This window comes from Advenella sp., from assembly GCF_052108595.1.
Classification (GTDB): domain Bacteria; phylum Pseudomonadota; class Gammaproteobacteria; order Burkholderiales; family Burkholderiaceae_B; genus Advenella.
Map to the genome: position 1 here is coordinate 1 of NZ_JBQEAU010000015.1, position 45,700 is coordinate 45,700.

At 55.1% G+C, this 45,700-nt stretch carries 46 protein-coding genes, 1 tRNA gene and 1 pseudogene; 24 read left to right on the forward strand and 24 right to left on the reverse strand.

The genetic code is table 11. From position 1 onward, the window contains the following. Nucleotides 1-326: isocitrate/isopropylmalate family dehydrogenase (locus ACTIKR_RS04415; protein ID WP_442327223.1), on the reverse strand; the 326-nt coding region annotated here is incomplete at its 3' end. A 416-nt stretch (nt 327-742) separates the two neighbouring features. Here ACTIKR_RS04415 and ACTIKR_RS04420 point away from each other — a divergent pair. Next, a complete protein-coding gene (locus ACTIKR_RS04420) occupies nt 743-1,171 on the forward strand; it encodes a DUF1841 family protein (protein WP_193087393.1) in 429 nt (142 codons plus the stop codon). 324 nt (nt 1,172-1,495) lie between these two features. Here ACTIKR_RS04420 and ACTIKR_RS04425 read toward each other — a convergent pair whose 3' ends face one another. Both ACTIKR_RS04425 and ACTIKR_RS04430 read right to left on the reverse strand, forming a co-directional pair. After that, entirely contained in the window at nt 1,496-1,864 is a 369-nt protein-coding gene (locus ACTIKR_RS04425; protein WP_193087392.1) for a c-type cytochrome, read from the reverse strand. A gap of 13 nt (nt 1,865-1,877) precedes the next feature. Further along, nucleotides 1,878-2,231, reverse strand: coding sequence for a c-type cytochrome (locus ACTIKR_RS04430; RefSeq protein WP_128394934.1), 354 nt, complete (start codon nt 2,229-2,231; stop codon nt 1,878-1,880). Nucleotides 2,232-2,394: 163 nt separating this feature from the next. Here ACTIKR_RS04430 and ACTIKR_RS04435 point away from each other — a divergent pair, with 163 nt between their 5' ends. Together ACTIKR_RS04435 and ACTIKR_RS04440 are read left to right on the forward strand one after the other, a co-directional pair. After that, nucleotides 2,395-3,267 carry an AAA family ATPase gene (locus ACTIKR_RS04435; RefSeq protein WP_193087391.1) on the forward strand — a complete coding sequence of 291 codons (873 nt, stop codon included), beginning with the start codon at nt 2,395-2,397 and terminating at the stop codon, nt 3,265-3,267. 34 nt (nt 3,268-3,301) lie between these two features. Then, nucleotides 3,302-4,474 (forward strand): vWA domain-containing protein, encoded by a 1,173-nt coding sequence (locus ACTIKR_RS04440; RefSeq protein ID WP_442327224.1) that lies wholly within the window; start codon nt 3,302-3,304, stop codon nt 4,472-4,474. Nucleotides 4,475-4,586: 112 nt separating this feature from the next. On the opposite strand, the gene ACTIKR_RS04445 is transcribed toward ACTIKR_RS04440, so the two are convergent. The 11 genes from ACTIKR_RS04445 to hrcA all read right to left on the reverse strand — a co-directional run bounded on the left by ACTIKR_RS04445 (nt 4,587) and on the right by hrcA (nt 16,262). Beyond that, nucleotides 4,587-5,456 carry a TOBE domain-containing protein gene (locus ACTIKR_RS04445; RefSeq protein WP_442327225.1) on the reverse strand — a complete coding sequence of 290 codons (870 nt, stop codon included), beginning with the start codon at nt 5,454-5,456 and terminating at the stop codon, nt 4,587-4,589. Next, complete coding sequence (locus tag ACTIKR_RS04450) at nt 5,453-6,151, reverse strand: sulfate/molybdate ABC transporter ATP-binding protein (RefSeq protein ID WP_226816518.1); 699 nt, start codon at nt 6,149-6,151, stop codon at nt 5,453-5,455. The genes ACTIKR_RS04445 and ACTIKR_RS04450 overlap by 4 nt, the downstream gene beginning before the upstream one ends. Nucleotides 6,152-6,213: 62 nt before the next feature. Next, nucleotides 6,214-6,885, reverse strand: a complete 672-nt coding sequence (gene modB / locus ACTIKR_RS04455) for a molybdate ABC transporter permease subunit (protein WP_193087388.1) — start codon at nt 6,883-6,885, stop codon at nt 6,214-6,216. A 12-nt stretch (nt 6,886-6,897) separates the two neighbouring features. Then, nucleotides 6,898-7,674, reverse strand: coding sequence for a molybdate ABC transporter substrate-binding protein (gene modA, locus ACTIKR_RS04460; RefSeq protein WP_193087387.1), 777 nt, complete (start codon nt 7,672-7,674; stop codon nt 6,898-6,900). A 260-nt stretch (nt 7,675-7,934) separates the two neighbouring features. Beyond that, on the reverse strand, nt 7,935-8,825 hold the full coding sequence (locus tag ACTIKR_RS04465; RefSeq protein ID WP_442327226.1) for a methylglyoxal synthase: 891 nt from the start codon (nt 8,823-8,825) through the stop codon (nt 7,935-7,937). 114 nt (nt 8,826-8,939) lie between these two features. After that, on the reverse strand, nt 8,940-10,070 hold the full coding sequence (gene dnaJ / locus ACTIKR_RS04470) for a molecular chaperone DnaJ (RefSeq protein WP_193087385.1): 1,131 nt from the start codon (nt 10,068-10,070) through the stop codon (nt 8,940-8,942). A 98-nt stretch (nt 10,071-10,168) separates the two neighbouring features. After that, on the reverse strand, nt 10,169-12,097 hold the full coding sequence (gene dnaK, locus ACTIKR_RS04475; protein ID WP_193087384.1) for a molecular chaperone DnaK: 1,929 nt from the start codon (nt 12,095-12,097) through the stop codon (nt 10,169-10,171). 226 nt (nt 12,098-12,323) lie between these two features. Further along, a complete protein-coding gene (gene grpE, locus ACTIKR_RS04480; RefSeq protein WP_193087383.1) occupies nt 12,324-12,905 on the reverse strand; it encodes a nucleotide exchange factor GrpE in 582 nt (193 codons plus the stop codon). A 232-nt stretch (nt 12,906-13,137) separates the two neighbouring features. Beyond that, entirely contained in the window at nt 13,138-14,013 is an 876-nt protein-coding gene (locus tag ACTIKR_RS04485) for an MOSC domain-containing protein (RefSeq protein WP_193087382.1), read from the reverse strand. Nucleotides 14,014-14,050: 37 nt separating this feature from the next. Further along, nucleotides 14,051-15,043 carry a ferrochelatase gene (gene hemH, locus ACTIKR_RS04490; protein ID WP_193087381.1) on the reverse strand — a complete coding sequence of 331 codons (993 nt, stop codon included), beginning with the start codon at nt 15,041-15,043 and terminating at the stop codon, nt 14,051-14,053. A 217-nt stretch (nt 15,044-15,260) separates the two neighbouring features. Further along, nucleotides 15,261-16,262: a heat-inducible transcriptional repressor HrcA gene (gene hrcA / locus ACTIKR_RS04495; RefSeq protein WP_193087380.1), complete on the reverse strand. Its 1,002-nt coding sequence runs from the start codon at nt 16,260-16,262 to the stop codon at nt 15,261-15,263. Between the two features lie 164 nt (nt 16,263-16,426). On the opposite strand from hrcA, the gene ACTIKR_RS04500 reads away from it, so the two are divergent. Then, on the forward strand, nt 16,427-17,314 hold the full coding sequence (locus ACTIKR_RS04500) for an NAD kinase (RefSeq protein ID WP_193087379.1): 888 nt from the start codon (nt 16,427-16,429) through the stop codon (nt 17,312-17,314). A 66-nt stretch (nt 17,315-17,380) separates the two neighbouring features. Continuing rightward, nucleotides 17,381-19,033 (forward strand): DNA repair protein RecN, encoded by a 1,653-nt coding sequence (recN, locus tag ACTIKR_RS04505; protein WP_442327227.1) that lies wholly within the window; start codon nt 17,381-17,383, stop codon nt 19,031-19,033. 142 nt (nt 19,034-19,175) lie between these two features. Here recN and fur read toward each other — a convergent pair whose 3' ends face one another. Next, complete coding sequence (fur, locus tag ACTIKR_RS04510) at nt 19,176-19,610, reverse strand: ferric iron uptake transcriptional regulator (RefSeq protein ID WP_255509662.1); 435 nt, start codon at nt 19,608-19,610, stop codon at nt 19,176-19,178. A gap of 155 nt (nt 19,611-19,765) precedes the next feature. On the opposite strand from fur, the gene ACTIKR_RS04515 reads away from it, so the two are divergent. Together ACTIKR_RS04515 and dapB are read left to right on the forward strand one after the other, a co-directional pair. Further along, nucleotides 19,766-20,356 carry an outer membrane protein assembly factor BamE gene (locus tag ACTIKR_RS04515; RefSeq protein ID WP_442327228.1) on the forward strand — a complete coding sequence of 197 codons (591 nt, stop codon included), beginning with the start codon at nt 19,766-19,768 and terminating at the stop codon, nt 20,354-20,356. A 137-nt stretch (nt 20,357-20,493) separates the two neighbouring features. Then, entirely contained in the window at nt 20,494-21,285 is a 792-nt protein-coding gene (gene dapB / locus ACTIKR_RS04520) for a 4-hydroxy-tetrahydrodipicolinate reductase (protein WP_193087376.1), read from the forward strand. A gap of 108 nt (nt 21,286-21,393) precedes the next feature. Here the strand turns inward: dapB and murB are convergent, their stop codons facing one another. Then, entirely contained in the window at nt 21,394-22,407 is a 1,014-nt protein-coding gene (murB, locus tag ACTIKR_RS04525) for a UDP-N-acetylmuramate dehydrogenase (RefSeq protein WP_193087375.1), read from the reverse strand. A 299-nt stretch (nt 22,408-22,706) separates the two neighbouring features. Here murB and ACTIKR_RS04530 point away from each other — a divergent pair. Further along, nucleotides 22,707-22,782, forward strand: a tRNA-Gly gene (locus tag ACTIKR_RS04530). A gap of 172 nt (nt 22,783-22,954) precedes the next feature. Here ACTIKR_RS04530 and ACTIKR_RS04535 read toward each other — a convergent pair. Further along, the gene (locus tag ACTIKR_RS04535; protein WP_193087374.1) at nt 22,955-23,365 is read right to left on the reverse strand and encodes a carboxymuconolactone decarboxylase family protein; all 411 of its coding nucleotides are present in this window, start codon (nt 23,363-23,365) and stop codon (nt 22,955-22,957) included. Beyond that, nucleotides 23,362-24,345: an aldo/keto reductase gene (locus ACTIKR_RS04540; protein WP_193087373.1), complete on the reverse strand. Its 984-nt coding sequence runs from the start codon at nt 24,343-24,345 to the stop codon at nt 23,362-23,364. Before ACTIKR_RS04540 ends, ACTIKR_RS04535 begins: the two co-directional genes overlap by 4 nt. A gap of 105 nt (nt 24,346-24,450) precedes the next feature. On the opposite strand from ACTIKR_RS04540, the gene ACTIKR_RS04545 reads away from it, so the two are divergent. Continuing rightward, entirely contained in the window at nt 24,451-25,344 is an 894-nt protein-coding gene (locus tag ACTIKR_RS04545; RefSeq protein WP_193087372.1) for a LysR family transcriptional regulator, read from the forward strand. Between the two features lie 353 nt (nt 25,345-25,697). Next, nucleotides 25,698-26,663 carry a glycosyltransferase family 9 protein gene (locus ACTIKR_RS04550; RefSeq protein WP_193087371.1) on the forward strand — a complete coding sequence of 322 codons (966 nt, stop codon included), beginning with the start codon at nt 25,698-25,700 and terminating at the stop codon, nt 26,661-26,663. Between the two features lie 194 nt (nt 26,664-26,857). Here ACTIKR_RS04550 and ACTIKR_RS04555 read toward each other — a convergent pair whose 3' ends face one another. Next, nucleotides 26,858-27,709 carry an alpha/beta fold hydrolase gene (locus ACTIKR_RS04555; RefSeq protein WP_193087370.1) on the reverse strand — a complete coding sequence of 284 codons (852 nt, stop codon included), beginning with the start codon at nt 27,707-27,709 and terminating at the stop codon, nt 26,858-26,860. Between the two features lie 598 nt (nt 27,710-28,307). Between ACTIKR_RS04555 and ACTIKR_RS04560 the strand changes: the two genes are divergently transcribed. Both ACTIKR_RS04560 and ACTIKR_RS04565 read left to right on the forward strand, forming a co-directional pair. Then, the gene (locus ACTIKR_RS04560) at nt 28,308-28,577 is read left to right on the forward strand and encodes a type II toxin-antitoxin system Phd/YefM family antitoxin (protein WP_193087369.1); all 270 of its coding nucleotides are present in this window, start codon (nt 28,308-28,310) and stop codon (nt 28,575-28,577) included. Beyond that, nucleotides 28,574-28,984, forward strand: coding sequence for a type II toxin-antitoxin system VapC family toxin (locus ACTIKR_RS04565; protein WP_442327229.1), 411 nt, complete (start codon nt 28,574-28,576; stop codon nt 28,982-28,984). Before ACTIKR_RS04560 ends, ACTIKR_RS04565 begins: the two co-directional genes overlap by 4 nt. Before the next feature lie 133 nt (nt 28,985-29,117). Here ACTIKR_RS04565 and ACTIKR_RS04570 read toward each other — a convergent pair whose 3' ends face one another. The 3 genes from ACTIKR_RS04570 to ACTIKR_RS04580 form a co-directional block, all read right to left on the reverse strand. After that, nucleotides 29,118-30,473 (reverse strand): type II toxin-antitoxin system HipA family toxin, encoded by a 1,356-nt coding sequence (locus tag ACTIKR_RS04570; protein WP_193087367.1) that lies wholly within the window; start codon nt 30,471-30,473, stop codon nt 29,118-29,120. 4 nt (nt 30,474-30,477) lie between these two features. Beyond that, complete coding sequence (locus tag ACTIKR_RS04575; RefSeq protein WP_193087366.1) at nt 30,478-30,738, reverse strand: helix-turn-helix domain-containing protein; 261 nt, start codon at nt 30,736-30,738, stop codon at nt 30,478-30,480. A gap of 187 nt (nt 30,739-30,925) precedes the next feature. Beyond that, nucleotides 30,926-31,708, reverse strand: coding sequence for a DeoR/GlpR family DNA-binding transcription regulator (locus ACTIKR_RS04580; protein ID WP_226816471.1), 783 nt, complete (start codon nt 31,706-31,708; stop codon nt 30,926-30,928). Between the two features lie 100 nt (nt 31,709-31,808). Here ACTIKR_RS04580 and ACTIKR_RS04585 point away from each other — a divergent pair, with 100 nt between their 5' ends. The 11 genes and pseudogenes from ACTIKR_RS04585 to ACTIKR_RS04635 all read left to right on the forward strand — a co-directional run bounded on the left by ACTIKR_RS04585 (nt 31,809) and on the right by ACTIKR_RS04635 (nt 43,081). After that, on the forward strand, nt 31,809-32,531 hold the full coding sequence (locus ACTIKR_RS04585) for an HAD family hydrolase (RefSeq protein ID WP_193087365.1): 723 nt from the start codon (nt 31,809-31,811) through the stop codon (nt 32,529-32,531). Then, entirely contained in the window at nt 32,524-33,660 is a 1,137-nt protein-coding gene (locus ACTIKR_RS04590) for an ABC transporter ATP-binding protein (protein WP_193087364.1), read from the forward strand. The genes ACTIKR_RS04585 and ACTIKR_RS04590 overlap by 8 nt, the downstream gene beginning before the upstream one ends. Nucleotides 33,661-33,669: 9 nt before the next feature. Beyond that, nucleotides 33,670-34,542, forward strand: coding sequence for a carbohydrate ABC transporter permease (locus ACTIKR_RS04595; RefSeq protein ID WP_193087363.1), 873 nt, complete (start codon nt 33,670-33,672; stop codon nt 34,540-34,542). After that, a complete protein-coding gene (locus ACTIKR_RS04600) occupies nt 34,539-35,381 on the forward strand; it encodes a carbohydrate ABC transporter permease (protein WP_193087362.1) in 843 nt (280 codons plus the stop codon). Before ACTIKR_RS04595 ends, ACTIKR_RS04600 begins: the two co-directional genes overlap by 4 nt. Nucleotides 35,382-35,396: 15 nt before the next feature. Beyond that, entirely contained in the window at nt 35,397-36,656 is a 1,260-nt protein-coding gene (locus ACTIKR_RS04605; RefSeq protein ID WP_193087361.1) for an ABC transporter substrate-binding protein, read from the forward strand. Between the two features lie 10 nt (nt 36,657-36,666). Continuing rightward, nucleotides 36,667-36,969: pseudogene (locus ACTIKR_RS04610) on the forward strand (metallophosphoesterase); the annotation flags it as partial. Between the two features lie 32 nt (nt 36,970-37,001). Beyond that, nucleotides 37,002-37,484 (forward strand): hypothetical protein, encoded by a 483-nt coding sequence (locus tag ACTIKR_RS04615; RefSeq protein ID WP_226816524.1) that lies wholly within the window; start codon nt 37,002-37,004, stop codon nt 37,482-37,484. A 590-nt stretch (nt 37,485-38,074) separates the two neighbouring features. Then, entirely contained in the window at nt 38,075-39,202 is a 1,128-nt protein-coding gene (locus tag ACTIKR_RS04620) for a metallophosphoesterase (protein ID WP_193087360.1), read from the forward strand. Nucleotides 39,203-39,847: 645 nt separating this feature from the next. Then, nucleotides 39,848-41,221: an APC family permease gene (locus ACTIKR_RS04625; RefSeq protein WP_193087359.1), complete on the forward strand. Its 1,374-nt coding sequence runs from the start codon at nt 39,848-39,850 to the stop codon at nt 41,219-41,221. A gap of 22 nt (nt 41,222-41,243) precedes the next feature. Beyond that, the gene (locus tag ACTIKR_RS04630; RefSeq protein ID WP_193087358.1) at nt 41,244-42,092 is read left to right on the forward strand and encodes an SAM-dependent methyltransferase; all 849 of its coding nucleotides are present in this window, start codon (nt 41,244-41,246) and stop codon (nt 42,090-42,092) included. A gap of 152 nt (nt 42,093-42,244) precedes the next feature. Further along, on the forward strand, nt 42,245-43,081 hold the full coding sequence (locus tag ACTIKR_RS04635) for an isocitrate lyase/PEP mutase family protein (protein ID WP_193087357.1): 837 nt from the start codon (nt 42,245-42,247) through the stop codon (nt 43,079-43,081). A 128-nt stretch (nt 43,082-43,209) separates the two neighbouring features. On the opposite strand, the gene ACTIKR_RS04640 is transcribed toward ACTIKR_RS04635, so the two are convergent. Continuing rightward, nucleotides 43,210-44,172 (reverse strand): succinylglutamate desuccinylase/aspartoacylase domain-containing protein, encoded by a 963-nt coding sequence (locus ACTIKR_RS04640; RefSeq protein ID WP_193087356.1) that lies wholly within the window; start codon nt 44,170-44,172, stop codon nt 43,210-43,212. Further along, entirely contained in the window at nt 44,169-45,173 is a 1,005-nt protein-coding gene (locus tag ACTIKR_RS04645; protein WP_442327230.1) for a Bug family tripartite tricarboxylate transporter substrate binding protein, read from the reverse strand. The genes ACTIKR_RS04640 and ACTIKR_RS04645 overlap by 4 nt, the downstream gene beginning before the upstream one ends. Nucleotides 45,174-45,347: 174 nt before the next feature. Between ACTIKR_RS04645 and ACTIKR_RS04650 the strand changes: the two genes are divergently transcribed. Beyond that, nucleotides 45,348-45,700, forward strand: a 353-nt coding sequence (locus tag ACTIKR_RS04650) for a LysR family transcriptional regulator (protein WP_442327231.1), incomplete at its 3' end; no start/stop codon positions are given.

The following is a 45,700-nucleotide window of genomic DNA, read 5'->3' on the forward strand; positions in this document are numbered from 1 at the left end:
ACTGGCGTGGTCAACGGACCCTTGATGGAAACAACGTAATCCTTGACCACTTCCAGTGTTTCTTCGGGCAACCAGACGTCGGAACCATATACTTTTGTGGATTTCTCACCAGCGTAGATTTCCATCCAGTGAATTTTGCGTTTACCGCTGTAAGCTTTCTCGACCGCAGCGTCCACAACCTTGAGCATCACAGGCGTGATATCGGCACCGGTGCCGTCGCCTTCGATGAATGGGATGATCGGCTGGTCAGGGACATTCAGTGAAAAGTCGGCGTTGACCGTGATTTTTTCGCCCGATGAAGGGACTTTGATGTGCTGGTAAGACATGCTGGCTCCGTAACCCACAAGTAAAAAACATAAAGACAATCGTTGGATAAACGAGTCTTATATAAGACATAGTAGTTTAACTGAAAAATGGCTGTTTTGCGGCGGGAGTCCCCCATATTTAAACAAAATATGGTAAGCCTGCCATCCCGTTAATTTAGCGCGCTTATCCGGCCAGCACATCAAGTGCGCATGTTATGATGGCAACAATGTGACCGAATGACTCACCGTGATGCAACCGAATGGCCCACGGTGCGTGCGCAGCAACGAGCCTGACAAGGGAGTCGCAAGGACCGCAACAGATGCTGTTGGCGCCCTTATGTCGGCATTTAGCCATTACATCTGGCCCTCACATTTCACACGATCAACCTGTGCGATGCGGGCTTTAAGATTATCTCGTTATTTTATTCCCTATTTTTATGTTCAATCCATCCCGCGATCAGGTTCGCCAGTTTTTTACGGAAACCTGGGCCAAACATCGTCAGAATAAAATCCTCACGCCAATGGAGTCCATGGCGCTGACCTGGATTTTGCAACATCCGGAGTACCACACTGCGCTGGAGAACCCGGATGCCGCTCAGCAGGAGTTCTCGGTAGAAAAGGGACAGGTCAATCCGTTTTTGCACTTGTCCATGCATCTGGCCATCAATGAACAGGTATCCATTGACCATCCGCCAGGCATTCGCGGCATCTATGAGCAATTGGCTGCCCGCAGCGATGAACATCACGCCATGCACGAAATCATGGAATGCCTGGGCCAGGTTATCTGGGAATCACAGCGACTGGGCAAGCCGCTGGACACCGACCATTACCTGGAACTGCTGCGCCAGCATTCAACCAGGCATTGAAATCGCCGATGTGGGGCCAACAGACCTCATCCCTCTTCTACCATCGCACTTGCGCATAACGCACGAAAACAACCAGACCTGCACCCCGGCCGCTTTCCGGCCGAAGTCGAGTGCATTGCGGACTCGTTCATCGAACGCTTTGCGCGATGGGAGATGCGGTCAACGCACCAGACCTCTCGGCCTGTGCACCTGTCGCTCTGGCCAAGACAAAAAAAACCGGAACATATCTATTCCGGTTTTTTTCTGTCTGGCGTTCATGCATGTAATGAATGACGACACCTTTATGCAGCTGCAATATTCCGATCGTGATAACCGGAAGCCAGCTTATTTGCGGTTGTGTGTCAGTGGACCTTCCTGTGCAGAAAGCCATGCTGCGATGTTGACAATATCGGCTGAACCCAATTTCTTGATTTCGTTGCCCATGATCGGATTCTTGCGAATATTGGCAGAATTGGGCGCATTGCTGACGCCACGCTGGTATGCAGTCAATGCATGGACCAGATAGTCGTCATGCTGGCCAGCCAGAATGGGGTACATCGGTGCAATGGTTTTGTCGCCGGCGGCGCCGTGACAGGCCACACAACCGTTCTTTTCAAATGCGGCCTTGCCGGCAGCCAGATCAGCCGCCTGGGCAGATGCCACACCCACAAGTGCGCATATGGCACCTGACAATAAAATAGAGACGCGTTTCATATCAGTTCCCGGATTATTTTACTTGAGAAAAATAGGCTGCGATATCCAGCATATCCTGATCAGACAGGCTTTTTGCGATAGCGACCATGGAAGGGAAAGTCCGGGCACCGGATTTGTATTCTTTCAATGCAGCAACAATGTAGTCCGCATTCTGGCCCGAAATCATGGGAACCCGATAGACTTCGGGAAAGCTGGCACGGTATTCAGGAATGCCGTGACAACCAATACACATGGAGATTTTGCCTTTGGCAGCTTCGATGTCCCCTTTGGGAGCAGCAGCCTGCTGGGCAAATGCCTGACTAAAGAAGGCACAGGGAACCACAATGGCGAGCGCAGCAACTGAGCGCTTGAAAGCGGATAACTTCATATTTTGCTCTTTTGTTAGCGAATTTCGAGATTGAACGTACCGCGAGACTGCCAGCGGGTCGGATCAGCTTTAAAGCTTGAGATTGTACGACATAATTGATCTAGATTAGGGTAGTATTGGGGGTCAGATGCTCAAATCATCCCTATTTTGTTGCAGAATTGAAATGAAACCTAGCCAATCTCCACCGAATCCAAGCCGCTTTGCCGGCACTGAACGTTACGTTGCCACCGACGACCTCAAGCTGGCTGTCAATGCCGCCCTTACACTGCAGCGGCCCCTGTTGATCAAGGGCGAGCCGGGTACAGGCAAAACCATGCTGGCCGAAGAAGTAGCCGGGGCCTTGGGCTATCCACTACTGCAATGGCATGTGAAATCCACCACCAAAGCGCATCAGGGCTTATATGAATACGATGCCGTCTCGCGCCTGCGCGACTCGCAGCTGGGTGACGAACGGGTTCGCGACATTGCCAATTACATCCGCAAAGGCGTGCTGTGGCAGGCCTTCGAATCCGATGTGCCTACTGTAGTGCTGATCGATGAGATCGACAAGGCCGATATCGAATTTCCCAACGACCTGCTGCGCGAACTGGACCAGATGGAATTTCATGTGTATGAAACCGGCCAGACCATTCGTGCCAAACACCGTCCGCTGGTCATTATCACCTCCAACAATGAAAAGGAACTGCCCGACGCCTTTTTACGCCGTTGCTTTTTCCATTACATCCAGTTCCCCGACCGCGATACGCTGCGCGAAATTGTCAAAGTGCACTACCCGGAAGTTAAAACCGATATTCTGCGCGCCGCGATGGATCACTTCTTCATGCTGCGCGATGCGCCGGGCCTGAAGAAAAAACCGTCCACGTCCGAATTCCTGGACTGGCTGGCCCTGTTGCTGGCCGAAGACATCGACGCAGCCCGCATTGATGCGCATGCGGCGACCTCGGTTCCAGTAATGGCCGGCGCGCTGCTCAAGAACGAGCAGGACATCAGCCTGCTGGAACGCCTGTCGGGTCTGTCCCGTCAGACACGGCGCTAATCAAGCGCACTGGTTTCGGGGTGACAAGCAAACTATGTTTATCGACTTCTTCTATCACCTGAAAAATCACAAGATTCCGGTCTCGGTCAAGGAATACCTGACCCTGCTCGAAGTCCTGCGCGAGCGCGTCATGCCGCCGTCACTCGATGACTTCTATCATCTTGCGCGCCTGACGCTGGTCAAGGACGAAACGCTTTTTGACCGCTTTGACCAGGCCTTTGCCCTGTTTGTCAAGAAACTGCCCGCCTCCCTGCCCGCAGGCCCCGACATTCCGCTGGACTGGCTGATCAGCCAGATGCAGAAAAACCTGACGCCCGAAGAGAAAGCTGCGCTTGAAAAGCACGGCTGGGACAAGCTCATGGAGATGTTCAAGGAACGCCTGAACGAGCAGAAAGAACGCCATGCCGGGGGCAGCAAATGGGTGGGCACCGGCGGCACATCGCCGTTTGGCAATAGCGGCTATCATCCGGAAGGCATCCGCGTTGGCGGCCCGTCTGCAGGTAACCGAACTGCAGTTAAGGTGTGGGAAGAGCGCCGTTTTCGGGAATATGACGATCAACAGGAACTGGGTACACGCAATTTCAAGGTTGCCCTGCGGCGCCTGCGCCGCTTTGCCCGCGAAGGCGCTGCAGAAGAGCTGGATCTGGATGACACCATTCGCAGCACGGCGCGCAACGCCGGCTTTCTTGATGTCAAAATGGTGCCGGAACGACACAATGCGGTCAATGTGCTGATGCTGCTGGATGTCGGTGGCAGCATGGATGATCATATCGCGCGCGTCGAGGAATTGTTTTCGGCCTCGCGCACTGAGTTTCGTAATCTGGAAGTCTGGTACTTTCACAATTGTCCCTATGAGCGTTTCTGGCGTTATGACGCTGGCGGACGCCGGGTGTATACCGACACCTGGGAGCTGCTGCGAACCTACAACACCAACTGGCGTGTTATTTTCGTGGGCGACGCCACCATGAGTCCATACGAAATTGTCCACCCCGGTGGTTCGGTGGAACACTACAACAAGGAGGCTGGCGCCGTCTGGCTGACCCGCATCCTGGACGCCTGGCCCAAGACCATCTGGCTCAATCCCGAACCACAAGCCTACTGGCAATATCGGCAGTCAATTGATGTCATCCGCAATATCATGCAGAACCACATGTATCCGGTCACCATGACGGGTATCGAAGCGGCCATGCGGCAGTTGTCGAAATAATCTTTTTCAGTACCATCGGCGTGGCCTGGCATTTTTATATCTGACAACAACATCATTAATCAGCTCGTCCCTGACGGACGAATAAAAAAACACCGGTGCTGTGCGCACCCTTTCAATCGACGCCCAGAATTACCGTATCGGGATCGATATGAACCCAGATCCGCTCTCCCTTGCGCAAGGGCTGTGCCTGGTCCTTCCCCGCAACAGTGATCAGATGAACATCGGGTGCAATCTGCACCTCGAGTTCCTGCTGATCCTGCACCCGCCGGGTACTGCGGATAAGCCCGCAAAATACATTCTGCTGCACGTGGTGGTGTCGAGCGAACCGGATTGCCGGCGCTTTGATGAGCAGATAGACGGCCACGCCCTTTTTCAGACCCAGCGCCTGCGTGCTGGCGTGCGTAATATTGACGCTCACATGCACCGAGTCGTGCAGCCTGACGCTGATTGCGTCGCGCATGCCATCGCGCTCAATGGCCGCGACCACGCCCTGCAAATGGTTACGCGCACTGGTTTTGCGCAGGGGCAAGGGGCGTGCTGCCAGGCCGCCTACTGCATCGAGTTCAATATCGGGCTCAACGGCATGATCCTGTTGTTTTCGCAGTTGTTCATAATACTGCAGCAGCGCCTGCCCTTTTTCACTGAGCAGTGTTCTTCCGCCGCCGCGCCCGCCCTTGGCGGCAATCACAACAGCATGACCAAGACGGGTCTGCAGATTGCGCAACCTATCCCAGGCCGTCTTGTAAGTCACGCCCGCGGCCTGGGCCGCGCGGGTGATGGAACCCAGGCGATGCACATGACCGAGCAGTTGCAGATCGCGCTCGTCCGCCAGCACGTGGTGCTCCAGCCCGAAACCGATGGCCGTGCGCACATTCAGTCGTGGCTGCGGGCTTTCAGCGACCGTGTCCGTGCTCGCCGAAGAACGGGTTGCAGGCTCAGGGACGCTGGCAGATTCCTCAACAGGTGCTTGCCGCCGTATCATGCTGCCCCCCGCTCACGAATACTGCCATTGTGAGCATGCAGCAGCAGATCTCCAAAAACAGCCACATCGACAGGGTCGTGTGTGACCAGAATCAAAGGCAATTGCAGTTGTGATTGCAATTGGCTGATCTCCTGGCGCAAGTGTTGCCGCAAATTGGTGTCCAGCGCGGCGAAAGGCTCGTCAAGCAACAGCAGGCGCGGATGGCTGGCCAGCGCCCGCGCCAGCGCCACCCTTTGCTTTTGTCCGCCGGAAAGCTGTTCCGGATAGCGATCGGCATAGGCTTGCATATGCATCTTGTCCAGCCAGTAATCCGTTTCTTCGCGCCAGGCATTGCGCGTCGGGTTCAACAAACCGTGCGTAAGGCTGAAGGCCACGTTTTGCCGCACTGTCAAATGGGGAAACAGCGCATAGTCCTGGAAAAGGTAGGATATTTGCCGTTGCCGGGGTGTTCTGGCAATGCCCGCAGCAGAATCGAACAAGACATCCTGGTTCAGCACAACCCGGCCGCTGTCCGGCCTCATCAACCCGGCCAGGGCACGCAATGTCATGCTTTTGCCGGCGCCAGACGGCCCCTGGATCACGATGCGCCGGGTACGTGCAGAAAAGTCGACATCCAGTGTGAAACCATGCCGCGCGGCCGGCAATTGGCGGCGAATGGACACATCCAGCTGAAACGGCGTATGGGGTTCATTCATAACAGAATCTGCACCCAGTCGGCTCTGGTCGGGCGTCATTGCAGCCTCTCTCATTGTGGCTCTCATTGCTGCTCCAAACGGCGCGGCGCCAGATATCTTGCGGAAAACAGAATGATAATGCATACAATGGATATGACCGTCACAATGAAATTGGCCTGCGCATCGGCCCCCGCTTGCACGGCTTCATACACCGCAATGGAAAGCGTCTGGGTTTTCCCCGGAATATTGCCGGCAATCATCAGTGTGGCGCCGAATTCGCCCAACGCACGCGCAAACGCCAAAAGCAACCCTGCAAGAATGCCGCGCCAGGCCAATGGCAATGTGACGCGCAAAAACAGCGCCATCTCATTTAGTCCCAGCACCCGGGCGGCATCTTCATAATTGCTGTCGACACTCTCGAAGGCGGCGCGCGCCGGCTTAAATACCAGCGGAAACGAGACCACGACCGCGGCCACGACCGCGCCCTGCCAGGTAAAGATCAACTGTATGCCAAACCATTGATCCAGATAGCGCCCCAGCCAGCCATAGCGTCCCAGAAGCACAATCAGATAGTAGCCAAGAATGGTTGGCGGCAGCACCATCGGCAGGGTCAAAATGGTATCGAGCAGGTCCCGGCCGGGAAAGGCGCGGCGCGCCAGTAACCAGCCCGTGCCAATGCCCAGCACAAGATTGATCAGGATTGCAAAACCGGCAACCTTCAGGGAAATCAACAAGGGGATCCAGACGGGTTCCATAACTTATTGACGTCAGGGCTTTTTGAAACCGGCGTTGGCAAAGATGGCCTGTGCCTGTTCAGAATCAAGAAACTGCACGAACGAACGGGCTTGCGCCGCGTGGGCCGAAGACTTGATGACTGCAACCGGGTAGCTAACGAGCGTATCGATCGGCAAGGCCTGGACCACGCTGACCTCGTCGCTACGCACGGCAGCATCGGTGGCATAGACAAATCCTGCCTGCACTTCACCGCGGGAGACATAATCCAGCACCTGACGTACGTTCTCGGCCCAAATGAATTTGGGCGCGAGCTTACCCCACTGACCGCTTTTTTCCAGACCTTCCCGGGTGTAACGGCCGACAGGCACGCTGGCCACGTTGCCCACGGCGATTCTCTTGACTGCCGAGGCCTCCAGGCTCTGCAGATCCCTGGCTGAGTCATTGGAGGAAGCCGGGACGATCAGCACCACTTCATTACGTACGAAATTTTTTCGCGATGCCTCATCAAGCAGCCCGCCTTTAGCCGCGTCATCCATGCTTTTCTGGTCGGCAGAAGCGAATACATCCACCGGCGCACCCTGGCGGATCTGCTGCACCAGCGCCCCCGAGGCGGCAAAGTTATACTGAATTTGGGTATCTGGATGGGCTTTGCTGTATGCCGCTGCCACTTCCTTAAAGACATTGGTCAGGCTGGAAGCGGCCGACACTGTGAGCGTGTCGGCGCCAGCCGCAAGGGATGTGACCGAAAAAACAAGGCCGACGGCCAGTGCATGCACCTGGCGATACCTGCGAATATTTTTTTGTTTCATGGCTTCCTGCACAAAATAAACATTGAGGAGGTATCGGGTCCCAGCGCCTGAAACGTTCACGACAGCTGGCATAACCCGATATATAGTCAATTATATATCGAAATTTGCTTGCGTCCGATTTTAACGCAGAGCGTGCCCGCCAAACCCAGGCCCGGTTGCTGCTATCGAACTTGCCGGGTGACTCTGCCTGCTGACGCCCTGCCTCATTCCGCCGCGATCAGCGCTCAGTGCACACGGCTATGTAGTCTTGGCACACGTGCCTATACTGCATTGGCGCGTTGCACGGCATCCGCCCATTTGCGGGCTACCTGCCTTGCGGTTGCACAGGTCGCGTCGTGCGTAGCCACACGCACCGCCCGTTCCAACAACTGAATATCTGCTTCATGCTGTCTGGCAACATGCGGGTCTTCAAAAAAGATCACCCGCTGGCATTTTCTGTCCAGAACCAGATCGGCGATCTGTGCATCACCCCCCAATGGGCCGCTCAGATAACGATCCACCCAGGGTTTGTCTGCCGGCCAGCCCTTGGACCAGGCCAGTTCGTTCAGCAGGCCGCCGGTTGTGCCCGTGGCAACACGACGTTCGAACATCGACAGTATCTCGAAATACTGCGAGGCATAGGCGACCATCTCCGCTTTAAGCGCATCATGGGAAATCAGCGCCATGGTCTGTCCACGAATCACGTCGGACGACAGGCAGTCAGACAGGGGCTCCAGCCCTGCCAATACACGCTCAACTTCCATCCATTCGATGGCGCCAGCCACAGTCGAAATAAATGGCTTGCCGTGGGTAATGCACTGCCGCTTGAGCGCTAATGCCTCGGGGAAAATCGACGAGGGGTCCACCGGATCAATAAGATAAATGGCACCATCCAGTGTAATAGGCGTTGCTTCGTGGACGGTTACGCGAGATACCAGCTTCATCAGCCCCCCTTCCCGCCCATATGGATAACGGATATTTTTCCGGTAACCCGACAAAAAGCCTTCGCGTTGGAGGGCGTCATACGTACGGCCGACGGTATGCAGCTCTATATCCAGTTCGCGAATCGTCTCGGATGAAGCCTTAAGCCAGGTAAACAGACCCGCATCAGGTGTTGCATGGTGCAGGCGATTGGCTGCAAGCGCAAAACGAAGACTGCTTGTTGATGACATATGACATACTCCCCGATATTGAACGTAGCGAACACAAATTCATGCAAAAAAAATGCACGTAGTGATACGTGCATTCTAAATAGGAACCGCAGCCTGGACAGGCATGTTCAGTGATCAGCTGAAAAAATCTTTCACTCTGTCGGTCCAGGATTTATTCTTTGGGGAATGGCGATCGCCTCCATCGTTAAGCGAGGTCTCGAACTGCCGCAACAGCGCCTTCTGTTCGTCGCTCAACCGAATTGGTGTTTCGACAACGACATGGCAATACAGGTCACCTGGATAGGAAGCCCGAATACCCTTGATGCCCTTGCCACGCAAACGGAAAACTTTGCCGCTCTGCGTGCCTTCAGGAACTGTAATTTCGCCTTTGCCACCCAATGTGGGCACTTCCAGATCACCCCCCAGGGTTGCAGTCACAAACGGCAGCGGCACTTCACAGTGCAGATCGTCGCCATCACGTTTGAAAATACTGTGTTCCTTGATGGAAATTTCGACATACAGGTCACCCGCAGGACCACCATTGACGCCTGGTTCGCCGTTACTTCCCGAGCGAATACGCATCCCGTCATCGATTCCGGCTGGAATCTTAACCTGCAGGGTTTTATTCTTGCGCTTGCGGCCTACGCCGTCACATGCCGTGCACGGATCCTTGATTTCCTTGCCTGTGCCATGGCAGGTCGGGCAAGTTTGCTGAACGCTGAAAAAGCCCTGCTGCATACGCACTGCACCCGCGCCATGGCAGGTGTGGCAGGTCGTAGGCTCGGTGCCGGGTTTGGCACCGGAGCCATGGCAGACATCACAATTTTCCCAACTTGGTACGCGAATCTCGGTTTCCATCCCCTTGGCAGCCTGCTCAAGGGTAATATCCAGCCGATAGCGCAGATCGGCGCCGCGGAATACCTGCGGGCCACCGCCACGCCGTCCACCACCGCCACCGCCACCGCCGAAGATGTCGCCGAAGATGTCACCAAAGACATCCCCAAAGCCGGCACCACCGGCGCCGCCCATGCCTGCATTGGGATCCACGCCCGCATGACCATAGCGGTCATAGGCATCGCGTTTCTGCGGATCGGACAGAATCTCGTAGGCTTCCTTGGCTTCCTTGAATTTTTCTTCTGCCTCATGACTGTCCGGGTTGCGATCCGGGTGATACTTCATGGCGAGTTTGCGATACGCCTTCTTGATGTCCTCGTCCGAAGCGTTTTTGGCCAGACCCAGGGCTTCGTAGTAATCACGTTTTGCCATCGTTATACGCCTTTAGATTTCTTCTTCAATATATAAAAAACAATACCCGGCCCTGTCATTTTTCAGACCGGCCGGGTTTTCTAATCAGACAACCTGCATTATTTGTCGTCGCGTTTCACTTCTTTGAAATCGGCGTCAACGACATTGTCGTCTGCTGCCTGGGCCTGTTCAGCACCAGGCTCGCCCTGGGCTTGCGCCTGGGCCTGCATGTCCGCATACATTTTTTCACCCAGTTTCTGGGATGCGGTTGTCAGCACTTCGACTTTGGCATCGATCGCAGCCTTGTCACCCTCTTTGAGCACTTCTTCGAGCTCTTTGAGGGCCGCTTCGATCGCGTCCTTGTCGGCCGCTTCCAGCTTGTCGCCATATTCAGTCAGTGACTTGCGGGTTGAGTGAACCAGTGCATCGGCCTGATTACGAGTCTGGGCCAGCTCGGCGACACGGTGATCTTCGTCAGCGTGTGCTTCGGCGTCCTTGACCATGCGTTGAATCTCGTCTTCGGTCAGACCGGAGTTTGCCTTGATCGTGATTTTGTTTTCCTTGCCGGTGCCTTTGTCTTTTGCGGAAACGTGCAAAATACCGTTGGCATCGATGTCAAACGTCACCTCGATTTGCGGCAAGCCGCGTGCTGCAGGTGGAATACCCTCCAGGTTGAACTCGCCCAGCCCCTTGTTACCGGCAGCCACTTCACGCTCACCCTGGAAGACCTTGATGGTCACGGCAGGCTGATTGTCATCTGCAGTAGAGAATGTCTGCGTAAAGCGGGTTGGGATCGTGGTGTTTTTCTGGATCATTTTGGTCATGACGCCACCCAGGGTTTCAATACCCAGGGACAATGGTGTCACGTCCAGCAGCAGCACGTCTTTACGGTCACCAGACAGCACCGAGCCCTGAATGGCGGCACCGGCAGCCACTGCTTCGTCAGGGTTCACGTCTTTACGTGGGTCCTTGCCGAAGAACTCTTTTACCTTTTCCTGCACTTTTGGCATGCGGGTCATACCACCGACCAGGATCACGTCGTCGATATCTGACACTTTGACACCGGCGTCAGTGACCGCTGTGCGGCAAGGCGCAATGGTACGTTCAATCAAATCTTCAACCAACGCTTCCAGTTTGGCACGGGTAATCTTCAGGGTCAGGTGTTTCGGACCAGATGCATCAGCAGTGATGTATGGCAAGTTGACTTCAGTCTGCGTTGCGGAAGACAGCTCGATTTTGGCCTTTTCAGCCGCTTCTTTCAGGCGTTGCAGCGCCAGCACGTCTTTGCTCAGATCAACGCCCTGTTCCTTTTTGAACTCGGCAATGATGTAGTCGATAATGCGCTGGTCAAAGTCTTCACCACCCAGGAAGGTGTCACCATTGGTAGACAGCACTTCGAACTGTTTCTCGCCGTCAACGTCGGCAATTTCGATAATGGATACGTCAAAGGTACCACCGCCCAGGTCATAAACTGCGATCTTGCGGTCGCCTTTTTCGGTCTTGTCCAAACCAAATGCCAGCGCAGCCGCTGTTGGCTCGTTGATGATCCGTTTGACTTCCAGACCGGCAATGCGGCCTGCATCTTTGGTTGCCTGGCGCTGACTGTCGTTGAAGTAGGCAGGCACCGTAATAACGGCTTCGGTCACTTCTTCGCCCAGATAGTCTTCGGCAGTCTTTTTCATTTTTCGCAGCACTTCAGCGGAAACCTGTGGAGGCGCCATTTTCTTGCCACGTGCTTCGACCCATGCGTCACCGTTGTCGGCCTTGACAATCGTGTAAGGCATCAGATCAATGTCTTTCTGGACCGCTTTTTCTTCGAATTTGCGGCCTATCAGGCGTTTGACTGCATAGAGCGTATTTGTCGGATTGGTCACTGCCTGGCGTTTGGCCGGTGCACCGACCAGGGTTTCGCCATCTTCCATGTAGGCAATAATGGAAGGAGTCGTGCGTGCACCTTCGGCATTTTCCAGAATTTTGACCTTATCGCCGTCCAGCACTGATACACAGCTGTTGGTGGTACCCAAGTCAATACCAATGATTTTTCCCATTTGAGTCTACCCTATTATCAAATAATTCAAAATAATGGATCCTGCTTGCACATGTTCGCGACACAGGATCTTTCGTTGTCTAGTACGTGGGGCTGGCCGTTTGCGATTTCAAGAGAAAAAAACCGTTTTTTTGTGTTTTTTTTCATTTCTGGCACGTTTTTTGATCACAAACAGCCATTTGGACAGAAAAATGGCCGGTAGACCTGAATCTGCCGGTGCATTATATTTACCCCTGGCCCGCCGAGACGGTCACCAACGCAGGACGCAGGACCCGCTCGGCAATGGTATAGCCCTTTTGCAAGGTATTGGCAACGGTGCCGGATGGCACGTCGGCAGGAACGGTGGAAATGGCCTGATGCACATGCGGATCAAACTTGTCCCCTGCTGCGGGAGCCACTTCTTTCAGATTATTGCGGTCAAATGCCGCTGTCAGTTGACGCAAGGTGGTTTCAAGCCCATCCCTGAGCGATTCGAGCGACTGGTTTTCAATCGCCAGCGCAGCTTCCAGGCTGTCCCGAACAGGAACCAGGCTTTCTGCAAAAGACTCAGTGCCAAATTTTCGTGCCTTGGAGACATCATCCTGGGCGCGACGACGCACATTTTCCATTTCGGCATGAGCACGCAGCAACTGATCATGATACTGGCTGACTTTGGCTTCAAGTTCGGTATATTTGGCTTCCAGATCGTCAGTCGGCGTATTTACCGCGTCCTGGTCAGGCTGTTCAGTGTCGGCAACCTCAGCCTGAGTGGTTTCTTCGTTATCAGCCTTGGGGGCCTGGTTCTTGTTTGGATCAAATTCCTGTGTCATTTCTACTCCTGCATCAAATCAATATAGTTATCCCCCACTTGGGGGCGGCGAAGATAAATTCAAGGGTGAATCTGTGCCCGTGTTGGCGGCGCCCTACCCTCCCGTAATTGGGCCGTTACATCACCGGGGCGGGGGCACGAACGCTGCGGCCTGCTCAATGGGCGAGCGCGGCAAAACCAGGCGCTAATGCGACCGGCAGCCGCAATAACAACGGACTTGCCGTCGTATGGACTTAGAAATCGTATTCTGGCTGCACTTGCTGGCCGATATGCAGTACATCGCTGATTTTGTCGGTCAACACGGCGTTTACGCCAAACAGCACCCCCAGGTCAGCACTGCGGGTTTGCATCAACGTAATACCCGGTTCGTCTGCGATTGCGGCCGATGCCGGGTCAACATTCGGGATCGTGCAGCGGGTACACGGTTTGACGAAGGCAAAATTGAGTTTTCCTGCGGCGAGCCCGAAAACGTAATCCTCTTCGTATTCGGGCAAACCATCCAGCACGATGTTGGGCCGGAAACGGATCATGTGCACCGGCGCCTGCTGCTTGCCGGCAAGCGTTGCATTGAGCGCATCCAGTGAAGCGGTGCTGGCAAACAAAAACGGAAAGCCGTCGGCGAAGCCGAAGGTCTGGTCCTGAGCGTTTAAAGGCTTCCAGTCGCGGTGGCGCTGTTGCCAGCTCTCGGGAAAATCGGGCAGGACGCGTCGTTGCGATTCAGGATGCAGGCGTAGCAGGCGGCAGGGCTGGCCCAGCACCTTGCTGAACCATTGGTCAGCCTGGGCACTGACGGACATGCCTTGCGGCTGGCCGCCCCACACCCTGACGGCAATCGCTTTGTCATCCGCCTGCGGGGCCAGCAGCGAGATCGTGAGTGTCGAGGCACCGGGCGCCTGCAAGAGCAACTGGTTCAGCGCAAGATCAAGTGCCGGCTGGATCAACACCATGCGCGGCACCGTGCGCTGGGTCAGCATCGCGCCGGCGGCATCAACCAGAATAAACTGTCGGTCCCATTGGACCCCTGCCGCGCTGATTTGTGCACGATCGAGCGCGATGCCGGCGCAGGACTTGATGGGATACACATACAGACCACTAATGGTGACGGCCATGATGACTCTCTAAAAGACAAATAAATAAAAGGTTCGGTCAGACCGCATCCAGGTCGGGCCAGCCGGCAATATGTTGCCGGATCAGGCCCGTCATGGCATTGATCCATGCCGGGTGGTCATTCAGACAGGGAATATAGCGAAACTGCTCGCCTCCTGCCTGACTGAACGCACGAGCACACTCAATTCGGATTTCCTCAAGCGTTTCCAGACAATCGGCTACAAAGCCAGGGCACAGCACGTCGACGTGACGGATATTGTCTCCCGGATAGGCCTGCAGTACCGACAGCGTAGAAGGGCCGAGCCATTCGGCCCGGCCGAACCGGCTTTGAAAGGCGATGTCGATCGGCACCCCTTCTGCGGCCAGACGCAGCTGCAGCGCCTCGGCCGTTGCCGTACAATCACGCAGATAGGGATCGCCCTGCTCCACCGAGCGTTTGGGCAAGCCATGGAAACTGAGCAGCAGTTGCTGGGGCTTACCGTGCTCGCGCCAATAGTCGCGCACATTTTGCGCCAGCGTATCAAGATAACCGGGCATCTGATGAAACCGCTTGACGAAACGCAACTCGGGCAAATCACGCGCATCGCGAAACAGCGCCAGCGTTTGCTCGAAAATGGTTGCGGTTGTGCTGGCGGCAAATTGCGGATACAACGGCACGATCAGAATGCGCTCGCAGCCTGCTTCACGCAATTGTGTAAAGGCCTGCTGCATCGACGGTCGTCCATAGCGCATAGCCAGCACCACGGTGGCGGCAATCTGCTCGCGATCCAGCTGCGCCTGCACGCCCTGGGCCAGGCGCTTGCCATACACAAGCAACGGCGAACCATCCTCCATCCAGATCTCACGGTATTTTGGCACCAGTTTGGACGGCCGCAGCGGCAGGACCGCAAGATTGAGAATTGGTTTCCAGACGGCGGGCGCAATTTCAACCACGCGCGGATCGGACAGAAACTCCGCCAGATAGGCCCTGATTGCGCCTGCATCTGGACTGGCCGGGGTGCCCAGGTTAATCAGTACAACTCCTGTATTCATGCTTTCCTGTAGGTTGCGGATACGGTGCCGCCCATCAGACTGTGCGCCAGACACGAACAGCGCGGCAACTCAAAAAAAGCGCCATGTATGGCGGCTTTTACAAATGCATTATCGACATGGGATTGTACCCGGATTGCGCACCGGCCATGGGCCGCAGCACCTGCAACCGCCACAATGGACCGCCCCACGCTGCCTGCACCAGTGGGGCGTGCTGCCCTTACTGATGACTGAGCGCGTTGGACAACAGCCTGGCCGTCAGATCCACAATAGGAATGACTCGATTGTAGGACATACGGCTTGGGCCGATCACACCCAGCGTACCCACGATTTTCCCGTCAACGCCATAGGGCGCAGTGATAACCGAGACATCTTCCATGGGCACCAGGCGTGAATCACCGCCAATGTAGATCTTCACGCCCTGTGATCGGTCTGTCACATCGAGCAGTTGCATCAGATCGGTTTTCTGCTCGAACAGCGAGAACATCTTGCGCAAGCGATCCATATCGGTGGCAAAATCCGTGATTTCCAGCAGCCGACGCTCACCGGAAATAACCACGGACGACTCCTGATCATCGTCATTGCCTGCGTCCACCGCGGCTTGCATCAACAAGGATATTTCCTCTTTGAGTCGATTCAGCTCGGTTCCGAGCTGCTCGCGCACTTGCTCAAAGGATTTCCCGGCGAAATTATGATTGAAATAATTTGCGGCTTCGATGAGCTGAGCTTCGGTGTAGTCGTGCACGGGGGACAGAATCCGATTCTGCACATCGCCATCGGGCGTCACGATAATGAGCAGGATACGCCGCTGCGACAACCGGATAAATTCAATCTGGCGAAATACCTGCGAGCGCTTGGGTGTGAGCACCACGCCGGCAAACTGGGTCAGGTTGGACACCAGCGATGCGGCCACGCTAAGCGCCTTGCTGGGCGCCGTGTTGGAAAAAATATCATGCAGCTCGGGGGGCTCTTCCAGTTCATAGGGCTTGATCACCAGCAGATTATCCACAAACAGGCGATATCCTCGGGGCGTGGGAATGCGACCTGCGGAGGTATGCGGGCTGTGAATCAGGCCCAGATCTTCCAAGTCCGCCATCACATTGCGGATGGTGGCCGGCGAGAGCTCGAACAGCTTGGACAGCGTCCTGGAGCCTACCGGCTGTCCGTCATCAATATACCGCTCGATCAGAGCTTTCAAAAGTGCGTTTGCGCGATCATCCATGGTGGGTCTGTTGTGGTTTGTACCAGAGGATATTTTACGGGCACGTTAATTGTTAAACCTGCAGTCAATGTAGAATAACGTATTATGACGGTTGCCGTAGGTTTCATTTCCGGTACTTCTAGTTACTTTTCATTGTCGTTTCGTTTATTGTATATGGTTTCATTATGCATTTTTCAACCATAGCGCTGGTCGGCAGATATCACGACTCCGGTCTTGATGCCCCATTACGTGCGCTGGCTGGTGTGCTGCACGCAGCAGGCCGACAGGTTCTGATTGAAAAGGAAACGTCCGAGAATACCGGAGTGACCGAATATCCCACGGCAACGACTGCCGAAATCGGCAACCAGGCTGACCTGGTTATTGTCATGGGCGGCGATGGCACCATGCTGGGCGTCGGCCGCAAGCTGGCCCAGTACGATGTCCCGCTGTTGGGCATCAACCACGGGCGGCTCGGCTTTATCACCGACATTCCCGTGCAGAACGCCCTGGAGGCCATCGAATCGGTTCTTGACGGCCAGTACGATATTGAACACCGCTCGCTGCTGCAGGCCTCTGTCGTGCGCGACGGTCAAACCCTGACCTGTGCCCTGGCACTGAATGATGTGGTGCTGAACCGGGCAAGTCGCGGCGGCATGATCGAAATCTGCGTGGAATACAATGAAACGCTCATGTATCGGCAGCGTGCCGACGGGCTGATCGTTGCCACCCCGACCGGCTCTACCGCGTATTCGCTTAGCGCCAGCGGCCCGATCCTGCATCCGGCAGTCAATGCGTTTTTGCTGGTCCCGGTTGCCCCCCAGACCCTGTCGAACCGCCCCATTGCGGTGCCCGACACCGGTATGCTCACCCTGACCCTGACCGAAGTGGGTCGGGTAGAAACAGGCGCCAGCGTGCATTTCGACATGCAAACCTGGTCCGATCTGCAATTGGGCGACAAAATCGTGGTTACCAAGGCAGACCACCAGATCCGTTTTCTGCATCCCAAAGGTTACAGCTTTTTCTCTACCCTGCGCCAGAAGTTGCATTGGAATATCATGCCCGAAGCCGCTTAGCAATCCGCGCCAGGGCCCCAGACCCACACAACCCAGCAATCCCATTCATCACAGAAGTACGTATTCATGCTCCGTTCCCTGCATATCCGTGATTTTGTCATTGTTGAACAGACCGAACTGCACTTCGACGCCGGCTTCTCGGTCTTTACCGGGGAAACCGGTGCGGGCAAATCCATCCTTATCGATGCACTGGCGCTCACGCTGGGCGCCCGCGGCGACAGCGGCGCCATCCGCGAAGGCGCCGACAAGGCCGACATCAGCGCCATCTTTGACGTGCCTGGCTCGCTGCGCGCGCTGCTGGCAGAACAGGAGCTGGAACCAGAAGACGACCAACTGGTGCTGCGTCGGGTCATAGACCGGGCCGGCAAATCCCGGGCGTTCATCAACGGCGTGCCCGGCACGCTCGGCCAGCTCAAGACCATAGGCTCGCACTTGCTGGATATTCATGGCCAGCACGCCCATCAGAAGCTGCTGCAACGCCATGAACAGCGCATCCTGCTTGATGCCCACGGACAACATGAAGCGTTGGCCAAACAGGTTCGCTCCCAGTGGACCGATTGGCAGCAGGCCCAGCAGAAACTGGAGCGCGCCCGTAGCAGCCAGCGTGATGCACAAGCCGAAAGGGAACGGCTGGAATGGCAATTGAATGAAATCAGCCAGATCAATCCGGGCAAGGATGAATGGGCGAGCGTCAACGCCGACTACAATCGGCTGGCCAATGCTTCTGCGCTGCTTGAAGGCGCTTCCGGCGCACTCAACCTGCTCGATGGCGAGCAGACTTCTGCACTGGCAATACTGAACGCCGCACTGCACCACATCGAGCCCTTATTGCGCAATGACGAGCGTCTGCAGGGTGTGCACGATGCCATTGAATCGGCCCGTATCGCCGTCACTGAGGCATCATCCGATCTTGCCAGTTACCTGGACAAGGCCGAACTGGATCCGGACCGCCTGGCCGAAACCGAGGCACGCATGGGCGCCATGTTCGCCACCGCGCGCAAATTCCGGCTCGAACCCGAAAAACTGTACGATCGCCTGCAGGAACTGACTCAGGCCCTGGAAGCCCTTAACAGCGAATCAGACTTGGAAGGACTGGAACAACAGGTAGCCAGACATGAAGTGGCGTATCGCGAGGCCGCCGAAAAACTGACCAAGGCGCGCCAGGCCACAGCAGGCACGCTGTCCAAAGAAGTCAGCAAAGCGCTGCAGACCCTTGCCATGAAAGGCAGCACATTTGAAATAACGATCCAGCCGGCCGAACCCGGCGCCTCGGGCATGGATAATGTGCAGTTTAATGTGGCAGCTCACACTGGCAGTGAACCACGCCCACTGGCCAAAGTGGCCTCTGGCGGTGAACTGGCCCGGATATCGCTGGCCCTGTCGGTCATGGCCAATCGCGCACACCAGGTGCCTACCCTGATTTACGACGAAGTGGATACCGGCATTGGCGGCGCGGTTGCCGAAGTGGTCGGCAAGTTACTGCGCGATCTGGGACGACATCATCAGGTTCTTTGCGTAACTCACCTACCGCAGGTGGCCGCTTGCGCGCATCACCATTTCGAAGTGCAGAAAAAACAGGGAAAAAAAGAAACCGTATCGCGCATTGATCTGTTGGATGACCATGCCCGTACCGAAGAGATTGCCCGCATGCTCGGGGGCGTCAAAATAACCGAAACCACGCGCCAGCATGCCCGCGAAATGCTGACTCACAGCGATTGAGCGCGGCAAACCCACCGGGCAATAAAAAAAGGCAGATTGCGATCTGCCTTTTTTTGACAACACCCTACTGAACGGCCATGCCGCCTGACGGATGGTGAGTCGAACCGAAGGGCCTGCGGATTGCCGGCCCTATGCCGCCTGTCTAGCGACGGTGCTTGGATTCGCAGTCACCGCAAATGCCGTAAAGAACCATGGCGTGGCTTTCCAGCACAAAATTGTTGTCTTTGGCAACTTTTGACTGGCGTCTTTCAATTTCCGGATCGGAAAACTCAACAACTTTTCCGCAGACAGAACATACCAGGTGGTCATGGTGTGCGCCATCATCCAGTTCATAGACGGCCTTGCCATTATCAAACTGGCTTCTGGACAGAATTCCGGCCTGCTCGAACTGCGTGAGCACCCGGTAGACAGTAGCAAGGCCAATATCGACGTTTTCGGAAATAAGCAGCCGATAGACATCCTCGGCACTCAAGTGACGAATTTCTGCCTTACGGAAGATGTCCAGAATCTTGAGCCTCGGGAAAGTGGCTTTAAGACCCATGCTTTTGAGTTCACTGGGATCGTGTAATTCGTTCAAGGCGCGCTCGCTGATAAATGGGAGGTGGATAAGATATTGCGGAAAACACGCTTCCGACTAATTTTTGAGATTACCTGGCTAAACAATCCTATTGATTGCCCAGAACTATTATCATAACGCTTTTACGAGTCCAAATACAGGAACGTCGCCAAGTCATGAACCAAACTCGCCTTTTCCCCCGTATCCGGTATGGTCTGGTCGCCTCCCTCACAGCACTTACCGTGCTGGGTGGTTGCGCCTCAGGAGAATGGGGTTTCCCATACAGGCCTTCTGTTCAACAAGGTAACTGGATCACCGCCGAAGATGTCGCTCTCCTGCAAAAAGGCATGACAGAGGATCAGGTGCGCTATGCACTGGGCTCGCCGACGCTCAAAGACATGTTCCACCCCGATCGCTGGGATTACCCATATTATTTCAAACCGGGCTATGGTGATGCCGTACAGCGCAAATTCTCGGTCTGGTTTGTCAATGGTCGGGTAGACCGCTGGGAAGGCGATGAACAACCGTCCTTCCAGCCCTTCGAGCAAGAAGCGCGCCTGTATCGACCCGGCGACAAAACACCCGAAACGGAAGTGACCGATCCACAGGCACTGCAGGCAGCGCCGGCAGGCACTGACAGCAACGCGGTCACGACTTATCCGATGGATGATGGCAGCACCCAGGGGGCCGCGGGTTCTGCCCCTGCTGCGCCATCGAATGAACCGATCAACATCGAACCGGCTCCCGGCGCAACCCGCACCCAGTAAAGCGCTCCAATATCCTGTACCCGGGCCAATGGTTCGGGCAGGATAATGCATTACCACGGGCTGCATTCCCGATTTGACTCCCTATTCATTTGCATGCCCGCACCGGGCTGCAACCTTCTTCAGGAAATATCTCCACCATGCGTATTGCCATTTCCGGAGCCAGCGGCCGTATGGGCCGCATGCTTATCGAAGCCGTCCTGGCGCACCCCGAACTCACGCTCGCTGTGGCACTGGATCATGCCGGCAGCGGCCATCTTGGGGAAGACGCCGGCGCCTTCCTGGGCAAAAATACCGGCGTGCAACTGGGCAGTGATCTGGCTGCGCTCAAAGACTGCGATTGTCTGATTGATTTCACCCGTCCCGACGGCACCCTGGCGCACGTCCAGGCTTGCGTACAGCACAATGTAAAAATGGTCATCGGCACAACAGGTATTGACGCCGCAGGCCAGGCAGCGATCGCGTCAGCCGCCCAGAACATTGCCATCGTGTTTGCGCCGAATATGAGTATTGGCGTCAACGCGACGCTACGACTGCTCGAGGCGGCGGCAAAAATGCTCAACAGCGGTTATGACGTGGAAGTATACGAGGCCCATCATAAGCACAAAGTGGACGCGCCTTCCGGCACAGCGCTGATCATGGGCGAAACCGTCGCCAATGCCTGGGGCAAAAAACTGGAAGACATTGCAGACTGGAGCCGCCACGGTCACACCGGCGCACGCAAGGAAGGTCAGATCGGCTTTTCCGTGGTGCGTGGCGGTGATGTCATTGGCGATCATACCGTGATGTTTCTGGGCACCGGAGAGCGTATCGAAATTACGCACAAGTCCTCCAACCGCAGCACCTATGCCCAGGGCAGTGTCCGGGCCGCGCTGTTTTTGCAGGACAAGCCTTCGGGCCTGTTTTCCATGCAAGAGGTGATTGGCGGCTAATGCCCATGAAGGACTGACACCTCAGTGAGATAAGATTTGCGGCTGCCATCAGGCAGCCGTTTTTGCATTTATGATAATGACAGTCATGATAACAACAGGTCCGATGGATCAGTCGAACAGAACCGGCTCGCGCTCCAGCGTAACATCGAATTTCTGCTGCGTGGATGCTATTACCGCATCGGCCAGCGCCAGTACATCTGTTGCCGTTGCACCACCATGATTGACAAGCACCAGCGCCTGGCGTTGATGCATGCCCACAGGCCCGAGCGAGCGCCCCTTCCAGCCGCATTGCTCGATCATCCAGCCGGCCGCGAGCTTATAGCTGCCGTCAGCTTGGGGATAAGAGACGAGCGCCGGGTAGTCTGTTTTCAATTGTGCTTGCTTTGCCGCAGATACGATCGGGTTCTTGAAAAAAGAGCCGGCGTTGCCGATTTTGGCGGGATCAGGCAACTTGGCCTGCCGGATCCTGCAAACCGCGTCAAAAATCTTTTGTGGCGTGGCGTCCTGTGCCAGTTCAGGAACGTTTTTGAGATCTGGATACGAGATGACCGGCGCCCACTGTTTGGGCAGACGAAAGCGCACCGCCGTAATCAGATAGCCCTGTCCTGCCGGTTTCTTAAAGAGACTGTCGCGATAAGAAAACGCACATTCCTGCGTATTGAACAAACGGGGCTGGCCTTGCGCCAGATCCCAGGCGTACACACTGTCGATCCGATCCATGACCTCGACCCCATAGGCGCCGATATTCTGCACAGGGCAAGCGCCCACCGTACCGGGAATCAGTGCCAGATTCTCCAACCCGTACCAGCCATTACGAATACACGCACCGACAAAGTCGTGCCACCCTTCACCGCCCGCCGCTTCCACAACAAAGGCTTCGGGGGTTTCTTCGATCAGCCGGATTCCCTTGAGCAAATTATGCACCACAGGACGGGACAGATGCTCCCGCAGTATCAGGTTGCTGCCGCCACCCAGCACATAGATCAGTCCGTCCGCGGCCTGCCGCCATTGCGTGACCATGGGCAACTGCTGTTCGCTGTCGAGCCGAAAATAATGCGCGGCATGCGAGACCAGTCCCAAGGTATTGAGACCCGTAAGATCCTGCGTTGTATCATCCCGCATCAAAAAGCACCCGCTCGTGTGAAATTAATTTGACATTATAATTAATTTACTGCTATAGTTTCGCCTCTTCGCAAAGAGATTCATGTGGCAGCAGCGATTGTTCCGTTATGGCGACGGAATCACCCCGGTGATGCATAAAAAACACAGAATTGGATTTTTGAAGAACGCAGCAAGAAAATGTGTTGCAAATCTCAAATAGCTTGTATATAATTTATGGCTTAGTTGATCGAGATTGCAAACGCAGTTACCGGATAATTAAACACTATTCGATTAAATGCAAAGTAATTTTCAGCTGAATTGCGGGAATAGCTCAGTTGGTAGAGCGCAACCTTGCCAAGGTTGAGGTCGCGAGTTCGAGCCTCGTTTCCCGCTCCAGAATTTATAAAAAGCCCAAACTTCGGTTTGGGCTTTTTTGCATCTTGCCTATCTATTCAAAGATATCCCGTCTATCACTTGTTCCTGTAACGGCTGAATGCCCAGAAGCATACCCTTCACAATACACATCATTTGCCCCCCGTCCGTACGGACACCCCATCAATAGGCGCCGTCATGTCGCAGCAGCCTCGCAAGACTGAACATAAGCATCAAACGCAAGCTCTGTCGCAGTGATCCCGTTCATACACGCAGGCACGCCGGCATAAACAGCTATTTGCAGAAGAATTTCTATCACTTCTTCACGTGTCACTCCTACATTCAGCGCCGCGCGGATATGAAATTCCAACTGCGATGATGCTGTACCCATTGCCATTAACGCTGCTACGGTCAGCATCTGTCTTGTTTTCAGATCAATGCATGGTCTGGATACAATATCCGCAAACGCAAAGCCCAAAATCAATTCTGCAAAGTCTGGAGACAATCGATCAAGTCTGGCAGCGACCTTGTCAGGCGCTTCGGGATCGAGTGTCTTCAACAGTTCAAGAGCGCGTTGACGCCGATCCGAGAGGTTCGTCGATTTCATACAGCAACCCCCTTCATACCTTCCTCTGTATACCGATCACCTGCAACATGAAGGCTGGATACACTGGATCTCAATAGATCTCTTTCCTGCGCTGTAAGCGTTATAGACGCTGCCGCCATATTGTCTTGCAGGTGTCGCAATGAGTTGGTACCCGGAATGGGCACAATCTTATCTCCTTGCGCCAATACCCATGCCAGGGCAATTTGTGCCGGTGTCGCTCCCTTGTCGCGTGCAAGCTCGGCGAGAATCGTGACATACGATTTATTTTTCTCTACATTTTCCTCCTGAAAACGTGGTAGTTTCGCCCTGAAGTCATCCTGACCTATGTCGTCAGCACTCTGGAAACGGCCGGTTAAAAATCCCCGTCCCAAAGGTGCATACGCAACAAAACCAATACCCAGCTCTGCGCATGTCGGCAATACCGCCTCTTCGACATCCCTGGTCCAAAGAGAGTATTCGCTTTGAACTGCCGTAATCGGATGGACTGCATGCGCGCGCCGGAGCGTGGCAGCACTTACTTCGCTTAACCCGATATGCGCAATCTTGCCCGCTTCTTTCAGCTTGACTAACCCCAGCATGGTTTCTTCTATCGGTCGTTCTTTGTCAACTCGATGGACGTAGTAAAGGTCAATTTGCTCAATACCCAGGCGCCTCAAGGACGCTTCACATGAACGGCGCGCATACTCCGGACTGTTGTCGATCGTTCGACTGTAATGCGTCCCGTTACGCACAATACCGAATTTGGTCGCAATTTTGATATCCGGACGTCGTGTAGCGATGAACTTACCAATGAGTTCTTCATTGTGATACGGGCCATACATATCAGCCGTATCGAACATTGAAACGCCCAAATCAACGGCTCGGTCCATAACGCCCATCGCGGTCACATCATCACGGGGGCCGTAGAACTCACTCATACCCATGCAACCCAGACCGACCGGCGAGACAGTTAAACCATTTCCCAGAACACGATGCTTCATCAGTTTCTCCTTGTGTATAAATCAGATATATACGTAGTATCATGTCCCGATAATGTTCTATCAATCTATATTTACGGCAAACTATTTACCAAAAACGGGACATGAATGACCAATCATCTGCATTGGGACGATGCCAGGGTATTTCTTGCCCTGGCCAGAGCGGGCACGCTGACACGCGCAGCCAAGCAACTTGGCGTGGGAACGGCCACCATGATTCGCCGTCTTGATCGGCTCGAGTCCGCATTGGGTGTAAAACTATTTTCCCGGCATCAAAATGGCTACTTTCTCACTGATGAAGGGCAGAATTTGCTGAATCGTGCAGAAGGCCTGGAACAGGCAGGACAGGCATTTGGGGCGACAGCCATGCATGAAGTCGCGGGACACGTGCGATTGGCAACAGCGGAGAATCTGGCCAACCCGGTCATCATTCCAGCGCTCGAGCCTCTTTATGAAGCGCATCCAGGTCTCACGCTAGAGTTAATAACCGGAACACAAACCGTGAATCTGCATCGCCGGGATGCAGATCTTGCCGTGCGGATGGTCAAACCAACCCATGGCAACGTAACACTTAGACGGATAGGTACATTGGGGTTCGGCCTGTATGGTTCTGCTACTTATTTGGCAACGCGAAGTACCACCGCCACATCTTCCATACACGAATCCGATAGCTTGATCGGGTGGGTGGAAACGCACAATCATCTACCATCAGCGCAATGGATTACCCGGGTGTTAGCAGGTCGCCCTGCCAAACTGATGACCAGTAACCTGAGCAGCCAGTTAGCTGCAGCTCAGGCAGGTCTTGGGTTGGCCGTGCTGCCCCACTTTCTGGCGCGACAGTCTGGTCTTCAATGCGTCATGCCTCAATTGGGAGTGGATCAGCAAATCTGGCTTGTTATGCATAGCGATCTCGTTCATTCAAGAAGGATCAGGGTTGTGGCAGATTATCTAATAACGCATTTTGAAAAAAATGCGGATAGCCTGGCGCATGCTGAATCCTGACATGAACACCCCACCGACACGACACGACACGACACGACACGACACGCAAATTCGAGCACGATATCGTAGTTGGGCGTGTCTTCGGCCAAAGCCCGCCATGTCCCAGTCTTTAAATCGCGCCCGGAGAAATTCAATCATCTGCCGTTATTCTGCCCTTCCATTTCAAACCCGCCTGACACCCACGCCGTAATGAACATGGCGCTCACACGTGGACGAATCGACGCTTTACGCCCATGGTGAATAGAGGCACATTGATGAACGAATCACCCGTCGTGCAGATGCGTAAAATTTATTGCTTTTTTCTCATCGTAACAATATGATACGAGCTGCTCGTATTCACCAGTTCATTTTTCATGATCCCTTCCGAACACATCGCTTTGCTGGTTTCCAATAAACTTGGCGACGCCCTGTTGCTCCTTCCGTTGGCCCACAATCTGGTGCGTAGCGGCCATCGGGTCACCGTGTTCGGACGACAGGCGCATGCACTGGCCTCGTGGTTGCCGGGTCTGGAAGTGCGGCCTCTTCCTTCCGAAGGCGTGTTGGCATTGACTCAATTTGACAGCCTGTTCCAGATGGATATTGATCAGCCCATCGTGCTTGATCCGCACAACTGCCCGCGCCCGCTCAACTCATTGACCTTGTGGTTGCGCCAGCAGCCGGCACAGCCCAGGCTTTTTCTGGACGAATTACGCCATTTTGCCAGAGCCGTTTATGGTATTGAAGACTGGTCCAGCGCCTGCGGCCTGGTTACCCAGCATCCGGAGCGCTGGGGGCGAAACCGCAGACGTATTGTGATTCATCCGACCGCCGGGTCAGCGGAACGCTATTGGTCAGATTCCAAATTTATAGAATTGGCGCGACGCTTGTGTTGCGATGGCCATGACGTTGCCTTTGTCGTTGAAGAACGCGAGGCTGCGGCATGGCAGGCTGCCGCGCAGGGACAACCTTTTACTGTGAATCATTTTGCATCGCTGCAGGCGCTGGGCGATTTCATCCACGAGTCGGGCTATCTGATCGGTAACGATTCAGGCATTGGCCATCTGGCCTCGGCCCTGGGTGTGCCAACCGTCACAATTTCCCACCGGCCCCGTAATATGTTGCGCTGGCGCCCCCAATGGGCGCCGGGTGTGATCGTGCCGCACTTGTGGTTGCCGCTGCGAGCATGGCGTCGCAAGTACTGGCGCTATGCAGTCACGGTCGCTGCGGTCACCCGGTCATTGCGCCAACTGCAGCAAATGGAAGCGCGCAACGACCGGTCAACCGTACCGGCTGCGCCGGAGCTGGTAGAGGCAGTGGCGACCGACATACCGCCAGCATAGCAATACGCCAGATACCCTGCATTCATGCCCATATCGTTACGAGATGAGGATATCGTTCACATACTGGATTTGTCGACGCGTTGTATGGCGTCGCTTATGCCGGTCCTGCGATGAAGCAGACCCATCACGGCATCAGCAACGCGGCAACATCTGCCTCCCTTTGCCCGGCCTTTTCAACGACCTGGCGGCGTGAACTATTCTTTTAAAGTATCGGCCCAGTCTGCAATGACATTGGCCGTCTCGATCGGCTTTTCAGCCGGCAGGGCATGACTTGCATTTTCGATCACTTTGACCGTTACCCGATCGCCAAATTCCTTTTTCAATTCTTCACGCGAGGCTGGCGGACGAAAGGGATCAGCTCCGCCTTGCAGATCGAGCATCGGCACTGTGCCGCCGGCCCACCAGTCATCCCGATTGGTCAGTTTGCGAGCCGCGCGCTGGCTTTTGGTCACCGCCTGATTCCAGCCCTCAAGCCAGGGCTCCGGGTTGCTACCCTGCGCAAAAAAAGCCAGCTTTAAGCCGTCAAGACGTTGCTCGCGCGAGGATGCAGGATCATTGATCATCGTAATGGCTTCGCTCAGCTCTTTCGGCCAGGACTTGGCACCCGCCGCAACAAGAACGACACCGCGCGCCAGCTCAGGGTGGTCCGACGCAATCGTACGGGCAATCCAGTTGCCATATGCATGGCCCGCGACAATGGCTTTGTCTCCCTCGTTGCGAATGACGGCGGCAAAGTCCTTGGCAAAATCATGAAAGGAAACGCCTTGCATTGGACCATGACTGTCGCCGATACCGCGCGGTTCCGGCCGCAGCACGCGGTAACCCCGTTGCGCCAGGCGCTCGGCCAACGGACCAAACTCCTCGGTTCCCCGCCCTGTTGATGCAATCAGCAGAACAAGTGGCCCTTTTCCTTGTGCGTGATAGCTAATCGTCGCGGCGCCGTTCTTCACCGACTTGACGGCAGCCTCCTCTGCGCGCGCAGACCCCATACCGATCATTGCAATGGCGCCAACAGCAAGGGCCGCAGCCCGAAACTTTATTCTCATCTCTACTCTCCCATTATTATGTATGACAATTACTCAAGCGAAGTTAATCCGGTAAAACTTGTGGCTAACCATCTTTCAAGGCAGCAGGAACGCATCGCATCCGGCACCTGATATTGCGGCTCTTTGCTTCTGAAAATGGTTGCTCCGTTTTATTTGTTGATGAGGTCTCAAAGCGTCATGCATATCGCTTATCACGCATGTCACTTGTCATGCCTATCGTTTGTTACTGTTATGAGAACCTGGGTCAAATGCGCCTGCGAGCTCGCGAGCACAGCGGCACCCGCGAACTATCGGATCAGCATATAAAAACCAGACTGGCAATCTCATGACTGTGTGTCCTTTTGCACTTTTCCTTTGCACCGCAGCCCCCGAATTGATCCAAGCAACTGTTGGGCGCTAATGACGGATGGCATATTTATTGATCAATGCGATGCCCGCTCATCCTAACTGCTTTCTGTTTTAATGTCAATAAGCTATGTTATTGACCTTTTTATTGAATAACTGTAATTTCAATATCTGCTATAGCGAAGGTATCTTGTATTTCAATACCGAATTTAGTACCATATTTTCACAAACAGTACTGTTAAAGGAGGCTGTCGTGCAAAATACCGTAACCATTGGCGAAATCAAGCGACGTGGTATGGCCGCCATTGAAGACGGGCTGCGCCACGGTCCGGTACATATCATTAAACGCAACAAATCGGCTGCCGTTGTGCTGTCTGAAGAGCAATACCAATCTCTCGCTGGCGGGCACCAGCCAACAAGCCCCGGCATGACAGCATTACAGTGGCTGTTGATGCAACAATCTACCGGCACCCGCGAAAAGGCAGAAATCGACGCATCGCAAATAGAGGAGCGGGATTGGTGATTGCATTTTTTGATGCCAGCGCCCTTATCTACCTGATCGAGGGAAAAGAACCTTTTGCAAGCCGAGTACGCAGCCAGATTTCTGAAGCAACCCAGGCTCACCCAAATATGAGGGCGGCAGTCAGCCGTCTGTCCTGGCTCGAGTGTCGTGTGGGCCCCATGAAGAACAATGATGCAGCAACCCTGGCGTTATTCGACGCTTTCTTTGCTCGACCGGATCTTGTATGGATTGAACCGAACCAAGCAGTCGTGGAGCTGGCCGCAGCTATTCGTGTGCGTCATGGACTACGTACACCAGACGCCCTGCAGGCAGCAAGCTGTCTTCAACTGGGCTCGCGCCATCTGTTACTGTCTGGCGATACTGTGTTCCAGCGGGTTCAGGGTCTGAATGTCACGGTGCTGAGCTAAGCATAAGTAAAAATTTGCTGCGCTTTGCACGGTCGCAGCATGCAAATAATGGATTTGCGAACACCGGCTTGCTGATGTGTCCTTCAGATTAAACGGGCTCTGGCAAACAAACAACCAGGCCTGTTGCGCAACATCACTCCGCCAGCCTGTCTGCCGAAGCTAGCAGGCCCTGTAAAATACTGTCGGCCAGCACCTGCGAAAACGACTTGGGCAGCCGGGCCCGCACAGCACGCACAACCGCGGGTGTTCGGGCCACAAGGTCATCCACAACCGCTTGTGCGCCGCGCCCGTCAGGCGTTACCACGCCATATCGCTCGCCCACATTCAACCAGTGCCGTCGCTCGATTGTTCGCATCAGGTAATGCGCGTTTTTTGAGCGCACGGCCATCGCCATTTTCACTCTGAAGGGCGACAGCTTGCCCTTGCCTTCTCCCAGAAAAGGCAGAACGGAAAGGATGTCATATAGCGGCGTGAGTTCATAGCCTCCACCAGGCCTGAGAAAAACGCTGAAATTTTTCGCATGACCATCGGACGCCCACAACATCCAGAAGAGTATTTGCGACTGGAAAAAAATACGTTTATCACGTTCAGAATAAAGAGAGGTGTCTAGCATCCTCATGATGCGATCCACGCCAGGCCCGCCGTCGGCTTCATATTTCAAATGCGGTGGGGTTGCCGTGATCTGGCAAAAATCTTCCTGCGGCAGCCGGACCAGCCACGGCTTTTGCTCACCATCGGCAATCCAGGTTCGATCGAATCGCGTCACCGACAACACCTTCATATCTTCGAACTGCAGCGGTTCGCATTCGGCTACTGGCAGCCCGTATGTGCGCAGGATCTCGGCACAAAGCCATTCGTTTTCGACAGACTCGCTCAGATCCAGTTTCATATTCCCGACCAGCCCCATTGGCAGCTTGAAAATATGGGTCGTGGGTGTCGCGCCGTGTGGCCGGCACCATCGGCCCTGGAAGTGCAACAGGGCCGTTTTTTCCTGCGCACCGGCAATGGAGATGCGCAAGTCTTGCGCATCGGAACCGGCTGCGCCAGCCAGGGGACCGGGATTGAGCGTATCGCGCAACAAGCGAGCGACCTCGGCCTCGCTCAAAGGCGTGGCCTGAACAGCGTTTATCGCCTCTGGCTGCATGCCTTCGGGGAGCAATTGCAGGGCACCCACGCAATCGCGGCCCACCTGCATCAGTAAGTCAAATGCATCGGTGGAGCCGGTCTGGTACCGACGCGCCACCCGTTGGCGAATTTCTTTGCTGTCAGGTAACAGATTTTCGAAGTAAGCCCGCACGGCCTCGCCTCGATGTGGCGGATTGCCAGGCGCAAAAGGAAGAGACAGGGAAAGCGCCCGACCGCGCGCCGAGGTCACCCAGCTATCGGCATATTGCAGGACCTCGCCGTCGCCTGGCCGGGTATGCCAAGTCCCCACATAGTCTGCGTTCATCCACAGCCCGAGTGCGCGAGCATGAGAGCGTCTGCCCATGGCGCTACCAGGCCGACGGAGCTACGCCGTCTGAGCTGTTGGGCTCACCACTTTTGCGCAGCACAAGATCCACACCCAGAATGCTGAGCAATCGCAACAATCGATCTGCGCTCACGGTGTCGGCGTGACGCTCCAGTGCAGACAACGTCTGCTGCGTTACGCCCAGCCGAAGGGCGGCTTCACTTTGCGTGAGTCCGGCCTCCTTGCGAAATGCCTGCAGCAGCATGGGCAGCTGTGCCGATGTATGAACAGTATAGTCACGCATGCATACCTCCCTGAGGTTTTACAAATTATAAGCTGTAAATTTAAAATACAGCACTTAGATTGTATTACCAGTATACATATTATAGATTGTATTTTCAATCTACAACTTATTGGCTGTATTGTGTATTTAGAGATGCACGCAGGCAAAAGTACGGTTATGTCGCAATTTCGCCTTCCATTGGCAATGATTAACCGCTGATAACCACTTCCACACCCTGTTGCCGAATCGCCTGCAACACCGCCTGATCGGCAGCAGCATCGGTGATCAGGCGCTCTACCTGCGACCAAGGACAGATACGAAAGCTCGCAAAGGCGTTAAGCTTGGTATGGTCTGCCATGACCGTGGTGCAACTGGCTGCAGCGATAAAAGCCCGATTCATGGAAGCATCTTCGCTGTCCCGCATGAAAATACCCGCGGCAGATACCGCATGCACGCCCAGAAAGGCTTCGCGAATCTGAATGCCGGATAACACATCATTATCGGCGCGCTCTATAGTGGCCTGCTTGCGCGGATCCAGGCGCCCGGCCAGTACATACACATGGGCAAGATGACTTTGCCCGGCTGCCGCGGCAACCGTCAAGCCATTGGTAATCACATGCAGATCCTGATGACCGCTGAGCGCCTGCGCCAGCGCGTGGGCGGTCGTCCCGGCATTGATGAGAATGCTGTCGCCGTCAGAAATATATTGCATGGCGCATTCGGCAATGGCTGCCTTTTCAGCCGATTGCTGACGGTGCCTTTCGGCATAGTTGTACATCTCGTAGCGGGCATTGCCTTCGGCCAGCACCTCTTGTGAGGCCACTGCCCCACCGTGGGTGCGTTCCAGCAACCCTTTTTCACCCAACTCAAGCAAATCGCGCCGGATGGTGATCGGCGACGTTGAAAATGCACGTGCCAAGTCCCGCACCGTCACGGCGTTGGTTTCCTGCATACGCGCCAGAATGCGCTGTTGACGTTCGACTTTGAGCATATATGATCCATTTTGGCTGAGAACCACTACCATAACTTGAACAATCGTGATTCTAACCGATAGAAAAAAAAATCGCAATTGATCGTTTATGTTCATATTCATGTCATATTTGATCATTAAAGTGGGCGTCATGACACCACATTCCACATATAAAACGATCATCTTTGATCTGGACGGCACACTTCTGGACACCTGGCCCAGCCTGCTGCAGGCCGTACGCACGGTCACTCCCGGGGTAACGAGCATAGAACCTGCAGCATTGCGCCTGGCACTAAGCCAGGGGATCGGCGCTATGTTCGCGCGGGCTACTGACCAAATGGAACTGGACGCTGACGCGGCGCAAGCAACCATGCGCGACATGGAGCGCGCGTATTTTGGCCATGCACTCTCTGCCGCCGTGCCTTACCCGAACACAGATCATACGCTGACCCAATTGCAAGGGGCTGGCTTCACGCTAGCACTGTGCACCAATCGCGATCGCGCTTCCACGCTGGCCCTGCTGGACCAGGCAGGCTGGCGGTCACTTTTTTCACATATTCACTGCCTGGATGATGGCCTGCCGCCCAAACCGGACCCAGCTGCCATCCTGGCTACCTTAGCGCATCTCCAATGCCCGCTGCGGGATGCATTATTCGTAGGCGACTCCTGGATCGACGCGCATTGCGCGGCACAGGCTGGCGTCGACTTTGCAGCCCATCTTGGCGGCTACCACACTCACCCGGGTGAACTGGCCCCTGCCGTGCTGAGCTACCGTCATACGCGTGAACTCAGTCAATGGCTGGCCGAACGGTTCGCCCTTCTACCGGAATTGAATCATGACTGATATTTTCCTTGACCACATCAGCAAGTCTTACGGCAGTACTACCGTGCTTGACAAGCTATCGCTCACCATACGCAATGGTGAATTTCTAACCCTGCTTGGCGCTTCCGGTTGCGGAAAATCAACCCTGCTCAAACTGCTGGCAGGGCTGGAAATGCCGGATACCGGAACGATCAGAAAGGGGGATGCGGATTTACTGACGCAATCGCCCGGCCAAAGAGACTGCGCCATGGTGTTCCAATCCTATGCGCTCTATCCTCACATGACAGTAGGCGACAATATCTGCACCCCGCTTTATATGCGCATGCTGCACTTTGCACAACGACTGCCGGGAGCACGCTGGATCAGTCCGGCAACGCGCCGCAAAACCCACGACGCGCAAAAACAGGGACGAAAAATTGCCGAGATCCTGGGTATTGCCCACCTGTGGGATCGCAAGCCCGTGCAGCTTTCCGGCGGACAGCGCCAGCGTGTCGCGCTGGCGCGTGCGATGGTGCGGCGCCCCTCCCTGTTCCTGTTCGATGAACCCCTGTCGAATCTGGATGCCAGCTTGCGCCAGTCGTTGCGCAGCGAAATCCGGCAACTGCACGATGAACTGGGCGTCACCTTTGTCTATGTCACGCATGACCAACATGAAGCCATGTCCATGTCAGATCGTATCGCGGTGATGAAGGGCGGTCACATCCTGCAACTGGGCACGCCCCAGGAAATTTATCACACCCCCAGCCATACCGATGTGGCCGCCTTTGTAGGCGCGCCTCGGGTCAACTTCCTGGCAGTCACGCAGAATGCAGCAGGCCATGCCTGCCTGCAGGATCAGCCACTGCACGATTTCTTTCCAAGGCATGCCGCACAACTGGCATTTCGTCCGCAGCAGGCCTTGCTGACTGCCTCGGACGATACGCTGAGCGTCAGAGGCAGAATCACCCTGGTCGAATTCACGGGACCAGAATGCATGGTAACAATGCAGACGCCGGCCGGTGAATCTGTCGTCGTGGTGCTCGATACGGCGCCACATTTGAAAATTGGCGAAGTACTGCAGGTGCATGTGCCACACGAAGCCTGGCACGTGTTCGATGCTCAGGGACACAGTTTGCGCTCAGACAGGCAATGCCTGTCATTGGCAGCCTAGGAGATCCGTATGCGTATCAAGCCACTGCAACTGTCGCTGTTACTCGGCCCCTGCCTGGTTCTGACTGTATTGCTATTGATCGTGCCGCTGCTCATCGTGGCGCTCATGTCTTTGACGGACTGGCAGTTCGGCGCCAGCTCCTGGAACTGGGTCGGGCTAGGCAACTACGTCGATCTCTGGAATGACCCGACCTTTCGCAAAAGCTTTGCCAACACAGTCTATTACCTGGTCATCGTATCGGTGTGCTCAATTGGAGTCGGGCTGGGCGTTGCCTTGCTCATCGAATCCCATGAATCCTTGCGCGGCTTTTACCGCACTGCCTTTTTCATGCCGGTTGCCTCCACGCTGATTGCCATGGCTGTGGTATGGCAATTTCTCATGCATCCCACCGTGGGTTTTCTGAATAAAGTGCTGTCATGGTTTGGCATCGGCCCCCAGAACTGGTTGAACGATTATGACCTGGCCCTGCCGTCACTGGCTGCCATCGGGATCTGGCAAATGTCGGGGCTGGCCATGGTCATGTTTCTTGCTGGTCTGAAAAATATTCCAATGGAGTTGCGCCATGCCAGCCTGCTTGACGGCATGCGCCATCCGCTGGACCGCCTGCTGCGACTGACCCTGCCCATGCTGGGGCCAACCATGCTGTTCGTGGTTACCGTCTGCTGCATTCGTTCACTGCAGGTTTTCGATACCGTGCATGCGCTCACTCAGGGCGGGCCGAACAAGTCGACCGAAGTCCTCCTGCATACGATTTACGCCGAAGGTTTCAATTTTTTCCGCATGGGTTACGCAGCAGCCATCGTGCTGGTGTTCGTCGCCTGCATTTTCATACTCACCTTGATCCAGCAGATTGGCATGGAAAAACGGACCCATTACCAATGAAAAATCCAATGCACGCTTCGCTTTCCTGGCAGATATTCCGACATGTCGTACTGATGGCGGGAGCCGCAGTCTTCCTGCTGCCCTTTGTCTGGATGCTGTCCACTTCCCTGAAACCTGCAGATGAAATTTTTCGCGAAGGTTTTCATTTGTTGCCACAGCATTGGGCAGCAATCGAAAACTATACGAAAGCGCTGACCCAGGTTCCCCTGCTTCGCTATTTATTCAATGGCGTGGTGGTCTGTGCGGGCATCCTGATTCTGCAAATTATCGTCGCGCTGCCAGCCGCCTATTGCTTTGCCAAGCTGCAGTTCCGGGGCAAACGCCTTGCCTGGGGATTGGTACTGATGTCGCTGATGATTCCCTTTCAGGCGACGGCCATCCCACTCTACATTCTGTTATATCACGCAGGACTGCTGGACACCATGGCCGCACTGATCATTCCCTTTATCGCGTCCGGGTTCGGTATTTTTCTGATGCGCCAGTTCTTTATGGGCGTGCCCAATGACCTCATTCATGCTGCCCGTCTTGACGGCATGAGCGAGTTCGAACTGGTCTGGCGCATCATGATGCCGGCAGCCATGCCGGCGCTGATCGCGTTCTCGATATTTTCGGTGGTCTGGCACTGGAACGATTATTTCTGGCCGCTGCTGGTCATCAATACCGCTGACCTGGCCACGCCGCCGCTCGGAACGATGTTCTTTAAGAATGAAGAAGCGGGGACCGATTTCGGACCGCTGATGGCGGGTACCGTCATCATCACACTACCATTACTGCTGTTTTTTCTGTCCGCGCAGAAGCGCTTTATCGAAGGTGTCACCCTCTCGGGTGTCAAAGGTTAAACAAAGGAATTCATCATGCGAACCAAAAATCTATTGCGCGCCCTGGCGTGCCTGTCCCTGACAAGCAATGCGGCCCATGCCGCCAAAATTGAACTCATCGTCGACTACCCCTATCCTGATGTGTTCAATCAGGTACACGCGGAAATTGCCAAACGCTTTACCGAAAAATTTCCCGACTATACAGTCAAGTTCCGTGCGCCTACACCGGAATATGAAGAGGCTACGCAACAGGCATTGCGCCATGCCGTTACCAAACAACTGGCCGACGTGTCCTACCAGGGCCTGAATCGCCAGCGTGTTTTTGTCGATCGCAATATCGCAGTGGAACTGACTCCGTTCATCAATGCGGAAAAAGACTGGGCCCAAAGCGGCTACAGTCCCGCCCTGCTCTCGCTGGGCCAAGTCAACGGCAAACAGGTGGGCATCGGGTTTTCGCTCTCTACCCCCATTGTTTACTACAACATGGATTTGCTGAGCAAAGCCGGCGTCAAAGCGGATGCGCTGCCCAAGACCTGGGACGAGATCATCGCCATCGCCGACAAATCACGCAAGGCCAACCCCGGCACCAATGGGCTGCATTACGACTGGGAAATTACCGGCAACTGGTTATGGCAGGCCATGGTTTTCTCCAAAGGCGGCACGATGCTGAACGCCGATGAAACCAAGGTAATGTTCAACGATAAAATTGGCCAGGAATCCATTGCGCAGATGGGCCGCATGGTCGACAACGACACCATGCAGAATCTGCGATTCAAGGACGCAACCCAATTGTTCGTAACGGGCAAACTAGCTGTCCTTTCATCATCTACGTCGCGGTTGTCGAGCATTGCCGAGCAAATCGGCGACAAGTTCAAAATGGTCACGGGTTACTTCCCCATCTATGGCGAGCAAGGAAAAGTTCCGGCCGGCGGCAACGTGGCCATGATGTTCACCAAAGACCCGGAGCGCCAGAAGGCAGCCTGGGAATACATTAAATTTGCCACAGGGCCCGAGGGCGCCACCATCATGACAAAAGGAACCGGCTACTTCCCTGCCAACACATTGCCCATTGACGATCCGGCCAAGCTCAAAGGCTACTACGATGCCAACCCCAACCAATACACGGCTGTCAAGCAGATGCCCTGGTTAACCGGCTGGTATGCTTTCCCCGGAGAGAACGGCCTGAAAATCACCGATGTCATCAATGACCGTCTGCAAACCGTGTTCGATAAATCGGCCCAACCACAGGCGGCCCTGGAAGCCATGGCGCAAGACGTGCAAAACCTTCTCAAGTGATATGACAATCATGAAATTCATCCATCTGACAGATACGCATCTGGTTGCTGATGCCGGTGTCCTGTACGGCACCAATCCAAAGCAACGCCTGCAACAAGCCGTAAAGCACATGCTCGCGCACCAACCCGACGCGCAGGCCGTTGTGATTACCGGTGACCTGACGCACTACGGGCACGCCCAGGCATACGTCCATTTGCGCGAATGTCTGGCGCCATTGAGCATGCCGGTATACCCCATCCTGGGCAATCACGATAGCCGGCAGCAGTTTCGACATCACTTTGCACATATCGATACCGACGAAAACGGGTTTGTTCAATATGTCCGTGATTTCGGTCCTACCTTGCCTTGTTTCTCGATACCAACGAACCGGGCGTACATTGGGGCGTCTATTGCGAGACCCGGGCCAACTGGCTGCGCGCACGCCTGGCCGAATCGAGCAAACCGGTGCTGCTGTTCATGCACCACCCCTTCTTTCCAATTGGCATTCGAAGTATGGATGCACTTTCGCTCCTGGAGACGGCACCTTTTTTCGGTGCGATTGAGGGTTTTGAACATCGCATCCGACAGGTCTTTTTCGGCCACATCCATCGGCCGATTTGCGGAACCTTCCGAAGCATGGCGTATTCCACCCTGCGGGGCACCAATCATCAGGTGGCGCTTGACCTGCATGGGGATGAAAGCTGCATCCATGGCAGTCATGAGCAACCTCAGTACGGCGTCGTTCTGCTCAATGAAGAACAGGTCCTGATCCATGCCGAGGATTTCCTGGACAGCGACCAGCGCTTTCGGCTGCATGAAATGGCCGACGATACCACCGCTGCCGCCTGATTGCCGAACAGCCTTGCTCATCAAGGCGAGGCCCGGTAAAAGCCGATGTATCTGTAGTTGGCATGTTTGTATATACCTCAAGGGTATATACAAACAGCTATCCCATCCAAGACAATTGACGCCAAGCCCGTGCATCCGTCCTGGGTTGCCCGGCTGGCACATCGGCCATGCCGATCGTGATTGAAGTGCACTGCCTATATCACCGACAACGATATTGAACAATTGTCGCTTCCCTTCCCTGGCCCTGTGAAAAACCTGCAACGTTCTTAAACAACCGCTGGCATCAGGTATCTGCTAATCAGGCATCTGCAATATTGTTCCGTTAATGTTGTTTCCGTTAATGGCCGCCGGATCCTGAACGCCTTTTATTTGCACCACAGGGGATAACATCAAACGGGCACTGCCGTCGGTAAACAAGCCAGTCAGGCCCCGCGCTTGCGTATAATACGATCTCCATTGATATTGTCCATAGCCGTCAGCGTTGGCTGACCATGACGATTGAAATCGGCGTCTGGTTTGACCGGCCTCCGGCTTAACATATGCCAGTTCCGCATCCGTGAATCCACAATCACTTCAACAGGAATTTCCCCGTGCTTCATATCATTATGGCGGTCATTGGTCTATACGTCAGCGCACGCGGCATCTGGCCGCTTTCGCTGAGCCTGACCGCCAAAATCGTGTTGACCCTTGCCGTCCTTTGCATCGCCGAACATCATCTGATCACCCGAACCTGGTTTGGCTCCATGGCCTCGCCGGAGATTCCTGGCGCGGTATTGATGCTGCTGGGCTGGCTATTTAGCACGCTACTTCTGCTGGGTTTTTTCATTGTCATAAAAGACCTGCTGGGGATGGTGACCTATCCCGTATCGGCCGCCACCGGTCGTGTGCTGCTCGCCTCGCCGCGGCTGCTTGTTGCCATCACCATTATCACCCTTGTGATAGCCGCCATCGGCGTCTGGAATGCGGTGAAAGTGCCGAAAGTGAAGACGATTGAAATTGCGTTGCCGGACCTGCCCGCAGCCTTTGATGGTTTTCGCCTTGTTCAATTGACCGATTTGCATGCCAGCCGGCTGCTTCAGCAGCCATGGATGGCCGCTGTTGTTGACCGGGCCAATGCACTCAGCCCCGATCTGACTGTCATCACCGGTGACATGGTCGATGGCTCACCACAGGCCAGAGCCAGCGACGTCAAGCCACTGCAATCGCTGACAGCCAAATACGGTGTACTGGCCATACCAGGAAACCACGAATATTATTCCGGATACCAAAGCTGGCTGTCGGCATTCAATGGCCTCGGGCTACGCATGCTCATTAACCAGCACGTTACCATCACCCACGAAAATCAGCAGATTGTGGTGGCAGGCATCACCGACCACGCGGCCAGCCGCTTTGGTCTTCCCGACCCGGACATCGCGGCGGCCCTGGAGCAGGCGCCGGCAAACAAAACCGTCCTCCTGCTTGCCCACCGCCCGATAGGTGCGTCTGCTCATGCACAGGCCGGCGTGTCGCTGCAACTATCGGGGCACACACATGGCGGCCAGATTTTAGGCGCGCACGTGCTCACCAAAATGGCCAATGACGGATTCGTCAATGGCTTATATGACGTGGATGCCATGAAAATGTACGTCAGCATGGGAACGGGACTGTGGAACGGGTTTCCGATCCGGCTGGGACGCCCGTCCGAAATCACACAGATCGTGCTTCGAACCAAAAGTTGAACAAGGCTGCCAAGTTTGAATAATCCACCGGCTGGCCGGACACACGCAATACATGCCTGGCCATATCGGCACCTTGCGGATACAAGACCGGCTGATGCCTTATAGAACAGATTCCATCATAGCTCCGAATAAAGAGATTGATCAATCTGCTCACCGACCTGCCGTACATTCCGGACAACGTCAACAACATCTCCCCGCCTGCCGCAATCACCTTCCTGAAAGATTACATATGTGAACTGCACGCCGGTAAAGCCTGCGCCTAGCCTGACGCAGTTCATGTCCTCTCTTCATGTCCTTTGCTCATGAAATTGTCATAAATTTCTTTTGTGATTTTTCACAAAATATTACACCGCCTTGTCATTATTTTTATGGTAAAGTGATTTTCAGCTAATTGTAAGATTCAATATTCTGCTTACACTAGGCGCCACCGGTGGATCCATCATTGCCGGTGTAGACAACATTGAGCGCAGCCCTTCTAGGCAACTGCCCAAGCCACGCCAATCATGCCCTTTCTGTCCACGTCTATTGACGGGACATTATCTGCAGCACCCTTCGCAGCACCTCGATATCCAGACGCCACGGCGTATTTGCGCGCAGCATTCGTCTTTGTTTGACATTAATTTTGTTTGACAGCAAGGGATTCAGATGACCAATCTCAGCCAGAACCAGGCCAGCCCCCAGCCCCAGCTTTCTGTTTTTGACGCCGTCACTATTGTTGTCGGATTAGTCGTAGGGATCGGAATCTTTCGTACGCCCTCGATTGTTGCGGCCAATGTTGCCTACGAATGGCTGTTTATCCTGGTCTGGATTGTTGGCGGGCTTATCACACTTGTGGGTGCCCTGTGCTACGCCGAACTGTCTGCGGCGCACCCTCATGCCGGTGGTGAATACCATTTCCTGTCGCGCGCCTACGGTCGCTCCGTTGCCATGATGTTCGGCTGGGCGCGCTGCACCGTGATTCAGACCGGCGCCATCGCGGTGGTCGCCTTCATGCTCGGCGACTACGTGGCGCAGATTGCGCCCCTGGGGCCCTACGGCCCTTCGATCTATGCGGCCGTCTCCGTTATTGTCCTGACCGGAGTCAATTTTATTGGCACAACCGAAGGCAAGAACCTGCAAATTATCGTCACCTTCATCGAAATTGCAGCGGTCGCCGCTATCATTCTGGTTGGGCTTCTGGGCTCGGGACAGGCGCCGGAACCAACGCAGGCGAGCGCCCCGGAAACGGCCGCCCTTGGCATGGCCATGATATTCGTGTTGCTCACCTATGGCGGCTGGAACGAAGCGGCCTATTTGACTGGCGAACTCAAGGACGCGCCGCGCAACATTGCCAAAGTGCTCACGCTGGGCACCTTGATTCTGGTGACGCTTTATGTCCTGACCAACCTGGCGCTGCTCTCGATTCTGGGCCTGGACGGGCTGCGCGCATCCAATGCCGTTGCCGCAGACATGATGCACGTGGTCGCTGGTGAGCCCGGCAAAATCGCAGTAACCCTGGCCATTATCGTCGCGGCAATCTCTACCCTGAATGCGACTATTTTTACCGGCGCCCGGGTTTTTTATGTGATGGCGCGCGACATGACCATCCTTCGGTGGGTTGCCGTCTGGGACAGCCGCGGCAAAACCCCTGCCAACGGCCAGATTCTGCAAGGCACCATTGCTCTGGCGCTCATCGCCATGGGAGCCATCACCCGTGATGGTTTCAAAGCCATGGTGGACTATACGGCACCGGTTTTCTGGGCTTTCATGCTGCTGGTCGGGCTATCGCTGTTCGTGCTTCGCTGGCGCTATCCTGAGCGCGCCCTGCCCTACAAAGTCCCCTTGTACCCCATCACACCCATTCTGTTTTGCCTGACCTGCCTGTACATGTTCTACGCCAGCGTCGTTTACACGGGCGTGGCCGCGCTGATCGGCCTGGGCGTGCTGGCCGCGGGCGCTCCCATTCTCCTGTTCCGGATCAGGGACGATCAGGAGCCGGACAACCCACAAGCACAAACTGAAATTACCGCTCTGAAGTAATCATCTCAACAGGAGAGAATCGATGACTATGCCTGCAAAACCCCTGGTCGCCGCGATACTGCTCACCATAATGGTGAGCTCACCTCTTGCGGCACAATCCGCCCCCTCTGCGTCCGACAACAACGCAGCCGCTGAACAATATACGCCGTCTGTCGGGCAACAGGGCAAGGACGTCATATGGGTGCCGACCTCACAAGCGCTGATTGACCGCATGCTTGAGATGGCCCGGTTGACCGCAAATGACCGGCTAGTTGATCTGGGCTCGGGCGATGGCCGACTGGTCATCACCGCTGCCAAGCGCGGCGCAATCTCGCGTGGCATTGAGTTCAACCCGGACCTGGTCACCATATCAAAACGGGCGGCACAAGCAGAAGGCGTGGCGCAGCAAGCAACCTTCGAACAGGCAGATATCTTCGAATCCGATTTTTCAGATGCCTCTGTGGTCACGCTTTTCCTGTTACCCAGCCTGAATCTTCGCTTGCGTCCGACCTTGCTGGACATGAAGCCCGGCACGCGGGTGGTTTCCAATTCATTTGCAATGGAGGCTTGGGAGCCGGACGAATCAGTAGAAGTAAAAGAGAACTGCACCAATTACTGCCATGCTTATAAATGGATTGTTCCGGCCAAGGTGGCCGGTACCTGGAAACTAGGCGAGCGTGAACTTCAGTTGAAGCAGACGTTCCAGATGCTGGACGGAACGCTGAGCGATGGCGCCGACAAACGGCGCATCAGCAATGCGCGCTTGAACGGGGCGAACATTACCTTTTCCGTTGACGGCCAAACATACTCGGGCAAAGTAGATAATAAACAAATGCGCGGAACGATAAACGGCAAATCTGACTGGACGGCGCGACGGGTATCCATGCAGTAAGATGCGATAAACATCTGAGCTGATAAACACGTTCACGCCTGAGATAGCCGCAAACCGCTAGATCACAAAGGCCCTCACCCCAGCCATCACAGCATGCTAATATTTGCCAAGAGCCAGTATTTCTTCTCTATAGAACAGTAAACAGGTGTCCAATGACTACAGTGCGTACACGCAGCCAGAAGCGTGAAGATTTTTTTCAGTTGCATCAGACCGGCTGCTTCACCATCCCGAATCCCTGGAATATCGGTACCGCAAGGTGTCTGGAACAGATGGACTTTGCCGCGCTGGCATCGACCAGTTCCGGACATGCCTATGCAAATGGCATGCCCGACGGAACACAGTCGCTAGATATGGTTCTGGCCCATCTGAGCGAGTTGGCTGCTGCTGTGAATATTCCGCTGAATGCCGATTTCGAAAATGGCTATGCCGATGATATAGAACAGATGCAGCAAAACATCATCAAGTGTGTTGCGACCGGTGTTGCGGGGCTGTCCATTGAAGACGCGCCGCAGGGTGGCGCTGATGGTTTATATGATGTTACCGTGGCGGTCTCGCGCATCAGCGCGGCGCGCGCAGCCATTGATCAGACCGGAGAGCGGGTGCTGCTCACGGCCCGGACCGAGGGCTTTATACGTGGGGCACCCGATCTTGAACAAACCACCCGGCGCATTGCTGCATTCGTCGAGGCGGGCGCAGACTGCATCTACGCCCCCGGCATAAAAACCGTGGAGCAGATCAGCGCAGTCGTCAAGGCAGCCAATGGCGTCCCCGTCAATGTATTGTGCGGCAGTGCGATGAGCATGACGGTTGCCGAGCTTGAACAACTCGGCGTGCGTCGGGTCAGCGTAGGTGGAGCGCTGGCGCGCGTGGCCATGGACAGCTTTCTGCGGGTCGCACAGCAGATCGCGCAGGAAGGCAGGTTCGACGGCTTCGGCGGCATCATTGGCGGCGCGCAGCTGGATCGCCGGTTTGCGCGTCAATCCGACTAGCACAATTGCAGTGCAGTGCGTATGCGGCCGAAGTAGATATGCCGACCTCGCATGTCATTAAAGATTTCGGATAGGGCATCTAATTAGATCAGCATCGATATGCGCTACCCTTGCCCATATCGATTGGTCTATTCCCGTGCAGTGACAGCCTGCAGTTCATGCGCAAATCGCAGCACAGTCACGCCCACCTTCAACTGACGCAGGGACGGCATGACCAGAACACAATTGTCATAAGGCGTGACGATAGGCTTGTCGTTATCCTTGCCAATCTGCGTGCCTGCATGCGCAATACACTCCATTCCCTGATATGGCTCGGAAAACGACAAGAATTCTGACCTCGCCACGACCGGCGCAGTCACTTGCAACACCGTTTGCGGCCCTTTGTGCGCGAGCGTCCAATGACCCGGCAGGTCGGCGGCACCCACGATGCCCGACTCAAGCAGAAAATGCGCGACCACGTTTCGCGCCGTGTCGACAGAAGACGGATCGCCGTGATACCCGCATTCGATCAGCAATGCCAGCGCCTGCGATTGCGGATCGCCAAATTGGGCGAAGTCGCGCATGCGCGTGCCGTCCTTGTGCCCTGCATCCATAATCACATGTTGCGGCACACCCATTCGCTGTGCCAGATCCACATTGCGTTTCAACATTCCGGTCATCATCAGTGGCAGGCTGGGTTCATGCATGGAATGGATATCAAGCAGCCAGTCTGCCGCCGCAACCCATTTTCTCAGTTCGAGCGCTCGCCGGCGTTCCTGCGTGACTGGCTGCTCCAGTTTGTCGCTGGCCCAGACACGGTTCATGTCTTCGTCAACAAAACGGGCGGCATCGTGCGCGGCCACATCCAGCGTATCGAATGCAGCCAGATTGCAAAACGCCAGCACCAGCCGGCCTTTTTTCGGTCGCAAGCCAGCGGCCAGCAGTTCCTTCAACGCCCAGGCGCCACAGATTTCATTGCCATGGATCAATGCCGTGATCAAGAGCGTGGGGCCGGCATTGCCCGAATCAAACGCCCATACGCCTGGTGTATCGGTATTGCCCAGACGCTCTGCAGACAGGTCCGGCACCGCAATCTCAAACCCTGTACTCATGGCCGCCCCGTTGCAATATGGGCCGTTTCGGCAAGTTTCTTGAATTTATTGTGCTCTGCCTGAAAGAATGAGGCCAGGTCGGGCTGCGCGCGCATGACATTGCTGCCGGTCGTTCGGTATTTCTCCTGAAATGCCGGGTCCGCCAGCACCTGCTGCAGGCTGGTCTGCAATTTTGTGACCACCGCTTCGGGCATGCCTTTGGGGCCGAACAGCCCAAACCAGACGCTGATGTCCATGGCCTTGAGAGCAGGATTTTCAGCCAGTGCCGGAATATCGGAGGCAAACGAAGAACGTTTTGCGCTGGTTACGCCGATAGCCGTTATCTGGCCCGACTGTATTTGCGGCAACGCCGAAGACAAGGCAAACACGCCCAGAGGAAGGCGCCCGCTGGTCAGATCTGTTACCAGGGGGGCAACGCCACGATAAGGCACATGCAGAAACTTGGCCCGGGTTTCGGCGTTGACCATTTCACCTGCCATATGCAACGAGGTGCCTACCCCGGATGAGCCATAGCTGTAGCTGTCCGATTTTGCCGACGTAGCCACTTTGACCAGATCAGCGGTGTTCTTGATATCGGTCTTTTTGGAGGCGGCCAGCACCAACGGCTGATCACCGATCAGGCCAATGGCCTGCAAATCAGTAATACCGTTATATTTAACCGCCGGATTCACCAGACTGGCAATCACAATTTCATTGAGCGAGCCCACCAACAGCGTATAGCCATCCGGTTTGGCGCGAATCACTTTTTGAGCGCCGATTGTGCCGCCTGCGCCACCCAGGTTTTCAACCACCACATTGGCGCCTATTTTTTTGGCCAGCGTTTCGGCCACCACCCTGCCATTAAGATCGACGCTGCCGCCGGCCGGATATCCCACCACAATCGTGATGGGGCGATCCGGGTACGTCGACGCCGCTGCAGCCTGGCCGCTTATTGGCAGCAAAACAAACGCACACAGGGCACAGGATGCCGTTCGCTTAGCTTTATTACTTAACTTTTTCATGACAATGTCTCCGTTGAAATTCTTATTGCCTCTATACTAAAGGCTGAAAAACACCATCATTGTGCTTTTATTGCACAATGACGTGCAAAATAAAACAGCAAGGGCCTGTTGCGCAACGCTCTGTTTCAACCAGTCAGGCACGCTTCGAACCCCTATTGATACGGTGGCTTTCCCATGGCAGAAACCAAACTTCTGAAAGACCTGATCGCTTTATCCAAAACATGCAGTTTTACCAAGGCGGCAGAGTTGCGCAACGTGACCCACCCTGCTTTCAGCCGGCGCATCAGGGATCTGGAACACTGGGCCGGAGCAACACTGGTTGATCGCAGCAAAATTCCCGTCAGACTCACGCAGGAAGGGCGCGAACTGCTGGTGACGGCCGAATACATCGTTGCCAGACTCAACACAGTGAGCAAGAAATTAAAATCACCCGGGCAGGATACGAGCCATGCGTTGCGTATTGCGACCGGCCGCTATCTGGCCAGCACGCTGGTGGCGGACTGGGCCTGCGAAATGTCAGATGTCAT

Bases quoted from the DNA above. Each gene is read 5' to 3' on its own strand.
- ACTIKR_RS04625 (WP_193087359.1), top strand. From the start codon at position 39,848: ATGACCAATCTCAGCCAGAACCAGGCCAGCCCCCAGCCCCAGCTTTCT.
- ACTIKR_RS04550 (WP_193087371.1), top strand. From the start codon at position 25,698: ATGATCCCTTCCGAACACATCGCTTTGCTGGTTTCCAATAAACTTGGC.
- ACTIKR_RS04430 (WP_128394934.1), bottom strand. From the start codon at position 2,231: ATGAAGTTATCCGCTTTCAAGCGCTCAGTTGCTGCGCTCGCCATTGTG.
- hemH (WP_193087381.1), bottom strand. From the start codon at position 15,043: ATGAATACAGGAGTTGTACTGATTAACCTGGGCACCCCGGCCAGTCCA.
- ACTIKR_RS04645 (WP_442327230.1), bottom strand. From the start codon at position 45,173: ATGAAAAAGTTAAGTAATAAAGCTAAGCGAACGGCATCCTGTGCCCTG.
- dnaJ (WP_193087385.1), bottom strand. From the start codon at position 10,070: ATGGCAAAACGTGATTACTACGAAGCCCTGGGTCTGGCCAAAAACGCT.
- ACTIKR_RS04635 (WP_193087357.1), top strand. From the start codon at position 42,245: ATGACTACAGTGCGTACACGCAGCCAGAAGCGTGAAGATTTTTTTCAG.
- modB (WP_193087388.1), bottom strand. From the start codon at position 6,885: ATGGAACCCGTCTGGATCCCCTTGTTGATTTCCCTGAAGGTTGCCGGT.
- ACTIKR_RS04630 (WP_193087358.1), top strand. From the start codon at position 41,244: ATGACTATGCCTGCAAAACCCCTGGTCGCCGCGATACTGCTCACCATA.
- ACTIKR_RS04585 (WP_193087365.1), top strand. From the start codon at position 31,809: ATGTCATATTTGATCATTAAAGTGGGCGTCATGACACCACATTCCACA.
- ACTIKR_RS04435 (WP_193087391.1), top strand. From the start codon at position 2,395: ATGAAACCTAGCCAATCTCCACCGAATCCAAGCCGCTTTGCCGGCACT.
- ACTIKR_RS04445 (WP_442327225.1), bottom strand. From the start codon at position 5,456: ATGATACGGCGGCAAGCACCTGTTGAGGAATCTGCCAGCGTCCCTGAG.
- dnaK (WP_193087384.1), bottom strand. From the start codon at position 12,097: ATGGGAAAAATCATTGGTATTGACTTGGGTACCACCAACAGCTGTGTA.
- ACTIKR_RS04590 (WP_193087364.1), top strand. From the start codon at position 32,524: ATGACTGATATTTTCCTTGACCACATCAGCAAGTCTTACGGCAGTACT.
- ACTIKR_RS04575 (WP_193087366.1), bottom strand. From the start codon at position 30,738: ATGCGTGACTATACTGTTCATACATCGGCACAGCTGCCCATGCTGCTG.
- ACTIKR_RS04580 (WP_226816471.1), bottom strand. From the start codon at position 31,708: ATGCTCAAAGTCGAACGTCAACAGCGCATTCTGGCGCGTATGCAGGAA.
- ACTIKR_RS04640 (WP_193087356.1), bottom strand. From the start codon at position 44,172: ATGAGTACAGGGTTTGAGATTGCGGTGCCGGACCTGTCTGCAGAGCGT.
- ACTIKR_RS04600 (WP_193087362.1), top strand. From the start codon at position 34,539: ATGAAAAATCCAATGCACGCTTCGCTTTCCTGGCAGATATTCCGACAT.
- ACTIKR_RS04535 (WP_193087374.1), bottom strand. From the start codon at position 23,365: ATGAAATCGACGAACCTCTCGGATCGGCGTCAACGCGCTCTTGAACTG.
- modA (WP_193087387.1), bottom strand. From the start codon at position 7,674: ATGAAACAAAAAAATATTCGCAGGTATCGCCAGGTGCATGCACTGGCC.
- hrcA (WP_193087380.1), bottom strand. From the start codon at position 16,262: ATGGATGATCGCGCAAACGCACTTTTGAAAGCTCTGATCGAGCGGTAT.
- ACTIKR_RS04570 (WP_193087367.1), bottom strand. From the start codon at position 30,473: ATGGGCAGACGCTCTCATGCTCGCGCACTCGGGCTGTGGATGAACGCA.
- ACTIKR_RS04450 (WP_226816518.1), bottom strand. From the start codon at position 6,151: ATGAATGAACCCCATACGCCGTTTCAGCTGGATGTGTCCATTCGCCGC.
- ACTIKR_RS04515 (WP_442327228.1), top strand. From the start codon at position 19,766: ATGAACCAAACTCGCCTTTTCCCCCGTATCCGGTATGGTCTGGTCGCC.
- ACTIKR_RS04425 (WP_193087392.1), bottom strand. From the start codon at position 1,864: ATGAAACGCGTCTCTATTTTATTGTCAGGTGCCATATGCGCACTTGTG.
- dapB (WP_193087376.1), top strand. From the start codon at position 20,494: ATGCGTATTGCCATTTCCGGAGCCAGCGGCCGTATGGGCCGCATGCTT.
- ACTIKR_RS04485 (WP_193087382.1), bottom strand. From the start codon at position 14,013: ATGGCCGTCACCATTAGTGGTCTGTATGTGTATCCCATCAAGTCCTGC.
- murB (WP_193087375.1), bottom strand. From the start codon at position 22,407: ATGCGGGATGATACAACGCAGGATCTTACGGGTCTCAATACCTTGGGA.
- ACTIKR_RS04420 (WP_193087393.1), top strand. From the start codon at position 743: ATGTTCAATCCATCCCGCGATCAGGTTCGCCAGTTTTTTACGGAAACC.
- ACTIKR_RS04605 (WP_193087361.1), top strand. From the start codon at position 35,397: ATGCGAACCAAAAATCTATTGCGCGCCCTGGCGTGCCTGTCCCTGACA.
- ACTIKR_RS04595 (WP_193087363.1), top strand. From the start codon at position 33,670: ATGCGTATCAAGCCACTGCAACTGTCGCTGTTACTCGGCCCCTGCCTG.
- ACTIKR_RS04440 (WP_442327224.1), top strand. From the start codon at position 3,302: ATGTTTATCGACTTCTTCTATCACCTGAAAAATCACAAGATTCCGGTC.
- ACTIKR_RS04555 (WP_193087370.1), bottom strand. From the start codon at position 27,709: ATGAGAATAAAGTTTCGGGCTGCGGCCCTTGCTGTTGGCGCCATTGCA.
- grpE (WP_193087383.1), bottom strand. From the start codon at position 12,905: ATGACACAGGAATTTGATCCAAACAAGAACCAGGCCCCCAAGGCTGAT.
- ACTIKR_RS04500 (WP_193087379.1), top strand. From the start codon at position 16,427: ATGCATTTTTCAACCATAGCGCTGGTCGGCAGATATCACGACTCCGGT.
- ACTIKR_RS04545 (WP_193087372.1), top strand. From the start codon at position 24,451: ATGACCAATCATCTGCATTGGGACGATGCCAGGGTATTTCTTGCCCTG.
- ACTIKR_RS04540 (WP_193087373.1), bottom strand. From the start codon at position 24,345: ATGAAGCATCGTGTTCTGGGAAATGGTTTAACTGTCTCGCCGGTCGGT.
- recN (WP_442327227.1), top strand. From the start codon at position 17,381: ATGCTCCGTTCCCTGCATATCCGTGATTTTGTCATTGTTGAACAGACC.
- ACTIKR_RS04465 (WP_442327226.1), bottom strand. From the start codon at position 8,825: ATGTCATCAACAAGCAGTCTTCGTTTTGCGCTTGCAGCCAATCGCCTG.